The organism is Burkholderia sp. AU30198, from assembly GCF_020419825.1.
Classification (GTDB): domain Bacteria; phylum Pseudomonadota; class Gammaproteobacteria; order Burkholderiales; family Burkholderiaceae; genus Burkholderia.
The window spans coordinates 112505-168720 of sequence record NZ_JAIZSA010000015.1 but is presented as its reverse complement, the minus strand read 5'-3'; the positions used below and the strand labels follow the sequence as shown (position 1 = coordinate 168720).

The 56216-nt window shown below is 65.3% G+C and carries 55 protein-coding genes and 1 riboswitch (2 of these 56 running past the window's edge); of the genes, 32 read left to right on the top strand and 23 right to left on the bottom strand.

Going from position 1 to position 56216, the window contains the following annotated elements; genetic code table 11:
* Positions 1-396: the 3' portion of a serine hydroxymethyltransferase gene (glyA, locus tag LGN19_RS28660; RefSeq protein ID WP_226218455.1), read on the top strand. It extends 852 nt beyond the left edge of the window; the window shows 396 of its 1248 coding nt (coding positions 853-1248); the start codon falls outside the window, past its left edge; it ends in the stop codon at positions 394-396.
* 124 nt (positions 397-520) lie between these two features.
* Here the strand turns inward: glyA and LGN19_RS28655 are convergent, their stop codons facing one another.
* Complete coding sequence (locus tag LGN19_RS28655; protein ID WP_226218454.1) at positions 521-2053, bottom strand: amino acid permease; 1533 nt, start codon at positions 2051-2053, stop codon at positions 521-523.
* Positions 2054-2387: 334 nt separating this feature from the next.
* Positions 2388-3398, bottom strand: a complete 1011-nt coding sequence (locus tag LGN19_RS28650; protein WP_226218452.1) for a GlxA family transcriptional regulator — start codon at positions 3396-3398, stop codon at positions 2388-2390.
* A gap of 88 nt (positions 3399-3486) precedes the next feature.
* Between LGN19_RS28650 and LGN19_RS28645 the strand changes: the two genes are divergently transcribed.
* Positions 3487-4587, top strand: coding sequence for a DJ-1/PfpI family protein (locus tag LGN19_RS28645; RefSeq protein WP_226218451.1), 1101 nt, complete (start codon positions 3487-3489; stop codon positions 4585-4587).
* A 19-nt stretch (positions 4588-4606) separates the two neighbouring features.
* Here the strand turns inward: LGN19_RS28645 and LGN19_RS28640 are convergent, their stop codons facing one another.
* The 3 genes from LGN19_RS28640 to LGN19_RS28630 all read right to left on the bottom strand — a co-directional run bounded on the left by LGN19_RS28640 (position 4607) and on the right by LGN19_RS28630 (position 6024).
* Positions 4607-5026 carry a hypothetical protein gene (locus tag LGN19_RS28640; RefSeq protein WP_226218449.1) on the bottom strand — a complete coding sequence of 140 codons (420 nt, stop codon included), beginning with the start codon at positions 5024-5026 and terminating at the stop codon, positions 4607-4609.
* Positions 5027-5141: 115 nt separating this feature from the next.
* Positions 5142-5441 carry a superoxide dismutase gene (locus tag LGN19_RS28635; RefSeq protein WP_175017189.1) on the bottom strand — a complete coding sequence of 100 codons (300 nt, stop codon included), beginning with the start codon at positions 5439-5441 and terminating at the stop codon, positions 5142-5144.
* A 28-nt stretch (positions 5442-5469) separates the two neighbouring features.
* The gene (locus LGN19_RS28630; RefSeq protein WP_089453793.1) at positions 5470-6024 is read right to left on the bottom strand and encodes a flavodoxin family protein; all 555 of its coding nucleotides are present in this window, start codon (positions 6022-6024) and stop codon (positions 5470-5472) included.
* A 157-nt stretch (positions 6025-6181) separates the two neighbouring features.
* On the opposite strand from LGN19_RS28630, the gene LGN19_RS28625 reads away from it, so the two are divergent.
* The gene (locus LGN19_RS28625; protein WP_226218447.1) at positions 6182-7138 is read left to right on the top strand and encodes a LysR family transcriptional regulator; all 957 of its coding nucleotides are present in this window, start codon (positions 6182-6184) and stop codon (positions 7136-7138) included.
* Positions 7139-7165: 27 nt separating this feature from the next.
* Here the strand turns inward: LGN19_RS28625 and LGN19_RS28620 are convergent, their stop codons facing one another.
* Positions 7166-8245: an alcohol dehydrogenase catalytic domain-containing protein gene (locus LGN19_RS28620; RefSeq protein WP_226218445.1), complete on the bottom strand. Its 1080-nt coding sequence runs from the start codon at positions 8243-8245 to the stop codon at positions 7166-7168.
* A gap of 110 nt (positions 8246-8355) precedes the next feature.
* Between LGN19_RS28620 and LGN19_RS28615 the strand changes: the two genes are divergently transcribed.
* Positions 8356-9147: a helix-turn-helix transcriptional regulator gene (locus LGN19_RS28615; protein WP_226218443.1), complete on the top strand. Its 792-nt coding sequence runs from the start codon at positions 8356-8358 to the stop codon at positions 9145-9147.
* Positions 9148-9246: 99 nt separating this feature from the next.
* On the opposite strand, the gene LGN19_RS28610 is transcribed toward LGN19_RS28615, so the two are convergent.
* On the bottom strand, positions 9247-10737 hold the full coding sequence (locus LGN19_RS28610) for an aminotransferase class V-fold PLP-dependent enzyme (RefSeq protein ID WP_226218441.1): 1491 nt from the start codon (positions 10735-10737) through the stop codon (positions 9247-9249).
* A gap of 198 nt (positions 10738-10935) precedes the next feature.
* On the opposite strand from LGN19_RS28610, the gene LGN19_RS28605 reads away from it, so the two are divergent.
* A complete protein-coding gene (locus LGN19_RS28605) occupies positions 10936-11550 on the top strand; it encodes an NIPSNAP family protein (RefSeq protein ID WP_226218440.1) in 615 nt (204 codons plus the stop codon).
* A gap of 242 nt (positions 11551-11792) precedes the next feature.
* Here the strand turns inward: LGN19_RS28605 and LGN19_RS28600 are convergent, their stop codons facing one another.
* From LGN19_RS28600 to LGN19_RS28575, 6 genes are all read right to left on the bottom strand, one after another.
* A complete protein-coding gene (locus LGN19_RS28600; RefSeq protein WP_226218438.1) occupies positions 11793-12434 on the bottom strand; it encodes a hypothetical protein in 642 nt (213 codons plus the stop codon).
* 56 nt (positions 12435-12490) lie between these two features.
* Positions 12491-12823: a TrfB-related DNA-binding protein gene (locus tag LGN19_RS28595; RefSeq protein ID WP_174959050.1), complete on the bottom strand. Its 333-nt coding sequence runs from the start codon at positions 12821-12823 to the stop codon at positions 12491-12493.
* Positions 12824-13081, bottom strand: a complete 258-nt coding sequence (locus tag LGN19_RS28590; protein WP_174959052.1) for a PAAR domain-containing protein — start codon at positions 13079-13081, stop codon at positions 12824-12826.
* Between the two features lie 72 nt (positions 13082-13153).
* Positions 13154-14635 carry a virulence factor gene (locus LGN19_RS28585; protein WP_226218436.1) on the bottom strand — a complete coding sequence of 494 codons (1482 nt, stop codon included), beginning with the start codon at positions 14633-14635 and terminating at the stop codon, positions 13154-13156.
* The gene (locus LGN19_RS28580; RefSeq protein WP_226218434.1) at positions 14632-16872 is read right to left on the bottom strand and encodes a DUF3274 domain-containing protein; all 2241 of its coding nucleotides are present in this window, start codon (positions 16870-16872) and stop codon (positions 14632-14634) included. The genes LGN19_RS28585 and LGN19_RS28580 overlap by 4 nt, the downstream gene beginning before the upstream one ends.
* Positions 16873-16963: 91 nt before the next feature.
* Positions 16964-19582: a type VI secretion system Vgr family protein gene (locus LGN19_RS28575; protein WP_264173215.1), complete on the bottom strand. Its 2619-nt coding sequence runs from the start codon at positions 19580-19582 to the stop codon at positions 16964-16966.
* A gap of 24 nt (positions 19583-19606) precedes the next feature.
* On the opposite strand from LGN19_RS28575, the gene LGN19_RS28570 reads away from it, so the two are divergent.
* The 11 genes from LGN19_RS28570 (at position 19607) to LGN19_RS28520 (ending at position 30189) form a co-directional block, all read left to right on the top strand.
* Positions 19607-19765 carry a hypothetical protein gene (locus tag LGN19_RS28570; RefSeq protein ID WP_226218545.1) on the top strand — a complete coding sequence of 53 codons (159 nt, stop codon included), beginning with the start codon at positions 19607-19609 and terminating at the stop codon, positions 19763-19765.
* Positions 19766-20762: 997 nt separating this feature from the next.
* Positions 20763-22016, top strand: a complete 1254-nt coding sequence (locus LGN19_RS28565; RefSeq protein WP_226218432.1) for an MFS transporter — start codon at positions 20763-20765, stop codon at positions 22014-22016.
* 146 nt (positions 22017-22162) lie between these two features.
* The gene (locus LGN19_RS28560; RefSeq protein ID WP_122948740.1) at positions 22163-23092 is read left to right on the top strand and encodes a LysR family transcriptional regulator; all 930 of its coding nucleotides are present in this window, start codon (positions 22163-22165) and stop codon (positions 23090-23092) included.
* Between the two features lie 115 nt (positions 23093-23207).
* The gene (locus tag LGN19_RS28555; RefSeq protein WP_122948741.1) at positions 23208-23702 is read left to right on the top strand and encodes a hydroxyquinol 1,2-dioxygenase; all 495 of its coding nucleotides are present in this window, start codon (positions 23208-23210) and stop codon (positions 23700-23702) included.
* A 38-nt stretch (positions 23703-23740) separates the two neighbouring features.
* On the top strand, positions 23741-24760 hold the full coding sequence (locus tag LGN19_RS28550; RefSeq protein ID WP_174959058.1) for a hydroxyquinol 1,2-dioxygenase: 1020 nt from the start codon (positions 23741-23743) through the stop codon (positions 24758-24760).
* Between the two features lie 44 nt (positions 24761-24804).
* The gene (locus LGN19_RS28545) at positions 24805-26271 is read left to right on the top strand and encodes an aldehyde dehydrogenase family protein (RefSeq protein WP_122948742.1); all 1467 of its coding nucleotides are present in this window, start codon (positions 24805-24807) and stop codon (positions 26269-26271) included.
* Positions 26272-26279: 8 nt separating this feature from the next.
* Positions 26280-27347, top strand: coding sequence for a maleylacetate reductase (locus tag LGN19_RS28540; RefSeq protein ID WP_226218430.1), 1068 nt, complete (start codon positions 26280-26282; stop codon positions 27345-27347).
* 28 nt (positions 27348-27375) lie between these two features.
* Entirely contained in the window at positions 27376-28248 is an 873-nt protein-coding gene (locus LGN19_RS28535) for an intradiol ring-cleavage dioxygenase (protein WP_226218428.1), read from the top strand.
* A gap of 5 nt (positions 28249-28253) precedes the next feature.
* The gene (locus tag LGN19_RS28530; RefSeq protein ID WP_122948745.1) at positions 28254-28565 is read left to right on the top strand and encodes a YciI family protein; all 312 of its coding nucleotides are present in this window, start codon (positions 28254-28256) and stop codon (positions 28563-28565) included.
* Between the two features lie 3 nt (positions 28566-28568).
* Positions 28569-28904 carry a Rieske (2Fe-2S) protein gene (locus LGN19_RS28525; RefSeq protein WP_175219136.1) on the top strand — a complete coding sequence of 112 codons (336 nt, stop codon included), beginning with the start codon at positions 28569-28571 and terminating at the stop codon, positions 28902-28904.
* A 196-nt stretch (positions 28905-29100) separates the two neighbouring features.
* The gene (locus LGN19_RS28520) at positions 29101-30189 is read left to right on the top strand and encodes a porin (protein WP_122948747.1); all 1089 of its coding nucleotides are present in this window, start codon (positions 29101-29103) and stop codon (positions 30187-30189) included.
* Positions 30190-30239: 50 nt separating this feature from the next.
* On the opposite strand, the gene LGN19_RS28515 is transcribed toward LGN19_RS28520, so the two are convergent.
* Positions 30240-30899 (bottom strand): glutathione S-transferase family protein, encoded by a 660-nt coding sequence (locus LGN19_RS28515; RefSeq protein ID WP_226218427.1) that lies wholly within the window; start codon positions 30897-30899, stop codon positions 30240-30242.
* A 120-nt stretch (positions 30900-31019) separates the two neighbouring features.
* On the opposite strand from LGN19_RS28515, the gene LGN19_RS28510 reads away from it, so the two are divergent.
* The 4 genes from LGN19_RS28510 to LGN19_RS28495 all read left to right on the top strand — a co-directional run bounded on the left by LGN19_RS28510 (position 31020) and on the right by LGN19_RS28495 (position 34955).
* Positions 31020-31835 (top strand): helix-turn-helix domain-containing protein, encoded by an 816-nt coding sequence (locus LGN19_RS28510; RefSeq protein ID WP_122949692.1) that lies wholly within the window; start codon positions 31020-31022, stop codon positions 31833-31835.
* Between the two features lie 65 nt (positions 31836-31900).
* Positions 31901-33040, top strand: coding sequence for a nitroreductase family protein (locus LGN19_RS28505; protein WP_226218425.1), 1140 nt, complete (start codon positions 31901-31903; stop codon positions 33038-33040).
* Complete coding sequence (locus LGN19_RS28500) at positions 33037-34527, top strand: phenylacetate--CoA ligase family protein (RefSeq protein WP_226218423.1); 1491 nt, start codon at positions 33037-33039, stop codon at positions 34525-34527. Before LGN19_RS28505 ends, LGN19_RS28500 begins: the two co-directional genes overlap by 4 nt.
* Before the next feature lie 146 nt (positions 34528-34673).
* On the top strand, positions 34674-34955 hold the full coding sequence (locus LGN19_RS28495; RefSeq protein ID WP_226218421.1) for a hypothetical protein: 282 nt from the start codon (positions 34674-34676) through the stop codon (positions 34953-34955).
* 286 nt (positions 34956-35241) lie between these two features.
* A riboswitch (SAM-I-IV-variant riboswitch) is annotated at positions 35242-35345 on the top strand.
* 90 nt (positions 35346-35435) lie between these two features.
* On the opposite strand, the gene LGN19_RS28490 is transcribed toward LGN19_RS28495, so the two are convergent.
* A complete protein-coding gene (locus tag LGN19_RS28490) occupies positions 35436-35690 on the bottom strand; it encodes a hypothetical protein (protein WP_226218420.1) in 255 nt (84 codons plus the stop codon).
* Between the two features lie 688 nt (positions 35691-36378).
* Here LGN19_RS28490 and LGN19_RS28485 point away from each other — a divergent pair.
* Positions 36379-37191 carry a hypothetical protein gene (locus LGN19_RS28485; RefSeq protein WP_413227245.1) on the top strand — a complete coding sequence of 271 codons (813 nt, stop codon included), beginning with the start codon at positions 36379-36381 and terminating at the stop codon, positions 37189-37191.
* A gap of 67 nt (positions 37192-37258) precedes the next feature.
* A complete protein-coding gene (locus LGN19_RS28480) occupies positions 37259-37432 on the top strand; it encodes a helix-turn-helix domain-containing protein (RefSeq protein WP_226218417.1) in 174 nt (57 codons plus the stop codon).
* Between the two features lie 235 nt (positions 37433-37667).
* On the opposite strand, the gene glmS is transcribed toward LGN19_RS28480, so the two are convergent.
* Entirely contained in the window at positions 37668-39497 is a 1830-nt protein-coding gene (gene glmS, locus LGN19_RS28475; RefSeq protein ID WP_122948751.1) for a glutamine--fructose-6-phosphate transaminase (isomerizing), read from the bottom strand.
* A gap of 156 nt (positions 39498-39653) precedes the next feature.
* On the opposite strand from glmS, the gene LGN19_RS28470 reads away from it, so the two are divergent.
* Positions 39654-40145, top strand: a complete 492-nt coding sequence (locus LGN19_RS28470; protein WP_226218415.1) for an Lrp/AsnC family transcriptional regulator — start codon at positions 39654-39656, stop codon at positions 40143-40145.
* Positions 40146-40196: 51 nt separating this feature from the next.
* Here the strand turns inward: LGN19_RS28470 and panB are convergent, their stop codons facing one another.
* Complete coding sequence (gene panB, locus LGN19_RS28465; protein ID WP_226218413.1) at positions 40197-41054, bottom strand: 3-methyl-2-oxobutanoate hydroxymethyltransferase; 858 nt, start codon at positions 41052-41054, stop codon at positions 40197-40199.
* Positions 41055-41131: 77 nt separating this feature from the next.
* Here panB and LGN19_RS28460 point away from each other — a divergent pair, with 77 nt between their 5' ends.
* A complete protein-coding gene (locus LGN19_RS28460) occupies positions 41132-41950 on the top strand; it encodes an AraC family transcriptional regulator (RefSeq protein ID WP_226218412.1) in 819 nt (272 codons plus the stop codon).
* 19 nt (positions 41951-41969) lie between these two features.
* Here LGN19_RS28460 and LGN19_RS28455 read toward each other — a convergent pair whose 3' ends face one another.
* Entirely contained in the window at positions 41970-42503 is a 534-nt protein-coding gene (locus LGN19_RS28455; protein ID WP_122948754.1) for a methylated-DNA--[protein]-cysteine S-methyltransferase, read from the bottom strand.
* Positions 42500-43978: a DNA-3-methyladenine glycosylase 2 family protein gene (locus LGN19_RS28450; protein ID WP_226218410.1), complete on the bottom strand. Its 1479-nt coding sequence runs from the start codon at positions 43976-43978 to the stop codon at positions 42500-42502. The genes LGN19_RS28455 and LGN19_RS28450 overlap by 4 nt, the downstream gene beginning before the upstream one ends.
* Before the next feature lie 320 nt (positions 43979-44298).
* On the opposite strand from LGN19_RS28450, the gene LGN19_RS28445 reads away from it, so the two are divergent.
* Positions 44299-45591, top strand: coding sequence for an MFS transporter (locus LGN19_RS28445; RefSeq protein WP_226218409.1), 1293 nt, complete (start codon positions 44299-44301; stop codon positions 45589-45591).
* Positions 45592-45701: 110 nt separating this feature from the next.
* On the opposite strand, the gene LGN19_RS28440 is transcribed toward LGN19_RS28445, so the two are convergent.
* Positions 45702-46805 carry a LacI family DNA-binding transcriptional regulator gene (locus LGN19_RS28440; protein ID WP_226218407.1) on the bottom strand — a complete coding sequence of 368 codons (1104 nt, stop codon included), beginning with the start codon at positions 46803-46805 and terminating at the stop codon, positions 45702-45704.
* 82 nt (positions 46806-46887) lie between these two features.
* Here LGN19_RS28440 and LGN19_RS28435 point away from each other — a divergent pair, with 82 nt between their 5' ends.
* The gene (locus tag LGN19_RS28435) at positions 46888-47724 is read left to right on the top strand and encodes an NAD-dependent epimerase/dehydratase family protein (RefSeq protein WP_226218406.1); all 837 of its coding nucleotides are present in this window, start codon (positions 46888-46890) and stop codon (positions 47722-47724) included.
* Positions 47725-47743: 19 nt separating this feature from the next.
* Here the strand turns inward: LGN19_RS28435 and LGN19_RS28430 are convergent, their stop codons facing one another.
* Positions 47744-48064, bottom strand: coding sequence for a DUF1330 domain-containing protein (locus tag LGN19_RS28430; protein ID WP_226218404.1), 321 nt, complete (start codon positions 48062-48064; stop codon positions 47744-47746).
* A gap of 254 nt (positions 48065-48318) precedes the next feature.
* Here LGN19_RS28430 and LGN19_RS28425 point away from each other — a divergent pair, with 254 nt between their 5' ends.
* The 3 genes from LGN19_RS28425 (at position 48319) to LGN19_RS28415 (ending at position 52484) form a co-directional block, all read left to right on the top strand.
* Positions 48319-50046 carry a histidine kinase gene (locus LGN19_RS28425; protein WP_226218403.1) on the top strand — a complete coding sequence of 576 codons (1728 nt, stop codon included), beginning with the start codon at positions 48319-48321 and terminating at the stop codon, positions 50044-50046.
* Between the two features lie 3 nt (positions 50047-50049).
* Complete coding sequence (locus tag LGN19_RS28420; RefSeq protein WP_226218401.1) at positions 50050-50700, top strand: response regulator; 651 nt, start codon at positions 50050-50052, stop codon at positions 50698-50700.
* Positions 50701-51032: 332 nt separating this feature from the next.
* Positions 51033-52484, top strand: a complete 1452-nt coding sequence (locus LGN19_RS28415) for a hypothetical protein (RefSeq protein ID WP_226218399.1) — start codon at positions 51033-51035, stop codon at positions 52482-52484.
* 109 nt (positions 52485-52593) lie between these two features.
* Here LGN19_RS28415 and LGN19_RS28410 read toward each other — a convergent pair whose 3' ends face one another.
* The gene (locus LGN19_RS28410; protein WP_226218398.1) at positions 52594-53292 is read right to left on the bottom strand and encodes a hypothetical protein; all 699 of its coding nucleotides are present in this window, start codon (positions 53290-53292) and stop codon (positions 52594-52596) included.
* A 107-nt stretch (positions 53293-53399) separates the two neighbouring features.
* Positions 53400-53864: a MerR family transcriptional regulator gene (locus LGN19_RS28405; protein ID WP_122948759.1), complete on the bottom strand. Its 465-nt coding sequence runs from the start codon at positions 53862-53864 to the stop codon at positions 53400-53402.
* Positions 53865-53942: 78 nt separating this feature from the next.
* On the opposite strand from LGN19_RS28405, the gene LGN19_RS28400 reads away from it, so the two are divergent.
* The 3 genes from LGN19_RS28400 to LGN19_RS28390 all read left to right on the top strand — a co-directional run.
* Positions 53943-55187: an NADH:flavin oxidoreductase/NADH oxidase family protein gene (locus tag LGN19_RS28400; RefSeq protein WP_226218396.1), complete on the top strand. Its 1245-nt coding sequence runs from the start codon at positions 53943-53945 to the stop codon at positions 55185-55187.
* A 193-nt stretch (positions 55188-55380) separates the two neighbouring features.
* Entirely contained in the window at positions 55381-55764 is a 384-nt protein-coding gene (locus tag LGN19_RS28395; RefSeq protein ID WP_174959124.1) for a DUF2946 domain-containing protein, read from the top strand.
* 109 nt (positions 55765-55873) lie between these two features.
* Positions 55874-56216, top strand: partial view of a hypothetical protein gene (locus tag LGN19_RS28390; protein WP_226218395.1) — the start only. 575 nt of this gene lie beyond the right edge of the window; only the first 343 of its 918 coding nucleotides appear in the window; the start codon lies at positions 55874-55876; its stop codon lies off the right edge, out of view.

The following is a 56216-nucleotide window of genomic DNA, read 5'->3' as shown; positions in this document are numbered from 1 at the left end:
TACCAGGAGAAGGTGGTCGAGAACGCACGCGTACTGGCTGAAACGCTGGTGAAGCGTGGCCTGCGGATCGTGTCGGGCCGTACGGAAAGCCACGTGATGCTGGTGGACTTGCGCGCGAAGAACATTACCGGCAAGGCAGCGGAAGCAGCGCTGGGCGTGGCACACATCACGGTGAACAAGAACGCGATCCCGAACGATCCGGAAAAGCCGTTCGTGACGAGCGGCATTCGCCTGGGCTCGCCGGCGATGACGACGCGCGGGTTTGGCGTGAAGGAAGCCGAGATCGTCGGCAACCTGATCGCCGATGTGCTGGAAGCGCCGGAAGATGCGGCCACGCTCGAGCGTGTGCGCGGGCAGGTTGCCGAACTGACGAAGCGTTTCCCCGTCTACGGCTGATGCCCGCAAGATTCAACCGCTGCAACGCGGTTGAGTCTCGTCGTTGCGCGTAGACATGAAAAAACCGACTCGCGGCATTGAGCCAGCGAGTCGGTTTTTTTTATCAGCCTGTTTCGAAGCCGCTTCAGGCAGTCGGATCGACGTTCGCCTCGAGTTCGCGGATGCGGTCGAGATTGCGCGTGTCCTTCAGCACCGGCGGCCCTGCGAACGTGTTGCGCACGCCGAAGCCGTACCAGATCACCATCAGCACCACGACGAAACCGACGAGCACGTACAGCACCTTCTCGTTCGGCGGCTGGATACCGACATACGCGAGCACACAGGCGCCGACCAGCGCGAGCAGCGCACACGGCTTCGACCAGATCCCCAGTTGAAACGGGCCCTTGTCGGTCCACGAGCGGCCTTCGGCCAGCATCCCGGAGCCGATCGGCATCGCATACGAGATGAACAGGAACACCGCGCTGCCGGCGCTCAGCACCGAGAACGCATCGCCGTACAGCGTGACGACGATCGCGAGCACCGCGCACGTCCAGATTGCGGGGCCGGGGGTCCGGTGCGTCGGGCTCACGCTGCGCAGCAGTTTCGACGCCGGCAGCCCGCCGTCGCGTGCAAAGGCGTACACCATCCGCGACGTCGACATGATCGCGGCGAGCCCGCACACGTAGTTGATGAAGAACATCGCGAGCTCGAGGGTGACGCGCAACGCCTTCGGAATCGGCGCGAGGATCGCTTCGAAAAAGCCGGTGCCCTGTTTCATGCTGGCGGTGAGGTCGGGCATCACCAGCACGAACGCGCACACCATCACATAGCCGAACACCGCGGACCAGAACACCGACCCGATGATGCCGCGCGGCACGTTCCTGGCCGCATCGTGCGTCTCTTCCGACGTGTGGGCGGACGCGTCGAAGCCGGTGATGGTGTAGGTCACGAGCAACAGGCCGGACAGGAACGCGAGCGGCGTGGCCTGCTTCGGCCATGCACCGCCGTCGACGCCGGTGAAATTGGTGAACGTCACCAGCCGATGCGCATCGAACGCGACCGGCGAGTAGTAGAGCAGCGACACCACCAGCGCGATCGTCACCACGAAGATGAGGTAGCCCGACAGGTCGGTGATCTTGCTCGCGATCTTGATGCCACGGGCATTCAGGATCGCCTGCGAGATCGTGATGAACGCGATGAACGCCGTCTGATGCCACCAGGTCAGGCTGTCCGGGCTGACGCCGAACATCGGTGCGATCAGTGTCTTGAAGAATGGATCGTAGGTGCCGAAATTGATCGCGGCGATCACGAAGATCAGCCCGATCAGGTTGATCCACGCGGTCATCCACCCCCATTTCTTCCCGCCGAGGATCGCGCCCCAGTGATAGAGGCCGCCGGCCGTCGGGAAGGCGGACGCGATTTGCGACATCGATACGGCGACGATCAGCGCGAACAGCGAGCCCAGTGGCCAGCCGAGGCCGACCGACGCACCGCCCGTCGCGGAAAAGGCGAGTTGAAACGCGGTAATGCCGCCCGACAGGATGCAGATCACCGAAAACGAAACCGCGAAGTTCGAGAAACCGCTCATACGTCTCGACAGTTCCTGTGCATAGCCCATCTTGTGCAGCAGGCTTACGTCACTGTCGGTGCCTGAATCAGGCTGGAATTTTGCATCCATGGTCGCTCCGTCACGAATGTCCTGCGTGGCAGGACCGTCATCGCCGCCCGGGCCAAGCAACCTGGCCCGCTCCTGGGATTCGTCGGCGGCTCGCGATGCCGTGGGGAAACCGGCAATCGCTTTCCAGTCCGATGCGTGAACGGTATGAAATCAAATCTCCCGGCTCTATCAGATTTCGGCAACGTAGTGAAATTCCGGATACGAGCACCGGATGCGGGCCGGCTGGCCCGTCTCGGCGTCCGGATGACAGGGCGCGCGACGGATGCGCCGCATGTGCCGACAGGCGATCGCCGCCGTGAAGCGGCCCCGCACGCATGCCGAACCGGGTGGCGGCCTATTCCGCCCGCGGCTTGTCGTGTCGTGGTCCGAAGCGCGCGCGATAGTCGCGCGGCGATACGCCGACCTGCTTCGCAAACGCGCGCTGCAGTGCGTCGATACTGCCGAAGCCCGAACGTTCCGCGATCCGTTCGATTGGCCAGTCGGCCCGCTCCAGCAGCGCCTTCGCGCGCTCGACGCGCGCTGCCAGCACGTACTGCGCGGGCGACAGTCCGGTCTCCTTGAGGAAATTGCGCGCAAACGTCCGTTCGCTCATGTGCATGCGGGCGGCCAGCGTGGCGACGCCGAGATCGCCGGCCGGATCGTCGGCGATCTCGGCGAGCAGGGCGCGCATGCGCGGCGTCGCGTGGGCGAGCGAGCCGAGCCCGACGCTGAACTGCGCCTGTCCGCCGGGCCGGTGCATGAACAGCACGAGTTCGCGTGCGACCGCGAGCGCGGTCGGCGCGCCGCAATCCGCCTCGACGAGCGCCAGACACAAATCGATGCCGGCCGTCACGCCGGCCGACGTATGGAACGGCGGATCGCTCACGTAGATCGCGTCCGGTTCGATCCGCGCGCCGGGGCAGAGCGCCTGTAGCGCCGCGCACTGGTTCCAGTGCGTGGTCGCGCGCTTGCCGTCCAGCCATCCGCCCGCGGCGAGCACGAACGCCCCCGTGCAGATGCTCGCGATGCGCCGCGTGTTTGCGATTCGCGTGCGCAGCCACGGCAGCACGCCGGCTTCCGACGCCGCGTGTCGCAGCGCCGCTTCATCGCCGCCGGCCACGACGATCGTGTCGATCCGCTCCGGCAGTGCCGCGAGCGCGGCGGTACCGGCGAGGCGCAGGCCCGCGTGCGTGACGATGTCATCCCCGTGTTGCGACGCGAGCGTGAGCCGGTACGGCACGACATGGTCGGGCAGGTAACGGTTCGCGACCGCGAACACTTCCATCGGGCCCGTGATGTCGAGCGACTGGACGCCTTCGAAGCCGACGACAACGATGTCGCGCGCCGGGCAGGTTGACTGGGACATGGCGGAAAGTGCGGTGGAGTTGTCCTTGTGACCGCGAGCATGATCCTTGTAATTTTCCGGACATGCAATCGACGGATGCGGGGGGACGATGCGGGTAGGGAAGACAGGCGGCGCAGTGCTGTTCGTGTGCGCGATGCTGGGTGTGTGCGTAGCGGGGCGGACGGCACCGGCGATGGCGGAGGACGCACTGCCGGCCGCACAAGTGCTGACGATCGGCGCGCCGAAGGCGGGCCGCACGCGGCCGCTCGTTGCGATCGTCGCGGACAACGCTGGAACGGAGACGACCGATTTCATCGTGCCGTACGCGATTCTGAAGACGTCCGGTGCGGCCGATGTCATCGCCGTGTCGGCCGACGAAGGCGAGGTCGAACTGATGCCCGCGCTGCGCATGCTGGCCGATACGACCTTCGAACGGTTCGATGCCGCAACGCCTGCGGGGGCCGATGTCGTGATCGTGCCGGCGCTGCATCGCGCGGACAGTCCGGCCGTATTGGCGTGGTTGCGCAAGCAGGCCGCTGCCGGCGCGACGATGGTGGCGATCTGCGATGGCGCGGAAGTCCTCGCGAATGCGGGCCTGCTGCGGCATCGCACGGCGACGGCCCACTGGTATTCGCGTGATGGCCTGCGCCGCCGCTTTGCCGACACGACCTGGATCGACGATCGCCGCTACGTGATGGACGGCAACGTCATGACGACGACCGGCGTATCGGCGTCGATACCCGCGTCGCTGGCCTTGGTGAGTGCGCTGGCCGGGCCGGCAGCGGCGCGCGAGACCGCGCGGCGCGTCGGCGCGCAGGCATGGAGCGACGTTCACGACGGCCGTCGGTTTGCGTTGACTGCGCGTGCGGTGGCGGTCGCGTTGACGAATCGCGTCGCGTTCTGGCGGCACGAGACGTTCGATCTTCCGGTCGAAAACGGGTTTGACGAGCTTCCGGTTGCGTTGACTGCCGACGCGTGGGCGCGAACCTGGCGCAGTGACGTCGTCGCGACGGCGGACGCGCGCGTGATCGCGTCGAGGCACGGGCTGCGGTTGCTGGCGCAGCCGCCGAATGTCCGTCACGCGCGCGTGACGATGCCGGCCGGTCGGCGTGGCGAAGCGGTGCTTCCCGGCGTGCTCGGCGACATCGCGGCCCGCTACGGCGAGGCGACATCGGGCTGGGTCGCGCTGCTGCTGGAGTATCCGAAGTAGCGGCCGTCGTGCGCGGCGCTCACTTCACCCATTCTGCGAGCGCCGGATCGGGGTAGGGCAGGAGATCCCGCGACTCGGTGGGCTCGGCTGCCCATTTCGTCCCGTTCCAGTGGAAATCGGCCTGCGTTTCCGTCCCGTGGCCGTTCGCGTAGATGACCAGCGTGCAGGCCGCCTGGCCCGGGTAAGTCGGGTTTTTCGCGCCGATGCAGGACCCGAGAATCACCATGACGTCGCCGAGGCCGAACCGCTCCTTCATCGCGTAGGTCGCGTCGAAGTCCGAGAGCCGGTCCGGTACCGGCGTCGCGTCGCACGCGGCGACGCTCGCGGCAAGCAGCAGCGCGGCGGCCCGGCTGACACGCCGCCAGGCGCACGGGGTGTTGGCTGAACGGGCATCAGCGTCGGCGCGTTTCCCCGCGCGGGAATTCGACGGGCAGGGCATTCGGAGTTCGGGTGACGGACACGACGGCCATTGTGACGGATTTCACCGGCGCCCGGGCTGACCCGATCGAAGCCTGAGTGAGCGACGTATTCGCGTCACACCGTCGACGCGAAGATCACGCGTGGTCCGTCGCAAACAGCGCTTCCCAGCCGAGAAACGCGCCAAGCGGAATGATGTCCCAGTCGATCAGCCCGGCCTTCGCCAGCGGAAACTCGCGCAGCGCTTCGCGGGCGCTTTCGATCGAATCGCACTCCGCCATGATCGCGACGCCGGGGCGATCCTGACGGAAGTAGATATCGCGGACGACCCCGCGCTTGAGCAGTTGCCAGCCGTAGCGCACTTCGTCGAGCAGATGCGGCTGATACGTGTCCGGGCTGGCGCCGGGCAGCGGGACGTCGAGGCACAGCAGTCTCATGGCGATTTCCTGGTGAACGGTGTGCTGCTTACGCGCCGGCCGCGAACCGCGACGCCAGTTCGGCGACACGCTGCCCGAGATGCGCGGCGGTTTCGAGGTCGCTTGCGATCGGCGACAGTTCCGGCGACACGTCGTCGGACTGCGCCATCGCGCCGAGCCAGCCGCCGATCCGGTTGCGCTCGTTCGCCGCGGTGCCGGCGAACAGGTCGAGCCCGACCCAGATCATCCCGTGCTGCGCCGCGAACAGCGTCATCGTCATCAGCGAGTTCAGCTTGTCGCCGTGCTGCGCGCCGGAGTTGGTGAAACCGGCCGCGATCTTGTTGCGCCAGGTTTGCGGAATCCACGCAGGGCGCGTCGAGTCTTCCATGAATTTCTTGAGCCGCGAACTGATCGAGCCGTTGTACGTCGGCGAGCCGAAGATGATCGCGTCGCTCGCGGCGAGCGCCTCCCACGGAATCGCGCCGTCGGCGACCGCGACGAGCCGGACTTCCGCGCCGGGAACGCGACGCACGCCTTCCGCGACGGCTTGCGCCTGTCGCTCGGTGTGACCGTGACCGCTGTCGAAAACGATGGTGGCAAGCATGGGGATTCCTTTGCAGTTCGTTGAACGATGGCCGCATTGTGGGCAGCGCGGGTCGCAACCGGAAGTTGGGTCCGGGTTGAGTCGCTCTCAACTTCAGGTTGATAATCGGCGCCAGGCGAAGGTGTACCGTGCAATGCATCGATCGAAGGAGGCTGCTTTGGATTTGTCACAGCGGACGCGGGCGATCCTGTCGTTCGTGCATGCGGCCGACGGCGGCAGCTTTGCGGCGGCCGGGCGCATGCTCGGCATCACGTCGGCGGCCGTCAGCAAGAACGTCGCCGGCCTCGAGCAGGCGCTCGGCGTGCGGCTGATGAACCGCACCACGCGCACGCTGAAGCTCACCGACGAAGGCAGCGTGTTCCTGCGTCAGGCGCGCGTCGCACTGGACGCGCTCGATTCGGCGGTCGACAGCATCGTCGCGCAGCGGCTCGGGCCGCAAGGACGCGTACGCATTTCGACCAGCGCCGCGTTCGGGCGCGAGCATCTGCAACCGGTGCTGCCCGGATTGCTGGCGCGTTACCCCGGTTTGTCGGTGGAGGCCGATTTCGACGACCGGATCGTCGACGTCGTGCGCGACGGCTACGATATCGTCATCCGCGGCGGCAACATCCACGATTCCGCGCTGGTGTCGCGCCCGGTCTTTCGCATGAATACGGTGCTGGTTGCGTCGCCCGCGTACCTGGCGCGTCACGGCATTCCGCGAGCGCCGGACGAACTCGGTACGCACCGGCTGATCGCGCGCCGGTTTCTTGGCGGCGCGGTCTCGACGTGGAGCTTCAGGATGCGTGGCGGGAGCATCGTGGCGGTCGATCCGGGCGAAACGGCGCTGCTGACGTTTTCCGCGCCGGAGGCCGTGCTGCAGGCCGCCCGTGATGGCCTGGGCATCGCGCAAGTCGGGGTGCACCTCGCGTGGGCGCATCTGCGCGCCGGCTCGCTGAAGGTGCTGCTGCACCGTCATCATTTGCCCGGTACCTACGAAATGGCGATGCAGTATCCGCATCGCGCATTGAAGGCTTCGCGCGTACAGGCGACGGTCGACTACCTGCTCGATGCGTTTGCCGCGAACGAGAGCCTGCATGTGCCGTTGAAGGCGCTGGATGCATATGGCGCGTGAGGGCGACGCGTCCGCCGAGCGCCGGCATCAACGCGCAATTACCGTCATCCTGAACGGCCCGCCGTTCGCCGCCGCATGCGCGACTGCGTCGTTCGCGTCGTCGAGCGTGAACCGCGTCACGTCGAAATGTCCGAGATCGAGCAACCCGCCGCGGACGAGCCCCGCCATCAGCGTCACGGCTTCGGTCGGGTACATCCACTTGCCGCGCAGCGTGATGTCGTTGCGCATGATCCACGGGTACGGCAGCTCCAGCCCTGCACCGCCGAGCATGCCGACGCCGCCCATCAGCACCACGCGCCCGTAGGGCCGTACCGCCATTACCGCGGCGCGTACCGTCGTCGTCGGCACCGACGGCGGCATCAGGTCGATCACGCAGTCGATCGGCCCCGGTGCTGCCTGCTGCATGCTGGTGCGATCCGTGGCTTCGTCCCCGGTCAGCTCGACGATGCGCACGCGTTCGCCGAAGCGGCGCGCGAGATCCGCGAGCACACCCGCATTGCGGCCGGGCGCGACCACGCACCGCGCGCCCATCGCCAGCGCCACCGCGATGCATGCGCTGCCGAAGTGGCCGGTCGCGCCGCTCACGAGCACGATCTCGCCCGCGCGCAGATCGGACGCGAGCAGCCCGCCGTACGGCACGAGCAGCGTATTGAGCGCACACCAGCGCGCGGCGTCGGCCGGTGCGAGATCGCCGATGCGTACCGCGTTCTCGGTCGGCACGCGCACCCGTTCGGCAAACGGCCCATCGTGAAAATGGCGCTGCAACTGCTGGCCGCCTTCGCCGCGTGCGCTCCAACCCTGCAACACGATGTCGGGCATCCGCGCATCGTCGCGCGAGCGCACGGTCGGATCGCAGAACACCCAGTCGCCCGGCTGCAACCGCGTCGCGTCGGGGCCGCTTTGCCGGACCCGGCCGATTGCGCCGCAGCCGGGCACGATCGGCAGCTCGATCGGATAGCGGCGCTCACCGCTGAACACTTCCTGCGCGTAGGGCAACACCGGCGTCGCCACGACATCCACGATGACCTCGCCGGTGCCGAGCACCGGGTCCGGCATCGTTTCGATCGCGAGCGGCATGCCGAGCGACTTCAGAATCGCAGCTTTCATGACGTTTCCTGAGTGTGAGGGGCGAGCCGATTCTGGCAGGCTTAGAATCCGCAACAAGGTCCGGCACGAACCCAGGATTGCCCGATACCACCCTGCACGGAGCGCACCCGATGACCGTCACTACGCGAACCCCGTTCGGCGATTTCCTGCGCTCGAGGCGCAAGAAGCTGCGCCCGGATGCCGTCGGCCTGCACGATGGCCCGCGACGGCGCACGCCCGGCCTGCGGCGGGAGGAGGTCGCGGAACTGGCCGGCATTGGCGTCGACTGGTATGTGCGGCTCGAGCAGGGGCGCGACGTCAGCCCGTCGGATGCGACGCTTGATGCGCTGGCGCGCGCGTTGAGGCTGGACAAGGCCGAGGCCACCCACCTGCGCGCGCTCGCGCGGCGTGACGAGTCGCGGGCGTTCGTGCGGGAGCGCGTGCCGCCTTCCATCGCGCGGCTCGTGGCGAACCTGAATCAGCCCGCCTACGTGACCGGGCGGCGCTGGGACATCCTCGCGTGGAATGTCGCGGCGGCCGACCTGCTCGGCTTCGACCGGCTCGCGGAAGTTGACCGCAACATCCTCGTCTACATGTTCGTCGAGCCGCACGCACGGCAACTCTTCGCCGCGAGCTGGGCCGACGAGGCACGCCGGATGATCGCGCTGTTTCGCGCGAGCCACGACCTCCATGCGAGCGATCCGGCGTTCATCGCGCTGGTGGAGCGCTTGTGCACGAGCAGCAGCGAGTTCGCGCAATGGTGGGATGCGCATGACGTGCGCAGCGGTGTGTCAGGGCAGAAGGTGTTCGCGCATGCAAAACGTGGCGCGCAGCGCTATGAATACGCGACGTTCCAGGCAAACGACGATCCCGCGCTGAAGCTGGCGATCTATACGCCGGTGAGCGGGGATGAGGGAGACTGAGGTGACTTCAATCGCCGCCGGCATCCGGCGGCCGTGCATCGAAGTATCTGCTTCGTGCGCGAGCGCCGGGGGCGGAGCGTAACGGGGCGGTGTTCCCGGTCAGGCCGAGGTCGTGGCCGTGCGCCGGGCGGACCAGCGATTCCACAGCAGGCCGGAGCGGTTGCCGCTGCGGCAGTACGCGAGTACCGGCTTCTGCAGCGTGTCGACCAGCGCACCGAATGCGTCGATCTCAGCCTCGCCGATGCGGTCGCGCTCGACCGGCAGGTAGCGTGCTTCGAGGCCCAGTTCACGGGCCGCCGCGGCGATTTCATCGAACGCCGGATGCGCGTCGCCTTCGCCGTCGGGCCGGTTGCAGATGACCGAGCGGAAGCCGGCATTGCGGATCGCCTTCAGGTCGGCCGGCGTGATCTGTCGCGACGCGGAGAAGCCGTTCGCTGCCGTCGCGCGACACTGTTCGATCGCCTGGCGGAAACAGGCGATCGCGAAGTCGACGTCTTGCTCCGTCGTGAAGCGGCCGAAGCTCACGCGCACGGTGCGGCCAGCCGTCTCAGCATCGAGGCCGATCGCGGTCAGCACGTGGGACGGCGCGCCGCTGGTCGAGTTGCATGCGGACGTCGACGACACGGCGAGCGCTTCGCCGAGCATGAACGGGAAGAAGCCCGGCGCATTCACGGTCAGGCTCAACGTGTGCGGGATCCGGCGTGCCGTGGCCGCGTTTTGCGTGACATCGCCGAGCGCGACCAGTGCGTCCGTCAGGCGGGCGCCAAGTGCCGCGATGCGTGCAGCTTCGCCATCGAGCTTTTCAGCGGCCAGTTCGCATGCAACGCCCATGCCGACGATCTGATGCGTCGCGAGCGTCCCGGAACGCAAGCCGCGTTCATGCCCGCCGCCGTGAATCTGCGGCGCGATCCGGTCCGCGATGTCGCGGCGGACGAACAGCGCGCCGATGCCCTTCGGGCCGTACACCTTGTGCGCGGACATCGACAGCATGTCGATGCCGAGCGCGCGCACGTCGATCGGCGTCTTGCCGAGTGCTTGCGCGGCGTCGACGTGGAGCAGCGCGCCCGCGTCATGCACGATGCGCGAGATTGCGCCAATATCGGTCAGCGTGCCGAGCTCGTTGTTCACGAGCATCAGCGACACGAGGCCCGTATCGGGGCCGATGGCGGCGGCGACCGCGTCGGCGGTGATCTCGCCGTCGCGCGTGGGCGTCAGGAACGTGACCGACGCGCCGTGCTTCGACAGGTTCGCCATCGTGTCGAGAATGGCCTTGTGCTCGATGCGGCTCGTGATCAGGTGGCGCTTGCCGGTCGCGTTTTCCGCGTAGCCCTTCAGCGCGAGGTTGTTCGATTCCGTGGCACCCGACGTCCAGACGATCTCGTCGGCGTCCGCGCCGATCAGCGCGGCGACTTGCGCGCGTGCCTGCTCGACCTTGTCTTTTGCCAGCCGGCCGGCGGCGTGCGAGCTCGAGGCCGGGTTGCCGAAGATGCCGTCGAAGCCAAGGCAGGCCGTCATCGCTTCGATCACGCGCGGATCGGCGGGCGTCGTGGCCGCGTAGTCGAGGTAGTGCAGCGTGGTGGTGTCGCTCATGTCCTTCTCATACTCTTTTCTTTCGGAATGGAAGAAATGATACGGGGGACAGGCGGGAAAAAGGATCCAAAGTTGGTCGTGTATTCAGCTTGATATGGAATAACGTTTTATCTGGATGTGGATTGGGGGAATTTATTTTCTGACGGCGGGCGGGGGCGATTTCCGTGTCCGAAGCCCATTTTGCGAGGGATTGTCGAGATGCAGTATGAACTGACGACGTTGTCGTGTTTGCTGCTGGAGCAGGATGCCGTTTCCGCGGGTGCGCATCGATGGGTAACGGATCCTGGGGCCGCGGGGCGTCTCCTTGGCGCATGGCGTTCGGAAATCGGCGAATTGGGGCAGATCGTCGTGTTGCGAGGCTTCGACGATAGCGACGCACTGCAGCAGGAGCGCCGTCGCGCGTTGATGAGCGGCGGGCCGTTCAATATCGGCGGTGACGATGTGGGTCTCAGCATGGAAACCTACGAACTTTTTCCGTTCCTGCCCGCGATCGAGCCGTCGAAACTCGGCAGGTTCTACGAATTTCGCCGCTATTGGCTCAAGCCGGCCGGAATCGCGCCGACGATCGCCGCGTGGGAGCAGGCCGTCGGCCCGGCCGAAGCCTATACGTCTCATCTCGTCGCGAACCTGTACGCGATGGATGGCCCGCCTCGCATTGCCCATCTCTGGGGATTCTCGAGCCTGGAGGAGCGCATGGCATTGCGAGCGCGCCACTATGCCGAAGGGCTTTGGCCGCCCAAAGGCGGACCGCAGCAGATCGAGCGGGCCACGTCGACGATTTGCCTGCCGGAGGCGTGGTCTCCGCTGGGCTGAATGTGCGGTGAAGCGTCGAAGACGTCGCGCTGCCGCGTGCTGCCGAGGGCAGCACGATGCGAAGGCTGGTGCCGTATCGATTGCCCGGGAGCGGCTGGCTTGCCACGCATCGCGGCGAAGCTGCTGCAAGCGCCGGATATTCTCCGCCGGTCTCAGAGATGGAATGCCGGCCCGGCCCGAGCGCCGGATTGCGGCGCCGGCACGCCGACACGCAACGCGATCGGCAGTGCCGCGAGCAGCATTCAGGGCTGCGCAGAGGACGCCGCGTGCGGAGCGTGCATGGCATCCATGCCCTTGATCAGGTCAGCCATGCGCCGTTCGATGTCGTCATATTGGCGTGCGATCTGCGTTGCGTCGGGATCGTGAATGCCGACGTCGCGCGTCGAGGAGAACGCCGTTCCGTGAACGGATTCGTACTGGATATCGATGGCGATATCGTTCATGGCCAGTAACTTGAGCAGGATGGGCAGGCATGAAGGTGACGCCTTATCCGACAAGGCCAGAAGCGGTACGATCTCGCCGGCTTTCAGCGGATCGTCGGGACGCGGCCAGCCGGTCCTGAAGCATCCCGTGGCGCCGACGCCCGCATCGGACTGGACGCGCGACCAGATACTGGGACCGAGGCCGGTGTATTTTCGGGTTCCGATCGTCACGGTCATGTCCTTGATAATGGCCGGTCCCAGCCCTGCATTTGAAAGATAGATGCCGCGTCTGTTTTCGGAGTCGTCAAAGTGCTGGGTTGCCACCACATAGGGTCGGTACACGAGTTCGTTACTTTTCATCGCCTCGTGAGCGAACCACGCCGAAACGATGGAAATGCCGGCGGAGACGATCGATACGATCGTCGCGTACCGTGCCGCATCGGGATTGATCGAAAACTTCATGTGACGTAGAAACCGTTGTGAATTGGGTTTGAGAGAAGTTCCGGGGCTGGAATCGATCAGGTCGCCGTATTCTGTTCATTCTGAATCGCCAATCGATATGCATCCCGCACCCATGCCTGGAGTGCGGGCTCATATCTGGCCGGGATCGTGATCGTGAGGGTGGTGAGGTGCGTGCGGTTTCCCGGTAGCTCCAGATACCGCTGCCACACCTTCCGTACAAGCTGCGACATCGCGGAACACGTCATGCCGACTTCCGCCGCCACAGCCCGTTGTGATCGGCCCTTGACGAAAATCTCGTGCAGGGCCCACTGGTTCAAGGGCTTGATTCGTGTATTTTGCATGCGCAACAGACGGAACTGTTCGACAGTCATGCGTCGGGTTTTTTGCATTCAAACTCGCCCGGAAGTGTGAAGTGAAGAAATCAAGGTCGCGCCGCATGAAGTCTTGTGACCATCGAAGGCAGAATCTTGACCTTCGACCTTGAATGCCGTGTCGCCTTCGGCAATCGTGCAAGCGCCATGAATTGGACACGAGCATGGGTCGCCGATACGGGCGACCGCACGCCCCATCACCGTGCTTTTTAGGGCGCCGGATTCGACCCGGCCGCCGTGGGTATGCGTATCTGCTACCCGGATAATTCCCCGCATGGGATTCCATCCTCCAAATGGTCTGACGCGGCGATCACGTTCGGACGAAGCGATTTGCCGCGCCGGTGCGCATCACCATGAATAACCCTGCATGCCGTAATTTGTATCGTGTCGGCGTCCCCACCACGGCAGGTAGGCATTGTTTCCGCCGCGTGCACGGAACCAGTCCTTGTCGGGATCGATCGGTGTGAGTTTCGACGGTGGCATGACGACAACCGCGACGGGATGCTCGGGGTCGGTCGTGCCGGCGACCAATGCGTTGCCGCCGTAGTGATTGATCCGGCCGATGGCGAGCGCGACGTCGGTCAATGCGCTGCCGGTTCCCATGTCGCCGAGTAGGGCGGCCGTGTTGAACGTCTGTTTGTGGTGGTCGTATTCGGGAAGCGTTTCCGTCAAGGTCTGCGCGAGCGCGGCAAGACGTGCCGACGATGCGTCGCTGCCTTTGCCTGCGTCGTGAACGATGTAGTTGACGTCGGGGGCCGCGATGCCGGCGTTGCGTGCCGCTTGGTCGATGGTCGCCTTCCACGCCTGCACGGCGCGGGTCGTGCCGACCTTCTGCGGAAAATCATGCGCGTTGCCGGTCGCAGCCTTGCCGATCCAGGCGAGCGGTTCTCGCTCGGTGTTGAAGGTAGGGCCGGCGAGGAACAGCACGACAAGGTTCTCGTTGATCTGTGCATCCGTGGGCGGGAAGTTGGGTGCGTCCCAGTTCACTACCCAGACGGTCTCGTCGGGGTTCGCCTGCAGGTAGTCCAACGCGCTGTTCAGCGAGGTGAAGCCGGCGTTCGGCCCGCCTTGCGTGATCTGGACATCGGGAAGCGTGTTTCGGCTCCACATGGTTGGAAAATACGGATTGCCGATCGAAAACGTCTTTCGAATGGAGTCCCGCAAATAGCTTTGCGATTCGGACGCGTCAAGTCGTTCCGGAATCGCAAGCTCGACGCGGATGCCGGCCAGTTCGCGCCAGCCTTTCTTGTCATCAGGTTTGACCGTGTAGAAGTATTTCGCGTTGCTTGCATAGCGTGAGCGAAGCAGCAGCGGGAACTTGGTCATGTACTTGCGATAGAAGCCTCTAAATGTTTCTGCACCTTCGTTGCCATATACCAGCGCGCCAATCGATTGAAGCGTTGTGAAGGACTTCGGATCGGTCCGTACCATGTCGTCGTTCTTGTTCGGAGACACGAGTCCCTGCGTCCACAACAATTGCCATTCGGTCGGGTAGTCCATGCGTTGCAATGGATTCAACCAGATCAAACCTGAAACCTGTGCCACGAACGGCTTCGCTGCTTCTTCCGCGGACAGCACCGCATGAGTTACGGGTTCCGTAGCGGGTGCCGCGTGCGCTGACCGTGCCGTGGCCGTGGTGAACAGGAGCACCATGAGCGCAGCCAAGCTGGGCACGAATACAAATCGTTTCATCCAATCTCCTATTTCCAGTGGGGTCGGGTCCGGTTGCTCTACGTGAGCCATCAGTGAAGCCATGAGTACGGCTGCGATCATCCATGCAGCGACCGAAACAGCGGCACGTCGCGGCCATGTAGCGATCAGTGCTTTCATCTTGCTCCCCCGACGTTCAGATAGAACTGACCTTCCCGTTCATCCGTGATCGTGTCCGGCATCGAGCCTTCACTGCTCTCTGCATGTATCCATTCGTGCATCGGAAGCTCGTCAAGCTCTCCGCGTACAAAGTACTCTGCGTATTTCTTGTTCGGGTTGCCGTCGGGAATACCGTCTCCCATCCGCCAATCGGCTTCAATCCGGAGTGCTTTCATTTGCTCGGGCGTCAGGTAGCACCGCCCGATCGCCACATCGTACGCAAGCGCCTTTTTGGCATGCTCCGGATTGGTCATCGTCGTGGAATGGTTCGTCGGGCTGTTGGTCGCACCACGATCGAGCCAATCGACAATCTGCTTATCGCGCCATTCCTTGTAGCCCTCTGGCATTTCGCTCTTGCCGTCCTCGCCGATCACGTGGCCATCACCGTCGAGCCATTCCGTATTCAGCGTGCGCCGGGCCTCCATCCGCATCAACGCGCGGTCCTCATAACGCTGTCCGGCTTCGCTCTCCGCCGTACCTTGCGCGACGCTATCGTCGTTCTTCGCGTTGTACTGGTCGTAGGGATCGTCCGCACGTTTGTCTGCCTCGCTCTTGCTTGCGTCGCGCCATGCGGCCGGCGGATCGTTGCCTTCGTTGAAGTCGCTTGTCGCATTGCCGTCCTTCGTTTCGATGGACTTGCCGAACCGCAACGCCTTCGGCGGGAACGGTTCGTCGAGTGCCGGAGCGTCCGCCACCACGGTCCAGCCCTTCGGCGGATTGGCGTTCACGCGGAACATATTCAATGCCGAGCTGATCTGGGTCACGAAAAACATGATCGGCGCGGATGCAAGCGTGGCCGCCACCCCGAACACGGACTCGTTTCCCTTGAGTGCACCGATGAGGTTGAATTTGGCAGGCGGCGAAGGCGGATACCAGAATCCCGACGTCGTTCCCTTTTTGCCATGCCGCCAGTCATCTTCCCAATACCGATAGCGCTCCTGCACGCCAACCTGGAAGCCGGAGGCGAAGACACGCTGCGTCAGCACGCCGGGGACACCGATATCGTTCAGTTCGTTCCTGTCGATGCCGCGCCAGCCGATGCCTTGAACCGTGACCGCCGAAATCACCTGGTCGTGCGGACAGCAATACGCGGTGACGCGACCGTACGTCAATTCGTTCAGGCCGTGGCGGACCCGATCCTCTTGTGCCGCAAAAGACCGCTTGCTGGTCGGCGATACCCGTTCGTTGGCCATGTCTTCATCGATCTTGTCGGCGGAGCGTTCATAGGCTTTTCGCGTGCCGATGATCGACAGAAACTTGCCGAACGTTTTCGTGCGCGCGGCGTAGGTCTGCCGTCCGCGACGGCCCTCGCCGTCCTTGGTCGCGCGTTGTGACCAGGTATCCATGAACGTATCGGATGGATTCGGACCGTCCGCACGCGCAAGGCTGTACGGCGCATTCGCCAGCACGTAGGCGTCCGCCACGCAATGCCCGTGGCGTCCCCACGGATCTTCGACATCGGGCAGCGCATCGCCGAAGAACGCCGCCGTCAGGCCCACGATGTTGCCCTGGCTATGGCACACGACGGTAATCGGTACGTCGGCCTGCATGCGGCGAATCGACTCGATCAACTTCGCAAGGCGCAACGCCGCGAGCACGCCATACGCGCGGGGCGGTGCGCGGTACAGCGGTCGGTTGGTCGGGTTGATCCCCTGCACGGTTATCCACCCGGCCGCCCGGTCGTCGAGGCCGCCGTGCCAGAGGTCGGGTAGGCTCGCGCAGCCGTTCGTGAACGGACCGCCGCCCCAATAGTCCTTCTCGTTCAGGAAAATCTTGTCGCCGTACTCTTTCAATTCCTGGGTTGTCGCCCGATAGCCCCATCGGAAATGAATGACCGGTGAAAACGACGGATCGGACTTGACGTAGTTGTCCGCGAGCAGTTTCGGATTCAGGAACCCGTCCGGCGTCACGCTTTCCGTGTACTTGGCAGGCACCAGCTGCCCGGCATCGATGCCGTGATACTTCAACTGATCGTCCAGCCGCCCGAGACGGCGGTTCAGGCCGTTGCACAGTCCCTGCTCGGAGGCCTCGAACCATTCGCCTTCGGAGTTCACGCCATGCACGAAGATGACGATACCGGGCAACGGCAGTTGCTTGATGCAGATCAGCCGGGTGTCCTTCGTCCACATCGCGACGCCTTCGCTCCGGCCGACGACGATCTGCGGCGGCTCCGGGCGCGGTGCAGCCGCGTCGGGCATGTCGTTCTTCGCGGCGTGCTCGTTTGCGCGGGCGTCCGCAGCCGGCCGAGGATCGAGAGATGAATTGGTAATTCGGACTCCTGCGCGTGCGTTAAACATTCTTCTTGGTGAACTGCACCGCCAGCTTCTCGAACCGGTCGGTATCGATCGCCGGCAGTTCCCCGGCCATGTCGGTCGTCAAATTCGACACCGTTCCCGATACCTTTCGAATCTGTCCTTCGAACCCCGGTGCCGCGTTACCGTCCGTTGGGCGGATCAGCTTCGGGACGCGGCCGAGCGTATGTTGATCGAATGTCGGCAGGTCGACGCTCATGCTTGCGGGGCCGTCCCATGCATGACCGTCCGATTTCACGGTGAACTTGCCAGGGCATCCCAGTTCGATATCGCTACCATGCAGCTTGAGATACGCGCCGCCGGACGTAACGAATACGACTTCGTCGCTTGCCGTGCCGGCAAGCTTGCCGTCGGCCGCAGTCAACTGGATGTTTTTGCCGGACTCGATTTGCGTGTCGTCGTTCTGCGATTGAATGGCCACTTTCCCCTGATTCGCGATCGCCGATACGCCGTTGCTGTGCGCGAACATCGCGACGCCATGCCCGGCATGCAGATTGATCCGCTCGCCGCTCGTGATTTGCATGTGTTGCTGCGCAATCTGATCGATGTTCTCGCCCGCATACATGACGTGCGTTTTCGGCGTGACGTTCAGCGACCCCGCTTGCGCCCCGAACGCCATGAGCGCGGATGCGTCGCCCGTGGCGCCGGATTTTGAACCGCCGGGGTTCCAGTGACGGAATGCATTGGCGATGTTGTCCTGGCCGGCCGTGTCGGCGGATTGCCCGCCATGCTGGCCGGCATGATCGCCGAGCGACTTGAACAGCTCCGTGCATCGATCGAGCAAGTGAATCAGTTCATCGCGATCGAGCTGACCACCGGTCGCGTGCGAACGCGCATAGGTCGTCAACAGCATGCCTTTGGCGGCGCGCAACGCCGCAGCGGCGTCGGTGCGCAGCTCTGCGCCTTCGCCCCGATCGTTCCCGTATCCATCCACGCGCGGCTGCGTCAGATAGCCGAGATTCAACTGGGTATGCGCATGTTCGCTTGCCAACTGCGCGGAGATTTGCGACGGCGTATCGTCCAGGCGTAGCTGGTTGTGCCGACGGCCCCTGATTTCCTTCGTCTTGATCCCGGACACATAGCGATTGCCCGGAAGCGCGCCGGTATCGCTGAAAGTCGCGGGCGGGTTCGCGCCGTTGCTCAACACCCCGATGATCACCAGACGGTCCGGATCGCCCGACAGGCTACCCAGCAGGACCTCCATGCCGACGCGCGGCAGGAACAGCGCACCGAAGCAGTCGCCCGCGAGACTTGCCGCGACGCGAATCGGCGCGCTGTCGCCGGCCAGGCCGTTCGTTCCGGCGCCTTGCGCGTGGACATGGTCCGCCGGATCCAGCCCATGAATAAGCACACGGACGCGGCCGGCCTTGTCGCAGAACACGTCCTCGCCCTGCGTGCCGACGATCGTGCCGGTCAGCAGGTGAACCGGCGGCACATCGATCGTCGGATCGTAGGACGGCTTGAGCGGTACACCGCGTTGCACGCACGTGAAACTGTTCTCGTAGCGCGCGTTCGTTTGTGCCGATGCATCGGGCGACGGGACGGTCGGCGTCAGGTTGCGGCTTGCCGCGAATAGCCCGCTTGCGCGGCCCGACAGGTCTGTCGGCAGGTTGTTGCAGATGACGTGTCGAATCGAGGTGACGACAAACCGACGATGATCGATCGACTTCATATCCAGCTCGGGGTCGCCCGCCAGCGTGAACCCGTGTCCTACCAGCATATCGCGCACGGTGCCGATGCCTTCGAAGCGCGCGGCTTCGAACTGATGGGCCAGCATCCGGTCGTGCGTGATGCGCGCGTGATCGTTCCACGAGTCGCCGACGTGCGGGATATCGATCGCGACGTCGGTCAGCAGGCGCGCAAGATCATTCCCCGACTCGCCTTGATCGATGCCGGTGACGGTCGTGAAATCGTCCACACGAGCGGTCTTGTAATCCCATGACGGGCGACGGACTTTGCCGGGCGACAGACTCTGGTCGTACGCAAAGAGGGTGACGGTGTCGCGTTGCTCGACGCCGTCGTCGCGCGGGTGAAGCCGTACGGTGCCGGCCGGGGCGTCCGGCAGACGATGCGGATCGTCGCAGAAGACGAGTGTGTGAATCGGCGGCTCATCGGTCACGTCGCGTATCCCTTCGATCGGGGCGGGCTTCGCAAAGACCGTGATGCCTTCCCGGCGCAGTAGACGTCGAATGAAGCGTGCGTCGGATTCGTTCACCTGCCGCGTCAGTTCGCGCGTCGGATAGCGTTCGGCCTGCAATGTCGACAAGTCGAAATCGAACGCTCGCGCGAGGGCGGGGCTACGCTGTTTCCATTCGTTCATCAGTGTCGCCAGAATGTCCGGCACGCTGAGCGAGCGGAACAGGCGGGCGTTCGTGCGCCGGTTCATCAGCGACAGGGCGTCGCACACATGCAGCTGATACACAGTCAGTTCGCCGTCGGATTGACCGGTTCGCACTTCGTGCACGATCGCGTTGATGGTCCGGATGTTGCCCCGATCGGTCGTCAGCCGGACCGATACGGGCAAACCGAGAAACAGCGCAGGCGGCAGATGATCGTAGGTGGACACGCAGGTCAGTTGCCCTTCGATGCCCGACATCAGCCCCTCGCGGATATCGGCGTAATGAAGCGCCAGCAGATGGCCGACTGCGCGCTGCGCCTGTCCGAAATGGAGATCGACCGGCCGCTTGTTCCCGACGGCCAGACCGGACGCAGAATCCCGGAATGTTTTTGTAATCGACATCGCTACGATCTCGTAATTTATGTTCCTGATTCGTATTAGTTCGAACGGATTTATCGGTGTAGTAAGCGAATGCGCTCTGAAATATGCGGTGAATAATATCAATCTCGGGATGGATGTGAAATGAATTTTTATTTTCAGATAACGTTTTAATTTTGATGAAACGGTATTTGACGTTTTTGATGATTTTTTTATTTAATGAAAGTCTTGCTTCGAGGCGTGTTGGCCGCGTCTGAGGAGTGGGCGTGGCAATTGGTTGGGAGTTTTTTGTCGATCTAATCGAAGGTGGATTGTTCGAAAATAGTATGTGTCCGATATCGAATGAATCGCGCCGCGTTGCGGTATTCGACGAGATGCGAATGGGATCGCGCTCGTACTGTCCGGGTTCGCTGGTTTGTTCCAGGGTTGGGTCGTTTGCCGTCGGCTGCCTGTGGGCGGCTTTTTTGCATGGTTCGCTATGGGTTGCCTGCATGGAGCCGGAAAGTCATTTGCGAGCCGAAACCGGAGGCGTGACGAGCGGGTCCGGCCACCGTTTACATCTTCCGGGCGCCACCATTCCAATAGTCGAAAAGCTAGCCCGTCACGGGGTTCGGCCCTGATTGCGCCGTTGGGTGATACAGGGTGAATCGCGGCATCTACCGGCTTGAAGCGGCCGGTGCCCAGCCTGTCGGAGGTGTTGAATGGTCCGCATGGGCGGTGCCTTGCGCGCTCACCATGTCTATGAGGGATTCCCCCGTCACGCCCGAGCGAGCGCCATGTCTACCTTGTGCGCACCCGCTCCACGCCCTCCCGCCGCTCCTTTCTGCCCGGTCCACCCGATTATTTGCGTTTCGCGAATGGCGCGTTCGCCGGTTGTTCCATACCCGATTGGCGGCCTTGCACCTATCGTGGTGACGTCGGCTGACTGAATTCCGCGCCTCGAACCGGAACGCCAGCCGGCACTTCCTCGCGATTCGCGTCGCACACAAAAGACATCGGACCTGGCTCATGCGCAGGCGCTCCGGCGCGCGCAGGCGACCCTGTGTCCACGGAGACGGACATGAAAGCAAACGAGTGGGATACCTCATACGAGTGGAAGGCGGTCACGCTGCTGGCACTCGGCTTCGGGCTGGTCGGCCTCGATCGCTGGCTGATCGCGCCGCTGTTCCCGTCGATCATGAAGGACCTCAACCTGACCGCGCAGGACGTCGGCAACTGCATCGGCGTGCTCGGCCTGTCGTGGGGCATCTTCGCGGCGCTGATGGGCGGCATCTCCGACAAGATCGGCCGCAGGAAGGTGCTGATCCCGGCCATCATCGCGTTCTCGCTGCTGTCGGGCTTCTCGGGGCTCGCGGGTGGGCTGCTCGGGCTGATGGCGATTCGCGGCCTGATGGGCGTGGCCGAAGGCTCGTTCTGCCCGACCAGCTTCGCCGCGACGGCCGACGCATCGCATCCGCGGCGGCGCGGGCTGAACCTCGGCCTGCAGCAAAGCGGCTTCGCGCTGTTCGGGCTCGCGCTGTCGCCGATCATCGCGACGCAGCTGCTCGGGTTCGTATCGTGGCGCTGGGTCTTTGCGCTCGTGGCCGTTCCGGGCCTGATCCTCGGCGCGATCATGTTCTTCGTCATCCGTGAGCCGAAGGTCACGCAGGCCGTCGCGTCTGAGCATGCACCGGCGTCGCTCGGCCATGTGCTCAAGAGCCGCAACATCCTCGTGGCGATGGCCGCCCTGTGCTGCGCGATGACGGGCGTCTTCGTGCTCGGCGCGCTGCTGCCGCTGTACCTGACCGATTACCTGGCGCTCGGCACGCAGAGGATGGGCCTCGTCGTGTCGGCGATCGGCTTCGGCGGTTTTCTCGGGCAGTTCGGCTTGCCGGGCCTGTCCGACCTGGTCGGCCGCCGTCTCGCGAGCATCGTCGGCTTCGCGGGAACGGCCGTGATGCTCTACATCTTCCGCGGCCTCGGCCCGCAGCCGCTCGCGCTGTTCGGGGTCCTGTTCGTCGCATCGTTCTTCACGCTCGGGCTGGTGTCGCTGCTGTCCGGCCCGGTGGCGACCGAGGCCGCCCCGATCGGGCTCGTGTCGACGTCGATCGGCGTGGTGGTCGGGGTCGGCGAGATCTTCGGCGGCGGCATCGCGCCGGCGATGGGCGGCTACGTCGCCGCACACTTTGGCATCCAGAACATTCTGTGGTTGCCGATGGGCGCGGTCATGCTGGGCATCGTGGTCAGCCTGCTGCTGAAGGAGACCGCGCCGGCCGTGCTGCAGCGTCGCGTGGCCGTGCGACCGGAACTGGCGGCCGGCGAGCAATCGCGGTAAGGCCCGCACCGGCAGGGCGGCGCATGCGGGATCGGGTGTCCTCGGCGATTGACATCGATTGGGGGACACAGTGACGCGTCCCGCATGACACAGCCCGCTATCCGCCCGGGTAGACTGCCGGTTTCGCTGTCGAAAAAGGGCGCGGTATGGACCGGTTTCTGAGCATCGAAGCATTCGTCAGGGTCGCGGAGGCGAGCAGCTTCGCCGAGGCGGCACGGCAGCTTGGCGTGACCAGCTCCGTCGTGACGAACCGCATCCAGCAGCTCGAGAAGTTCGTCAACGCGCCGCTGTTCCATCGCAGCACGCGCCACGTGCGCCTGTCGGAAGTGGGCGAGGCGTTCTATCGCGAGTGCGCGGAGGTGGTGGGGCGCGTCAACGAGTTGACGGACCAGATGCGCGAGCTTCGCGCGACGCCGACCGGCCGGCTGCGCATCCAGGTGCTGCCCGGTTTCGCCCTCGATCACTTCGGCGCGCCGCTGATGGAATTCAACCGGCGCTACCCGGGCATCCAGCTCGACGTCATCGTCAACGACCGTGTCGTGGATCCTGTCGAAGAAGGGTTCGACATCGCGTTCCAGATCTTCCCGCCCATCTCCGAGTCGCTGATCGAACGGCGGCTGTTCACCGTCAGGCGCCTCTTCTGCGCGTCGCCCGCCTACCTCGATGCGCATGGTGCGCCACAACATCCGCGCGACCTGCTGCAGCACACCACGGCGCTCTATTCGGGCTATCCGTCGCGCAACCGCTGGACGATGACGCGCGGCGACGAGGTCGTCGAAATGGAGCTGCCGGGCATGATCCGCTCGAACTCCGTGCACCTGCTGCGCGAGTACGCGCTGTCGGGCGGCGGCGTCGTGTGCCTGCCGACGCTCGTGGCGAGCGAGGCGCTCGTCGCGGGCCGGCTGGTGCCGATCCTGACCGACTACCAGCTCGCGCCGCTGAGCTTTGCCGCGGTGTATCCCGCCACGCAGCGACAGGCGTTGAAGGTGAAGGCGCTGGTCGAATTCCTCGCGGAAACCATCGGCGACGAACCCCCGTGGGATCTTCCGCTGCTGGCGCGCGGCTGGGTGCGTTGACCCGCACGGATTATTCGCGAAACGCAAATGCCGTAGTCGCCGTCCCGTGCCTTGTTGCGGGGGTTCCTTGCCCCTAGAGTTGAATCCAACAAGCGGTTCAACTCAGGAGACAGAAATGACCGACACGGCATTCCACACCGTCTTTGGCTCGCTCGACCGTTACCGGAAGGGCGAGATCGAAATCACCAGCGGCAGCGCCCGCCACTACGCCTTCTCGAATGTCTTCGAGGTGGCATCGAAGTCGGCCCCTTATGAAAAGGTCGTCGCCGGCAAGAACCTCGAATACGTGATCGAAGTGCTGCGGACCGATGGCCAGTCGCCGTGGTTCGCCTGCGCGCACGACGAGTTCGTGATCCAGATGGATGGCGAAGTCCGGATCGAATTCATCAAGCTCGATACGCCGCCGAAATCGGGGCGCGGCACCGTGAGCGCCGGCACCGAGCCGGCCGGCCGCAAGATGGGCTACGTCGTGCTGCGCCAAGGCCACCAGGCGCTGCTGCCGGCCGGCTGTGCGTACCGCTTCGCTGCGAGCCAGCCGGGCGTCGCACTCGTGCAGACCGTCCTGGGCGAGCTGTCCGTGGAGAAGTGGGCCGAGATCTGCCTGCACTGATTCGACCGACCTCATTCGACTATTCCAGGAGACACGTTATGGCCACCCTCGACACCCTCGACCTTTCCGCGGGCTTTGCCGCCGATCTGGTGCAAGCCACCGAAGCCGATGCCGTTACCGGCTACCGCCGCTTCCGGCTCGGCGAATTCGAATTCCAGCGCGACGAATATTTCGTGAAGATCTGCTGGCCCGCGAAAGGCCAGACGCGCACGCATGCGATGCCGGCTGACGCGTTCCTGCGCGCAATGATGCGCGACGTGGCGTGGGGCTTCTTCTACGGCTGGGTGAACTTCGACCACGTGTTCGGCACGCGCAATCACTACGGCAAGGTGGACATGTATGCGGGCACCTTCAACGGCATCCTGAAGGACGCCGGGGTCGACTACACCGAGACCTTCGACACGCCCACGATCATGGCGACCTTCAAGGCGATGCTGCACGACTGGACGAACGAGGGCTTCGACCCGTTCGCGGCGCCGGAGGAAACAGGCACGGCGTTCGGACGCAAGCACGGCGAAAACGGTGCGGCGATCGAGCGCACGCGTATCGCGACGCGCCGCATGCCGGGCCTCGAAGGCGACTCGCCGCTGCGCGACGACCTGCCGGTCAACCGCGCGTTCGTCGACGTCGCGCAGGACGAACCGGAAGTGCATGTCGAGCCGGGCTTCGAAGGCGAGCTGCACGCGTTCAACCTGTTCAAGTACCTGTCGCGCTCGGACGTCACGTGGAATCCGTCGGTCACGTCGGTGTGCGGGCGCAGCCTGTTCTGCCCGACCACCGAGGAATTCATCCTGCCGGTGTTCCACGGCAACGACCGTGTCGAATGGTTCCTGCAACTGTCCGACGAAATCGTGTGGGACATCGGCGACAAGAACACCGGCGCGCCGCGCGCACGCGTGACGATGCGCGCCGGCGACATCTGTGCGATGCCTGCCGACATCCGGCATCAGGGCTATTCCACGAAGCGGTCGATGCTGCTGGTCTGGGAAAACGCGACGCCCGACCTGCCGCAACGCTACGAGAGCGGCGAGCTCGCGCCGTATCCGATCGCGTTCTGAGCCGCGCATCCGCTTCCGCTCCTGCAATACACCGAGGACGATTCATGCAAACCCAACTCTTCATCGACGGGCGCTTCGTTGACGCCGTCGACCGCGGCACGATCGACGTGCTGAACCCGCACGACGGCTCCGTCATCACGAAGATCGCGGCAGCCACCGCGGCCGACGTCGACCTGGCCGTCGAAGCCGCGACCCGCGCGTTCCCCAAGTGGTCGGCCCTGCCGGCCGCCGAACGCGGCCGGTTGCTGCTGCGCCTGGCCGACGCGATCGAGGCCAACGCGGACGAGCTGGCGCAGCTCGAATCGCTGGACACCGGCCACCCGATCCGCGATTCGCGCTCGCTCGACGTACCGCGCACGGCCGCCTGCTTCCGCTACTTCGGCGGCATGGCCGACAAGCTGCAAGGCTCGGTGATTCCGGTCGAAACCGGCTTCCTGAACTACGTGCAGCGTGCGCCGATCGGCGTGGTCGGCCAGATCGTGCCGTGGAATTTTCCGCTGATGTTCACGAGCTGGAAGATGGGCCCGGCGCTCGCCGCCGGCAACACCGTGGTGCTCAAGCCGTCGGAAATCACGCCGCTGTCGACGCTGCGCATCGTCGAGCTGATGGCCGAGGTCGGGTTCCCCGCGGGTGTCGTCAATATCGTCCCCGGCTACGGGCATACGGCCGGCCAGCGGCTCGCCGAACATCCGGGCGTCGGCAAGATCGCGTTCACGGGATCGACGGCCACCGGCCGCCGGATCGTCGAAGCGTCGCAGGGCAACCTGAAGCGCGTGCAGCTCGAACTGGGCGGCAAGGGCGCCAACATCGTGTTCGACGATGCCGATCTCGACGCGGCCATCAACGGCGCCGCATGGGCGATCTTCCACAACCAGGGGCAGGCGTGCATCGCCGGCTCGCGTCTGGTGCTGCACGAGCGCATCGCAGATGCGTTCCTCGAGCGCTTCGTTGCGTTGGCCGCGTCGATCCGCATCGGCAACCCGCTCGACGCCGATACCGAGATGGGGCCGCTGACGTCGAAGCAGCACCTCGATCGCGTGCTGTCGTTCGTCGACGTCGCGCGCGAACAGGGTGGCCGCGTGCTCACAGGTGGCAGCGCGCCGCAGGATCCGGCGCTCGCCAACGGCTACTACGTGCGCCCGACGGTCATCGAGGCAAAGAGCGCGGCCGACCGCGTCGCGCAGGAGGAAGTGTTCGGCCCGTTCGTCACGGTGCTGCGCTTCGGCAGCGACGACGAGGCGCTGGCCATTGCCAACGCGACCGAATACGGGCTGGGCAGCGGCCTCTGGACGAAGGATCTCTCGCGGGCACACAAGATGGCATCGCAGATCAACGCGGGCATGTGCTGGATCAACTGCTACAAGCGCGTCAATCCGGGCAGCCCGTTCGGCGGCGTCGGCCAGTCGGGCTACGGCCGCGAGATGGGCTTCGAGGCCATGCACGACTACACGGAAGCGCGGTCGGTGTGGGTCAACGTCGACGGCAAGGTGCCGCCGCACTTCAAGCGCTGAGGTTCGCCATGGATCGCTTCGTCTATCAGGGCACCCCTTCCCGCGTGGTGTTCGAATGGGGCGCGCTCGACAGGCTGCCGGACGAGCTGTCGACGCTCGGCGCCCGCCGCGCGCTGATCCTGTCCACGCCCGAGCAGCGGCCGCTCGCCGAGCGCGTGGAGGCGATCCTGGGCGAGCGTGCCGCCGGCATCTGCGCGCAGGCGGTCATGCACGTGCCGGTCGAGGTCGCACATGCGGCGCGCGAGATGGCCCGCGAGCTGGACGCGGACTGCTGCGTCGCGATCGGCGGCGGGTCGACGATCGGGCTCGGCAAGGCCATCGCGCTCGAATCGGTGCTGCCGATCCTGGCCGTGCCGACGACGTATGCCGGCTCGGAGATGACGCCGATCTTCGGGCTCACGGAGGGCCGGCTGAAGCGCACCGGGCGCGACGCACGCGTGCTGCCGCGGACGGTGCTCTACGACCCGTCGCTGACGTTGTCGCTGCCGCCGGACATTTCGGCGGCATCGGGCATCAATGCGATGGCGCATGCCGTCGAGGCGCTCTATGCCGAAGACGCGAACCCGGTGATCAGCCTGATGGCCGAAGAATCGATCCGCGCGCTCGGCGCGGCGCTGCCCGTGGTAGTGCGCGATCCGGGGAACCGCGAGGCGCGCAGCCGCGCGTTGTACGGCGCATGGCTCGCGGGTACCTGCCTGGGCGCGGTCGGCATGGCGCTGCACCACAAGCTGTGCCACACGCTCGGCGGCACCTTCAACCTGCCGCATGCGCAGACGCATGCGGCGATGCTGCCGCACACTGCGCACTACAACCACGCTGCCGCGCCCGATGCGCTGCGCCGCGTGGCGCGCGCATTGGGCGGGAACGACGCAGCCGAAGCCGGCCCGCTGCTGTTCGCACTGAACGCGCAGCTCGGCATCGCGCCGGCACTGGCCGCCCTCGGGATGCCGGAGGCGGGTCTCGACGAAGCGGCCGACCTCGCGTGCCGCAATCCGTATGCGAATCCGCGGCCGATCGAACGCGCGGCGATTCGCGCGCTGCTTCAGCACGCATGGGAAGGGCGTGCGCCGCAATGAACGGCCCGACGCGTCAACGGAGACAGAGATGAGCCACGACCACCATGACGACGACGCCAGGCTGACCGGGCAGGTCGTCGCCAGCTTCGACGGCACGCCGAGCCCGCGCCTGCGCGCGCTGATGCAGAGCCTCGTGCGCCATCTTCACGCGTTCGTGCGCGAAACGGAGCTGACGGAGGCGGAGTGGATGGCCGCGATCCGCTTCCTGACCGAGACGGGGAAGCGGTGCGACGACGCGGTGCGACAGGAGTTCATCCTGCTGTCGGATACGCTCGGCGTCTCGATGCTGGTCGATGCGATCAACCATCGCTTCGCGACCGGCGCGACGGAAACGACCGTGTTCGGCCCGTTCTACATCGACGGGATGCCCGAGCGCGCGTATGGCGAGAACATGGCGTACACGCCCGGTGTGCCGGCGGTCGTGCGCGGCCGGGTGCTGACCACCGACGGCAAGCCGGTGGCGAATGCGCTGCTCGACGTGTGGCAGACGGCGGAAAACGGCATGTATTCCGGCCAGGATACGGCGCAGCCGCACGGCAACCTGCGCGGCCGCTACCGCACCGACGCCGAAGGCCGCTACGCGATCACGACGATTCTGCCGATCAGCTATCCGATTCCGACCGACGGCCCGGTCGGGAAGATGCTCGAGGCCACCGGCCGACATCCGTGGCGGCCCGCGCATCTGCACTTCATGATCGACGCGCCGGGCTGCCGTACGCTCGTGACGCATCTGTTCGACGAGGACGATCCGTATCTGAAGTCGGACGCCGTGTTCGGCGTGAAGCCGTCGCTGATGGTGGCGTATCGCCGGTGCGACGCGGATGACGCGCTCGCCCGTCAGTTCGGCCTGACCGGCCCGTATCGCGAAGTGACGTACGACTTCGTCCTCGACCGGAGCTGACTGTCATGGCGCGATTCTTTGCGGTGTTTGCGACGGACCAGCCGGGCATGCGCGACGTGCGCGATCGCGTGCGGCCGAGTCATCGGACTTACCTGCGCTCGGCCGACCAGCACGGCGTGGTGGTGCGGCTCGGCGGCCCGACGCTGGACCCGCACGGCGACGCGATGAACGGCACGCTGCTCGTCGTGGAGGCGGACGACATTCAGGCGGTGATGCAGTTCATCGGCAACGATCCGTATGTGAAGGAAGGGCTGTTTTCGCGCGTGGAAGTGCGGCCGTGGGACTGGAGCCTCGGTAACCCCGAGCAGCGAGTGTGAGACATGGACGCACGACAACTCTGCCGGTTTTCCGATGTGCCCGACGGCGGCGCGCGGGTCGTCGATGAAGCCTGCATCGGACGTCCCGTGATCGTGGTGCGACGCGGCGAGCAGGTATGGGCGTACGTGAATCGTTGTCCGCACTTCTCGGTGCCGCTCGATTTCATACCGGGCAGCGTGTCCTGTTACCGGTCGCAGGTATTGATGTGCGCCCATCACAGCGCGCTGTTCCGGTTCGACGATGGCGTGTGTATCGACGGGCCTTGTTCGGGATCGGCGTTGGAGGCCGTGGTTGTCGAGGTGGACGCCGCTGCCTGGATCATCTATCGGGGCGCTTGATTCGAGGGCTTCGATGCGTATGGGCGGGGCCGGTCGATACGGCGGTAATCGTATTGATCAATCAGTAAGACTAATCATATTGAATGTGTCGTTCGTTCGACACCGGAATGAAGGCGATTTCTTGTGAAGCATCGAGCGAGCACCTGCCACGTAGCGGGTGGCAGCCTCGCATTTTCATAAAAAAGACGGAGACACAATGAAACTCAGGTTTGGAGCAGTGGCGATTCTCGCCGTGGCGCAGGGCGCATGGGCGCAGAGCAGCGTGACGATGTTCGGTCTGATCGATGCCGGCATCTCTTATGTCAGCAACGAGGGCGGCGGAAAGAACGCCAAGTTCGACGACGGCATCTACGCACCCAATCTCTTCGGCTTTCGCGGGACGGAAGATCTCGGTGGCGGATATCGCGCGACGTTCGCGCTCGTGAACCAGTTCTCGATGGCGAACGGCAGCATCATCGGGACGGGGATTTTCGGGCGCAACGCATACGTCGGCCTCGAAAGCGACCGGTTCGGCAGCATCACGCTGGGCAATCAGTACGATTTCATGGTGGATTCGCTGTTTTCGAAGAACAACGCGATTTCACGGGATATCTCGGGGCTGTACGGCTTCCGGAATGGCCCGTTCCAGCGTCTCGCGCTTCCCGGTAATCCGACCGGTGCATTCGATTGGGATCGCACGGCGGGCAGCAAACCGATCGCGAATTCCGTCAAGTACAGTTCGCCGACGGTGTCGGGTTTTTCCGGTGGCGCGATGTATGCGTTCGGCGGGGTGGCCGGGTCGGTCGGCGCGGACAACGCGGTCAGTGCCGGGTTGAACTACGACATGGGGCCGTTCGGTGTGGGTGCGGCCTACACGAACGAGAAGTACGGCCCCGCGCCCGGCGTGCCGTCCACCAGCGTGCGCAACTGGGGCGTCGGGATGCACTACGACTTCGGTGTCGTGACCGCGAATGCGCTGATGACCACCGTGCACAACTCCTTCAACGATGCCGGCGTGTGGATGGCCGAAGCGGGCGGGTTGTGGCACGTCAGGCCGGATGTCGTGCTGGGTGCGAAGTACATGTACATGAAGGGCAATGAAGCGGTGAACAACAACCACGCTCACCAGGTCAGCGTGGCGCTTCAGTACCTGTTTTCGAAGCGGACGATGGTGTATGTGTCGGCGGACTACCAGCGTGCGAACAACGGCGCGAATGCGCAGGTCAACGGCGTGCTGGATCCGAACGGGGCTTCGAGCTCCGCGACCCAGACGGTGGCGCGGATCGGCTTGCATACGGTGTTCTGACGAGGCGGGCGGAACGGGCATCCCGTTCCGCGTTGCCTTGTGCCGGTGGGCTACCTGGCAGGTGCGGCGGCCGTTTTCGCGTGGTCCTGCTCCGCCGCCAGCGCGGCGTCGGCCGCTTGCGCGCGCTGGATCGCCGGACGCGCGAGGATGCGGTCGATGTACGCGCGCACCGTCGGTGTCTCGGGCATCAGCTTGAACATCGTGATCCAGTGCAGCGCCGCGCCCCACAGTACATCGGCGGCGGTAAAGCGCTCCCCAAGCAGATACGGCCCCTTGACCAGTTGCGTCTCGATCGCGTTGACGACGGTATCGAAGTCGCCATAGGGCGACGTGGAGTACGGTGCGAGCGGGCGGTTCATCGCGCGATCGACGACGGCCGGCTCGAAGCACGAACCGTAGAACACCATCCAGCGCAGATACGGTCCGCGCAGCGCATCGCCTGCCGCCGGCGACAGACCGGCTTCCGGATACAGCTCCGCCGCATACAGGTAGACGGCGGCCTGTTCGGTGACGATCACGTCGCCGTGGCGCAGTGCGGGCACCTTGCCCATCGGGTTGGTGCGCAGGTAGTCGGGGTCGTGATGCTTGCCGCTCGACAGGTCGAACGTGTGCAGTTCATAGTCGGCGCTCAGTTCTTCGAGCAGCATGCGGGCGCCGGCCGATCGGCTGCGCGGCGCGTGGTAGAGGATCAGGTGACGGTCTGGTTGCATGGCGGGCTCCGGAATGCGGTCGGGGAGAGGGCGCCCAATGTAGGACGTCCGGATACCGTTGTCTTGGAAAAATCCGCTGTGGCGGTGCATCATCGTGACATCGCCGCTACCGTCCACATCATGTCCGACTTGCGCAAGGTGACCGATACCCCGAAGGGCGTGGTCGGCCCACAGGCTGCCCGGCAGCGCTTCCGCCTGAATCGCTACTTCCCGTGTGCGGAACTGGCCGGCGTGCTGGATCACCACTGGATCGTCGAATGGGATTTGCGCGACCAGCCGCCCCATGTGCAGCGCACGCTGCCGTATCCGTGCGTGAGCCTGGTGTTCGACCGGCGGCGCACGGGCATCTTCGGGGTGGTGTCCGGTGCGTTCGAAACCACGCTGGCCGATACGGGGCGCGTGATCGGCGTGCGCTTCCGGCCCGGCGCCTTTCGCGCGTTCTTCGGCAAGCCCGTGCACTTGATGACCGACAAGGTGCTGCCGGTGTCGACGCTGTTGGGTGGCAGCGATGCGGAAGCCGAGGAGGCGGTGCTCGGTGCGCCGGACGACGCCGGCATGGTGTCGGCCGCGGAGTCGCTGCTGCTGCGGGTGCTGCCGCCACCCGATCCGCAGGTCGAACGCATCCACGACATTCTGCAAATGCTGCAGCAGGACATCGGGCTCACGCAGGTGCGTGACCTGGCCGAACGTGCCGGCGTGAGCGAACGCACGCTGCAGCAGCTCTTTTCCGGCCATGTAGGTGTGACGCCGAAGTGGGTGATCTGCCGGTATCGGCTGCATGAGGCGGCGGACCAGCTCGCCAGCGGCGAGGCGGTGGATCTGGCGGAGTTGGCGCATGCGCTCGGCTATTTCGACCAGGCGCATTTCACGCGCGACTTCCGCAAGCTGGTGGGCAAGGCGCCGGCCGAATACCGGCGCGACGACGCGAAGCAGTGAGGCCGCCCGGGCATCCGTGAGGGCGCCCCGGCCCTCATGTAAGATGCGCACAGCTTCACCCGGTCTTGAGAGGGGCCGGTTCTCGCGCCACAACGGCAATCAGCCGCACAACAACAAGGAAGCCACGAGATATGCCGGGGATTCCCGCTGAAGATTTTTCTGTCTGGCACACGATCCTGACCGTGGCCCGACACGCACCGTCGCCGCACAACGTTCAGCCATGGCGCGTGCAATTGATCTCGGACGATTACGCCGAACTGTTCATCGACGGCACGCGCACGCTGCCGAAGGAAGACACGACAGGGGCGTTCCTGCTGTCCGCGATGGGCATGTTCATCGACGCGATCGATCTGCTCGCGGCGCCGCACGGCTTGCGTGTCGAATGGCAACTGCATCGCCCGGTGCAGGCATTCGCGGCCATCCTGTCGCAGCCGACGCAGCCGGGGCTGATACCGTTCGCCGCATTGCGGTTCGTGCCCCAGGCGAACGCGAACGCGTCGCGCGACGATCCGTCCGCGCTGATGCTGGCGCGCCGCACGTCGCGCGTTTCGATGGAACCGACACAGGTACCGGACGCGGCCGTCGCACAACTGGCGGCGCTGGCCGACGAATGGGGGCATCGATATACGCACCTGTCGGGTGCGGAACGGATCGAGCCGATCATCGCGACGAACATCGACGCCGTGTTCCATGACATGAACGTCGCGGACTACCACGACGAAATCACCGCCTGGTTTCGCTTCACCGAGCGTTCGACGACCCTGCATCGCGACGGTCTCGACTGGCGCTGCATGAACCTGTCGCGGGCGGAGTTCTGGATGTCCGCGCGTCTGTCGAAGATCCTGATGTTCAAGCCGACGCGCTTCTATTTCAAGCGCCGCTATCGGTCGCAACTGGGCCACGTACCCGCGATCGGCGTGTTGAGTGGCGATTTCTTCAATCCGGAGAACGCGATCGAATCGGGCCGTTTCCTGCTGCGCTTCTGGCTCGCGCTGACGAGCCTCGGCCTGTACCTGCATCCGTACGGCAACCTGGTCACGAACCCCGATGCCGCCGCGTGGTTCAGCGCGCATACCGGCGTCGACCGGGCCTGGCTCGTGTTCAAGGTCGGCTATTCGCGTACGCCGCCGCAGAGCCAACGCAGGGCGCTTGCCGACATCCTCGTCGACGCGCCGGCCCCGTTCCACACGCCGAGATCCGCATGAACACGCTCATTCGCCTCTTCCTCGAAGCCATCCTCTGGACGCTCTGGTTCCTTCGTCGCGTGATCAGCGTCGACGGACGTCTCTATGTGTTCCTCAACGCGCCGATTTTTCAGCCCTATCTGGCCTATGTCGGCCGCATGCGTGCCCGCGTCGCGTTCCTCAAGGCGAGCGCGTCGTGCCCGGCGTATATCGAGTTCCTGAAGGCCGAAGGCTACAAGGCCGGCGGCACATGGCGGCTGTCGGACCTGCCTGCCATGACCAAGGAGAACTACATCAAGCGCTATTCGATCGAGCAGCGCTGCTATGGCGGCGCGATTCCGAAGTCGGGCGTCGTCATCGACGAATCGTCGGGATCGACCGGCCAGCCGAACAACTGGGTGCGCAGTGCGGCCGAACGCAGCGACGTCAAGCGCATCCTGCAGCTGAACTATCAACTGGTGTTTCGCGACTCAGGCAAGATGCTGCTGAACTGCTTTGCGCTCGGGCCCTGGGCGACCGGCATGAACGTATCGATGTCGCTCGTCGACGTCGGCATCATGAAGTCGATCGGCCCGGACAAGGCCAAGCTGGTCAACACGTTGAAGCTGTTCGGGCCGAAGTACCAGTACCTGATCTTCGGCTACCCGCCGTTTATCCGCTCGGTGGTCGACGAATGCGACCTCGACCTGACGCCGTATCACATCGATTTCATCGTCGGCGGGGAAGGGCTGTCGGAAGCGTTGCGCGACCATCTGCTGCGCAAGGCGAGCACGGTGATTTCGTCGTATGGCGCGTCGGACCTCGAGATCAACATCGGCGTCGAGACGCCGACGACGATCGGCCTGCGGCGTGCGTTGCTGAGTCGCCCCGAGTTGTGCCGCGAACTGTTTGGCCGCGATACGCCGCCGATGATCTTCCAGTACAACGCGCTCGATTACGTGATCGAGACGAATGATGATGGTGAGCTGCTGGTGACCATCGGGCGGCAGTCCGGTGCGGCGCCGAAGATTCGGTACAACATTCGCGATTCGGGCGGGACGTATAAATTCCGCGAGCTGAACAAGCGCCTGTCGGCACATGGCATGCGCCTGACGGACTTTGCGTCACGCACCAGCCATTTTCCGTTTTTGTTCGTGTACGGGCGTAACGATTCGAGCGTGCCGTTTTATGGCTCGAAAGTGTTCCCGTCGGATATCGAGCAGGTTTTGTCCGCGTCGCCGGTGCTGCATGACGCGATCAGCACGTTCCAGCTCGCGACGACCGAGGATGCGCAGTTGACGAGCTTCCTGCATGTCCATCTCGAACGGGCTTCGGGGAATGGGGCGGTGCAGCTTGATGATGCGGCGCTGCACGGCGAGGTGTTCGAAGGGATGAAACGCGTGAATCAGGATTTTCGCGAGGTGTCGAGGTTGTTCGATTCGAAGCAGGTGATCGTGCATGTGCATGAGCACGATACGGGGCCGTTTCAAGGGCGGGATATTCGGATCAAGAACAAGTACATTGCGTGAGGGTGGGCGAGCCCTCGTGCTGGTTGTGATGTTGCACGAGGGTTTTCGTACCGGGAATCCTGAGGTTGTCGCGCGACGCCAGTTCGTGAGCCGTGCAGCCAAGTATCTTCGTCAAAAAAATGAACTTCATCCTCGGAGAGTAGGCGATGAACGGCTATTTTTTGATGTTTCTGCTTTTGTTGATCGTCTTGAGTGCGCTAATTGTGTACTCGAACCAGAGACGCATCAAGCACATGCGCGCAAGAAACTACCAGTGGTATCGGGCCACGTACCCTGACGCGATGCGCGGAAATCGAGTCGTGTGCCGCAGTTGTGGCAACGACCGAGTTCATGTCCGCAATATCATGCAGCACACGTTCATGCGGGAGCACTTCTGTGGCCAGTGTGGCGAGAGCCTTTACTACAGCCAGGAAGGTGCGGCGCGTTAGCGTTGCTGCTATATCGAACTACTCTGTATGCCGGTGGGCGGCAGATGATTGACCATTTGATGATCGCGTAGCTGTCGTCGCGCGCCAGGCCAGCACACCGGGTCATTCCGCATCTTCCTTTGTTGCGTCATCCCAGTCTGACTGCATCTGCCGGCCGTCCGCAAACTTGAACGTCCACGGGTTCCCCCGGGCGCGTGAGCCGGGAAGAGTCGCTCTCCCGGCACTTCTTGCCCAACGCCTGTTTTTCGGTATAATGAACCAACGTTCGGAATGTCGAACGTGAGAAGTCAAGCATCCAGAGTCGGACTATCCGACGCCAACCTGCCCTCCCGGGCAAGGTGGACGCCTTCGAGGCGATGCGGCCGATTTACGGCAACGAAACGGGAGCAGCATGGCTGGCACCGGTTCGATAACCACTCATCCGGAGCAACCATGCGTCAAATTTCCTCCGCTTCCCGCCCGGCAGTCTGTGAAGACTGGTCACACTTCCTTCCCGGTTTCACGCTGACGCATACGGTTCATCTCGTGTCGAGACGGAATCCAGGCATCGTCTCGACCGCGGCGGCTGTACTGGAAGGTGAAACTGCTACGGTTGACCGTTGGGCCATCACCCGCTGTGGGGACGTTCTCGAGCAGAAAATCGTCCTCGGGGAAATGACGGAAGGGCAGGCGGTTCGAGTGCGCGAACGGCTTGCCGCGCTGGATGGTGTGCTCCGAACGAGGGTGGAGCATCATTTCGTGCGGGGTGGGTCAGTTGCTTCCGAGAAGGCGTCGGCGAGCGGTTGTTAGGCGATGGCAGTGCGCCCTGTCGCCCCTGAGCTTGAACGTTTCTCACTGCCAGCCAAGCTAACGAGAGTTCACATACGACTTCCTCGACATGTTTCGGAGACGTAGCCTTCAAAACTAAAGTGCCAGTGTCATCTGGTAGTCAGAACTCTTGAGCGACGCGTTCGACCGCCCGGAGATTTCCTCGCCGCGCTGAGCACCCGTCAATGCATAGAGCCCGACGGAGTGTATCCGTGCGTGAATCTGGTGTTCGATCGGCGGCGAACCGGTCGATTTCGCGGAGCTGGCTCATGCGCTCGGGTTGTCGATCAGGCGCATTTCACGCGCGATTTCCGCAAGCGGGTGGGCAAGGCGCCGGCGGAATACAGGCCGGAGGATCGGCAGGAGTGAGGTTGCGGTTTCGCGACGGGCAACTGAATGTCACTGCCCCCGCCCGTCGCGCCGCTGCTCGCTTGTCGTGGATTGTTGTAGTCTGGGCAATACGATAGTGTGGCGCGCCGGCCTGCCGCCGAACTGACAATGAACCTATGATGTGTCGCGCAGGCGATCGGTGAACCCGAACGGTTGGTACGTTACCGATCGTTTGATCCTGCCGATCTCATAGTCGACCGATCCGCCAGAAAATCAGGAGTTTGTCGTGTTTCCCCGGAAATCCATGTTGGGCCGTCTGAATGTCGCGTGCGTCGTCGCCGTGGCGATCATTCTGGCCCCAGGCGCGACGCGTGCAGCGGCCGACAATGTCAACGAAACGGCGAGCGTCGCGCCTGCCGTTTCGGCCAACACGTCGCTCACGCGGCCGATTGTCGGCGACGATCCGGTTGCGATTCGGGAGGCACTGGAGAAGCTGCACGTCAAAAGCGCGTCCCCGAACCTGAGCGATCGCGTCCGCAGCCTGATCCCCGGCGTGGCCGACAAGCATGGCCAGAACGCCGACCTGGCCGCGGTCAACCTGGATCGTGAGGTAACTTTCCTGGTGCCGGTGTCGTACGGGCTGCGATATGAGTCGCAGAAGCATCTGTTGAAGGTGGACGTCGACCTGATCGACGCCGACGGCGAAGGCCGGACAGGCATCCTGCTCAGAAAGGTCATTACCGGGCCGCGAGGGCGAGGGCTGGTGATCGCACCCGAGGCGAAGGCAAAAGGCTATATCCAGCAGATCGACATCATCGAACTCGATCCCGGAAAAGGCAGGAAGTCCACCGTGCGCGGCCGCGTGAGGCTGTCACCCGCTGCGTACGCGCAAACGCATGGCGGGTTCGTGTTCGCTCTTTCCGGGCGCCTGGTCCGGCCGTACCTGACCGAACACATCGAGCACGCCGAGCCGAGCAACGACGAGCCGACCGACATCACGACGAGGACTTCGAGGTTGTACCTGGATATCGAATCCATTTCGCTCGTGAGTCCGGCGAGTGGTGCGGTTTTGTTGAAGAAGCTGAGTCTCTCGAAATAGCGGGTTTCTTGCGCGAGTCTTTGGCCGGTAAAGGGGCTCCGCAACGGAACATTTCGAGCGTGCGGGGTTGAGCGAGCGCACGCTGCAGCAGCGTTTTTCCAGCGATGTGAGCGTGACGCCGAAGCGGGTGATCTGTCGATACCGATTGCATGAGGCCACCGACCGGCTCGCCGGCGGCGAGCCGGTCGATATCGGGGAATTGGCTCATGCCCTCTCGGGTATCTCGATCAGGCTCGCTTGACGCGCGATATCCGCAAGCTGGCGGGGAAGACTCGGGCGGAGTATCGGCGGGAGCATGGTCGCGGGTGACTCCGCGACACACGGCGGCGCCGCCACGTCAGGCCGGATTGTGCTGCTGCGGAAACAGGGCGACGTCAGCCTGATCGTTGCTCGGCTGCGATGCGGGCAAGTCATTCCGGAAAACTTCTCGCGCTGCGCGTCGTCATGCCCGACCCGAATCGCTGATCCGGAGACCCTCACTCCACCGTCACCGACTTCGCCAGATTCCGCGGCTTATCGATATCCGTCCCCCGTGCCAGCGCAGCGTGATACGCGAGCAGTTGCATCGGCACCGTATGCAGAATCGGCGAAAGCGGCCCGTAGTACTCATTGAGCCGAATCACCTCAATCCCCTCGCTGGGCACCAGCCCGCAGTCCACATCCGCGAACACAAAAAGCCGGCCATTCCGCGCGCTGACCTCATGCATGTTCGACCGGAGCTTCTCGAGCAGCATGTCGTTCGGCGCAACCGCAATCACCGGCATCTCGTTACTCACCAGCGCCAGCGGCCCATGCTTCAACTCCCCAGCGGGATAAGCCTCCGCATGAATATACGAAATCTCCTTCATCTTCAGCGCGCCCTCGAGCGCGATCGGATAATGCATCCCGCGCCCGAGAAACAGCATGTTGTCGCGTCGCGCGAGCAACTCTGACCACGCCATGATCTGAGGCTCCAGCGCGAGCACTTTCGACATCGCATCGGGCAGATGCCGCAGCGCACGCAGATGCTCCTTCTCCTCGTCGTCGCTTAACCGCCCGCGCACCTGCGCAAGCGACAACGTCAGCAGAAACAACGCAACGAGCTGCGTCGTAAAGGCCTTCGTCGAAGCCACCCCGATCTCGATCCCTGCGCGCGTCACGAACTGCAGCGCACATTCCCGCATCAACGCACTCGTCGCGACGTTGCAGATCGCGAGCGTATGCATCATCCCGATACGTTTGGCGACATGCACCGCACCGAGCACATCGGCCGTCTCACCGCTTTGCGACACCGCGACGACGAGCGTGCGCGGATTCGGCACACTGTCGCGATAGCGGAACTCGCTCGCAATTTCCACGGTGGCCGGCAGTTTTGCGATGCTCTCGATCCAGTACTTCGCGGTGAGCGCCGCGTGATAACTCCCGCCGCACGCGAGCAACAACACCGAATCGACGTCATTGAAAACCCGCCACGCACCGTCACCGAACAACTCCGGCATGATCGAAGACACATCGAGCAACGTATCGGCCACCGCCTGCGGCTGCTCGAAGATCTCCTTCTGCATGTAGTAGCGATAGGACCCGAGATCGGCCGCGCCGCTATGCGCGGCGACCCGCTGCACCGCGCGTTCGACGCGCTGGCCGGCTGCGTCGACGATCCAGTAGCGATGCAGCTGGATATCGGCAACATCACCGTTCTCGAGGTAAGCGATGCGATCGGTAATCCCCGACAGCGCAATCGCATCCGACGCCAGAAAATTCTCGCCTTCGCCGACGCCAACGACGAGCGGCATGCCATCACGCGCGCCGACGATCCGGTGCGGCTCGTCGCGACACATCACCGCGATCGCATAGCTGCCGCGCAGTCGCGCGACCGCGCGCCGGACCGCATCGAACAGATCGCCGTCATACAGGTGGTCGATCAGGTGCGCGATCGCCTCGCTGTCGGTCTGGCTCGCGAACACGTAGCCGTGCGCTTGCAGTTCGGCGCGCAGTTGATCGCAGTTCTCGATGATCCCGTTGTGCGACAGCGCGATGCGCGCATTGGCGTCGCTCGGCGAGAAGTGCGGATGAGCGTTGAGCGTGACGGGCGCGCCATGCGTGGCCCAGCGCGTATGCGCGATGCCGGTGTAGCCCGACAGCGCTTGCTCGGCGATCTCGCGCTGCAGGTTGGCCACACGATCGACGCTGCGAGCGCGCGCCAGTGCCCGGTCGCGGTAGACCACGACGCCGCACGAATCGTAGCCGCGGTATTCGAGCCGCTTCAGGCCGTCGACCAGGTTCGGCAGGATGTCCCGCTGGGCGACCGCCCCGACAATTCCACACATATCGCGCTCCGTAAATGTCCTGTCTGGATCAGTGAGAGCGATAGTAGAACTGCCTAAATGGAATTAAATTTCAAAATACAAGCACAAATGAAACTAATGAGATATCGTCTATCATGTTGAAATTAAATTTCACGCCCTGACCGGAAGGAGCCGCCGATGGCCGGCATCACCCTCGACGATCTCGACCGGCGCATCCTCGCGATCCTGCAGGACGACGCGTCGGTGTCGAACTTGCAACTGGCCGAGCGCGCGCTGTCGTCGCCGCCCACTTGCATGCGCCGCGTGCGGCGGCTGACGGAGGCCGGCGTGATCCACCGGCAGGTCGCGGTGCTCGATCCGGTGGCGATCGGTACGGCCGTCACTGCGCTGATCGAGATCAGCCTCGACCGCCAGACAGCGGAAGACTACGACGCATTCGAAGCGTACGTGTGCGCGGAGCCGGCCGTCACGCAGTGCTATCGCGTGTCGCCGGGGCCCGATTTCGTCGTGGTGGCCGATCTGGCCGACGTCGCCGAATACGATGAATTCGCGCGACGTTTGTTCACCGGCGCGTCGAACGTCCGCAACGTGCGGACGTTTTTCTCGACGCATCGCGCGAAATTCGAGGCGAACGCGCGGGTCACGCATGCGATGCGCAAGCGCGCATGAAGTGATCGCACCATTGTGCGCAAAGCGTTCGCGAATGCATTCGCGACGTCATCACGCAGCCGCGTCAGCCGCGCCCACCAATTGCAGCGGCTTGCCATACCCGAAGCAATGCGCGGGTTCCGGAAACACGCGCTGCCGCACATCGTGCGCATACTGGCGGATCGCATCGCGCATCACCGCATTCGCATCGGCATAACGCTTAACGAAGCGCGGCGTGTACGCATCGAATGCGCCGATCATGTCCTCGGTCACGAGCACCTGCCCGTCGCACGCGGGCGATGCGCCGATGCCGATCGTCGGGATCGTCAGTGTTTCGGTGATATGGCGCGCGAGCGCTTCGGCAGTGCCTTCGACGACGACGCTGAACGCGCCGGCCCGTTCGGCCGAGCACGCGGCGTCGAACACCTGCGCGGCCGAGCGCGGGTCCATCCCCTGCGCGCGGAAGCCGCCCGTCGCGTTGGCCTGCTGCGGCATGAGGCCGATGTGCGCCATCACCGGAATGCCGCGCTCGGTCAGGAAGCGGATCGTGTCGGCCATCTCGCTGCCGCCTTCGAGCTTCACGGCCTGCGCGCCGGTTTCGGCGAGCAGGCGCGCGGCGGAGCGATACGCTTGCGCGGGCGATTCCTGGTACGTCGAGAACGGCAGGTCGACGACGACACACGCCTGCGCGGCGCCGCGCACGACGGCCGCACCGTGTGCAATCATCATGTCGAGCGTGACGCGCAGCGTATCGGGCATCCCGTACAGCACCATGCCGACGGAGTCGCCGACGATGATCACGTCGGCCACCTCGTCGACGAGTTTCGCCATCGGCGCGGAATACGCGGTCAGCGACACGAGGCTGCCGATGCCCTTGGTCGATCGGATCGCGGTAACGGTCTTGCGGGTGGTGCGGGTATGAGCGCTCATGAACGGAAGCCGTGTGAAAGAAGAGCCGCCACGGTAGCATCGCGCTCGTTCGTGCAATGACCTTCGGAGGACGTCTTATGTTGCTGGCGGGACAATCGGGTGACCCTTACGCGGTGCCGCCGATGGCGCGCCTGCCGAGGCCGCTGTACGTGCGCGCGTTCGGGATTCCCGGCAACGTGAGCATCGACGCGCACAGTCATCCGTGGGCGCAGCTGATGTACGCGACGAGCGGCGTGCTCGAGGTGTCGACGCCGTCGGGCCGGCACCTGCTGCCGCCGCACTATGCGATGTGGATTCCGCCGCACGTGCCGCATGCGGTGTCGACGCGCGATTGCGTCGCGTTCCACAGCCTGTATCTCGATGCCGCGATCGCGCGCGACGACGTGCACGACGATTGCGCGATCCTCAGCATGACGCCGCTATTGCGCGAGCTGGTGATCGCCACGGCCGAGTTGCCGGTGAACTACGACGAGACGGGGCCGGACGGCGCGCTCGTCTGCCTGATCGCCGACCGGATCGCACGGATGCGGCAGGCGCCGCTGACGGTGCCGCTGCCGCGCGATCCGCGTCTGCTGAAAATCGCGCGTGCGTTGCATGCGTATCCGGGCGATACGCGCAATCTCGACGAATGGGGCCATCAGGTCGGCGCGACGCGGCGCACGCTGTCGCGGCTGTTTCGGCAGGACACGGGGCTGTCGTTCACCGAATGGCGGCAGGCGGTGCGGCTGCTGGCGTCGCTGCCGCTGCTCGATGCCGGCGAGCCGATCGGCGCGGTGGCCGCGCAACTGGGCTACGACTCGACGTCGTCGTTCATCGCGCTGTTCCAGGCGAAATTCCAGGTGACGCCCGGCGCTTATGCGAAGCGTGAAGCGCGCCGGCCCGTGCTGAACGCGTGACGCGGCGGCACACCACGACTCAGAACGCGAGCGCCTGCTGCACCGGATGGTGGGCGCCGCGCTCGAACCCCGCGCCTTCGAGCGACAGCAGTGCGCGCTTGCGATCGATGCCGCCCGCATAGCCGGTCAGGCTGCCCGATGCGCCGACCACGCGATGGCACGGCACCATGATCGACACCGGGTTCCGGCCGACCGCACCGCCCACGGCGCGCGCGCCGCTCATCGGCAACCCGACGCGCTCGGTGATGTCGCCGTACGTCACGAGTTCGCCGAACGGAATCGCGAGCAGTTCCTTCCATACGCGTCGCTGAAACGCGGTGCCGCGCAAGTGAATCGGCACCGAGAACGTCTCGCGCGTGCCGGTGAAGTACTCGGCAACTTCTTCCGCGACCTTGCGCGCAAGCGGCGACATCGCGCGCGCGTCCGCCTCGGTCACGATCGCAACGGGCGGGAAGTATTTCTGGCCGACGAAGTACAGGCCGGTCAGCGCATCGTCCTCGATGCGCACGGCGATGTCGCCCAGCGGGCTCGGAATCAGGTGAGCGGGAGTCATCGCAACACATCTCCATGAAGGCGCCACACGTGCAGTGCGGCATACGCGCGCCATGGCGCCCAGCGCGCCGCATGCGGCGGGGATGATGGCACACGGGCGGGTTCGGTGCGGGCGGGAAGCCACGCATCGTCGGCCGGGAACGCATTCGGCCAGGCCATCGCGCGCATCGCGACGTACTGCACCGCGCGTTCGTCGAAGCCGGGTAGCGCGCGCAGCGCGGCAAGCGTCGCGTCGAGCGGCGCCATCGGTTCGAGCGCGAGCGTGCCGTCGTCGACTGTGCGGGCGAGCGACACGATCGCCTGGGCGGCGTCGCGCGCAATGCCGATCGTTTCGAGGGCGGAAGGCGGCAGGGCGGCCAGCGTCGCGGCGGAGGGCAGCGCGTGCGCGAGGCCCGGCGGCGCGCCGTCCACCGATGTGCCGAAACGTTCGGCGATGCGCGCCAGCACCGGCGTGCCCGCATGCATCGTCGCCAGCCGTTCGCCTGCGATCGCACGGATCGCGATCTCGACGCCGTCGAACGCGCCCGGGACACGCAGGCCCGGCGAGCCGCTCGCGAGTTCGCCGAGATGCGCGTCGATCACGTCGGGGCGGCTGTCGAGATCGAACAGCCGCCGCACACGTGCGAGCGCGGCCGGGACGACCGGCGTCAGCGCGGGCGATACGGTGACGGCCAGCGCGAACCGCTGCGGTACGTGCGTAACGGACAACCAGCCGGCGACGCGCCCGCTATCGCCGTTGCCGTTCCGGTTCGGCATGTCGACGATGCGCGCATAACCCTGCGCATCGATCCGCTCGACACCGTCGATCTGCCGCTGCGCGAGAAAGCGCATCAGGTCGTCCCATGCGAACGGCGGCCGGTACGGCAGCGGAAACGTCATGTCGCCATCGGCCGATGCGCGGGCCCCTTTGCGCAGCCGCAGCGGATTGAGGCCGTAACGCTGCAGGAACAGGTCGTTGAAGCGCCGCACGCTGCCGAACCCGGCCGTCGACGCGACGACGGCCACCGGTAGCGCGGTATCGGTCAGCAGCCGCTTGGCCATCAGCAGCCGGTGCGTCTGCGCGAATTCGACCGGCGACACGCCGAACTGCGCGCCGAAGATCCGGCGCAGGTGGCGCTCGGTCACGCCGACGCGCTGCGCGAGCGCATCGACGGAATGGGCGTTCAGGAAACCGTCCTCGATCAGCGTGGCGGCCGCGTCGGCGAGATTGCCGGACAGGTCGAGCTGCCCGTGGCCCGGCGCGAGCTCGGGGCGGCAGCGCATGCAGGGTCGAAAGCCGGCCTTCTCGGCGGCCGCGGCGGTCGGGTAGTAGCTGCAGTTCTGCGGCTTCGGCGGCTTCACCGGGCAGACGGGGCGGCAATACACACCGGTCGTCGCCACGCCGACGAAGAACCAGCCGTCGAAGCGGCGGTTCCGCGAAAGCAGGGCGTCGTAGCAGGTGTCGGGATCGAGGCGCATGGGGCGACTGTAAACCATCCCGGCCCCCGATTCTGGCTGGAATCGGACATGTGTATCGGCGGCCGTCCTCGCGCGCGCCCGTCGGGAAAATCCGGGAAAAACGGTTAATGCCACGCCACGAAACAGTCGTCTCTTTTGCTGTGACCAATTTGAGATGACTCATCGAAATCCCCGACTGACAGGGCGCCGGCACACGCCCTATCCTTTGAAAAACGTTTTCCAGATTGATCGGCGGAATCGGTCGTGCGCGACAGCGCGCCACCGTCCGCCCCGGCGCCGGTCGCCGGTCAACGAACATCGTGCGGCGCGACGGGCGCGGCCGCGTATCGGAGACATTCATGCAATCTGCCGTCGTCGGCGCCGTGCGCGCTGCCGCCAGCCGCTACCGCTGGACCGTCTGTGCGTTGCTGTTTTTCGCGACCGTGATCAACTACATGGATCGGCAGATCCTCGGCCTGCTCGCGCCGATGCTCCAGCACGACATCGGCTGGAGCCAGGTGCAGTACGGCCGCATCGTGATGGCGTTTTCCGCGTTCTATGCGCTGGGCCTGCTCGGCTTCGGGCGCATCGTCGACCGGCTTGGCACGCGCATTTCGTATGCGCTGGCGATGCTGGTGTGGAGCATCGCCGCGATGCTGCACGCGGTGGTCGGCTCGGTGATGGGCTTCGCGTTCGTGCGCGCGCTGCTCGGGATCGGCGAGGGCGGCAACTTCCCGGCCGCGATCAAGACGACGGCCGAGTGGTTCCCGCGCCGCGAACGCGCGCTGGCCACCGGCATCTTCAACTCGGGCGCGAACATCGGCGCGGTGTTCGCACCGGCGATCATCCCGGCGATCGCGGTGGCCTACGGCTGGCGCGCGGCGTTCGTGATCATCGGCGCGATCGGCCTCGTGTGGCTCGCGGTGTGGCTCGTGTTCTATCGCCAGGCCGATACGCGCGCGCTCGCCGCCGAGTACAACGAGCCGCGCGACGAAGCGGAAGCGCTCGACGCGGCGAACGCGAATGCCGGTGCGCCGCGCTGGGGCGAACTGATCCGCAAGCGCGAGACGTGGGCGTTCCTGATCGGCAAGTTCCTGACCGATCCGGTGTGGTGGTTCTACCTGTTCTGGCTGCCGAAGTGGCTCAACGAATCGCGCGGGATGGACATGCAGCACATCGGCCTGCCGCTCGTCTGCATCTATGCGCTGACGACGGTCGGCAGCATCGGCGGCGGCTGGCTGTCGTCGATGCTGCTGCGTGCGGGCTGGAGCGTGAACGGCGCACGCAAGACGGCGATGCTGATCTGCGCATGCTGCGTGCTGCCGATCGCGTTCGTGTCGCAGGTGCAGAGCCTGTGGGCCGCAGTGCTGATCGTCGGCCTCGCCGCCGCCGCGCACCAGGGCTGGTCAGCGAACCTGTTCACGACGGCGTCCGACCTGTTCCCGCGCCGCGCGGTGGCGTCGGTGGTCGGCATCGGCGGGATGGCCGGTTCGATCGGCGGCGTGCTGTTCTCGGAAGTGATCGGCCAGGTGCTGCAGCGCACGGGCCACTACTGGGTGCTGTTCGCGATCGGCGCGTCGGCCTACCTGATCGCGCTGGGCGTGATGCACGTGCTCACGCCGAAGATGAAGCCTGCGCAACTCGACGCGTGACGGGGCGATCGCTCAATCGCTCGATCGTGTAATCGTGTAATCGCGTATCCGCAAACGAACGCGCCGCCCAAGGGCGGCGCGTTTTCTTTGGAAGGCGCGGAGCAGGGCGCTCAGCCGACCGCGGCCGTCGACGCACGCATGATCAGCCGCGGCTCGAACGTCGAATAGCTCGCATCGGTACGCCCTGCGAGTGCATCGATCAGCTTCTGCATCGCGAGCTCGCCCATGTTCTCGCTCTGGATATCGACGGTCGTCAGCGCGGGCGCCGCGTATTCGCCATACGGCACGTTGTCGATGCCCGCGACCGACACATCCTGCGGCAGCCGGAAACCGAGCGACGCGGCTTCCTTCATGAAGCCGAGCGCGATCAGGTCGTTGTAGCAGATCACGGCCTGCGGGCGCTGCGGCCCGAGCATCACGCGCGAACACGCGCGCTCGCCGGCTTCGGCGGTCGGCGCATGCGCATCGTGCACGTCGAGCGTGAGCCCGGCTTCCGCGAGGCAATCGTGCGCGCCCTGGATCCGTTCGTCGTTCACGCGTGCGGTGCCGAAGCCGAGATACGCGATGCGCGTGTGGCCGAGATTGAGCAGATGGCGCGCGAGCATGTAGGTCGACAGCCGGTTGTCGATGCCGACGCTCGGAATCGGCAGGCCGGGGCTGCGCCGCAGCAGCACGAGCGGCTTGTTGAGGTCGAGCATCCAGCCGGCTTCTTCATCCGGCATCCGCGTGCTGACGATCAGCCCGTCGACGCGCTGCGCGAGCGCTTCGATCAGCGAGCGTTCGCGCGTCTGGTTCTCCTCGGTATCGACGAGCAGCAGCGTGTAGTCGTGCTGCAGCGCGACGCGGTTCGCGCCTTTCACCACGTTCGTGAAGTGCGGGTTGCTGATGTCGAGGATCACGAGGCCGATGGTGCGCGTGCGCCCGGTGATCATCGAGCGCGCGAGCGGGTTCGACCGGTAGCCGAGCCGGTCGATCGCCTCCTTGAGCCGTGCTTCGACGGTCGGCGAGAAGCGCTGCGTGCCGTTCACGTACTTCGATACCGTCGCGACCGACACGCCGGCTTCCGCCGCTACGTCGCGGATCGTCGGGGAAACTTTTTTCATCGGCAGGGTAACGTTTTCGTTCGATAACGCCAGATTGTGGCAGAAAAAGGGGGCGTGCGGCCACGCGGCTATATCGGGAAAGTGCGGATGGCTGCGGACGGGTTCGAGCATTGACGTTCGGCGACGCTCCCGCGTATAGTTGGAAAACGTTTTCCGATTCAGTCAGATTTCAGGTCAGATTCAAGGAGACTCAATGAACGCCTCATCCACCGGCACGCGCAAACCGTTCGGGCGCCTGCTGCTGACGGGCGCGGCCGGCAACCTCGGCCGCCAGTTGCGCGGCGCGCTCGCCGACTGGGCCGACGTCGTGCGCGTCAGCGACATCGCGACGCTCGGCGACGCGGCCGCGCATGAAGAAACCCGTGTCGTCGATCTGGCCGACCGGGCCGCGGTGATGCAGCTCGTCGACGGCGTGGACGCGATCGTCCACCTCGGCGGCATTTCGGTCGACGCGCCGTTCGACGATCTGGTCGGCGCGAACATCACCGGCACGTACAACCTGTACGAAGCCGCGCGCAAGCACGGCGTGAAGCGCGTCGTGTTCGCGAGCTCGAACCACGCGATCGGCTTCCATCCGGTCACGGACGTGCTCGACGCCGATTCGCCGCTGCGCCCCGACAGCCTGTACGGTGTGACGAAGTGCTTCGGCGAATCGCTGTCGCGCTACTACTTCGACCGCTTCGGGATCGAGACGGTGTGCCTGCGGATCGGTTCTTCGTTCGAAGTGCCAAAGAATCCGCGCATGCTCGTGACGTTCCTCAGCTATCGCGACTTCATCGAGCTCGTGCGCTGCTCGCTGCTGACGAACCGCGTCGGGCACGCGATCGTGTACGGCGCGTCGGACAACCCGGTGAAGTGGTGGGACAACACGAAGGCCGGCTTTCTCGGCTTCCGCCCGCGCGACAGTTCCGAGCAGTTCGTCGGGTTGTTCCCGGTGACGGCGCCGACCGCCGACTACGACGATCCCGCGCAGCGGTTCCAGGGCGGCGGGTTCGTCGTCGGCGAGCCGATGGAGCGCAAGGCGTCGTAAGCGCCGCCGGCGTGGCCGATCAGCGCAGGATGTCGGTCGCCTTGTGCGGCTCGTCGACGCCGTCGATCAGGATCAGCGGGCCGCTCGCGTGTCGGGCACGCAGCGGCTGGATCTGCCGGTACGCATCCGATTCGTACCATGCGCGCGCGGTGTCGAGATCGGGAAACGCGATCGCGATCAGGTCGCCGCGCCACACACCTTCGCGTACTTCCGGCCGCGCGCCATGAATCACGAAATGGCCGTCGAACGGCGCGAGCGTGCCGTCGATGCGTTCGAGGTATTCGACGATGTCGTCGCACATCTCGACGTCGTGCAGGTGGGCGATGGCGTAGGCGGTCATGGCGGGCTCCTTGGCGTGATGCGGTTCGTGCGTCGATGGAGCCATGATCGCGGCGCGGGCGACGCGCGTCGATTACCTGCGACGTAAGCAAATCGCAACGAAGTCCCGCCTTGCCAGCCGGCCACGGGTCGGTAAGAATGCGGCGAGACCACACGCGGCCAGGCGTCGATGCGCCCGGTACGCATGACGACAATCGAACCAGCACGGCGGCCGCCCCGGCGCGTTCGCCCGATCACCACGCAACGCTATCCGCCATGATCCGGCGCGCTACCCGCCATCCGCTCGCGATCGCCGCGATCGTCCTGATGCTGCTGCTCGGCGTCACGCACCTGGTCGTCGTCCAGCTCGACGCGCGCGCCCGTGCCGCGGCCGACCTGAAGTTCGGCGAATTCGTCACCGATACGAGCAACAAGATCCAGGTTCAACTGTTGCGCTATGTGGACGTGCTGTCCGGCGTGCGCGGGCTGTGGTCGGTCGTCGGCGAGCCGACGCAGCAGCAGTTCACCGACTACGTCGCGTCGCTGCACCTGGCGCGGCGTTTCCCCGCGCTCCAGATGATCAACTACTGCGACTACGTTGCGACCGCGGACACGCGGCAATACGAGCAGACGATGCGCGTGCGGCTGCGGAAACCCGATTTCACGGTGTTTCCCGCGAGCACGCCGCATCCGTTCCGGGCGGTCCTGCGCTACAACATGCCTTATACCGCGATCTACATCGGGCGCGACGTTGCCGTGAACTTCGGCTGGAATGTCGCGGAAGAGACGAACCGGACAGGCGAGCCCTATACGTCCGGCGTCGGCGTTGCGCAACTCGACGGACACGTCGGCCCGGGCCTCGGGATTCGCCTCGCGGTCTATCGCGGCGGCGAGGTGCCGCCCCTCGCCGAGCGTCTGTCGCGCGCGATCGGGTCGGCCGGCATCTTCGTCGAGGTCCGTTCGCTGATTCGCGAGGCGGTGCCTGACGACGACTGGCAGTTCGTGTCGCTGCGGCTGCACACGGTGGCGAAGCCCGGTGAAGTGGCCGATGTGCGGCGCCGCGTGCTGTTCGCGTACGACAACGACGCGCTGTCCGGCAAGCCGACGATGACGGAGCGCCGCACGTTCGTGGTCGCCGGCCGGCAGTTCGTGCTCGACATCGCGGTGCCGGCCGGCCACTTCCAGGACGTAATCGGCCGCCATCTCCGTGCGATCGGCTATGCGCTCGGCAGCGCGATCAGCCTGGCCAGCGCGTTCATCATCTACCTGCTGCTCGTGTCACAGCGCCGGCTGTCCGACACCGTCACGCAGCAATCGGTGTCGCTCGCGAGCACGCAGCACCAGGTGTCGACGCTGCTCGACGCGCAGCTGCGTGCCGAGCGCGAGCTCACGCGGCAGGGCGAGCGGGAGCGCCAGCAGATCGGCCGCGAGCTGCACGACGATCTCGGCCAGAAGCTGACCGGCGCGTCGCTGATGCTGAGCACGCTCGCGCAATCGCGCCGCGACGGCGCGGACGACCCACAGCAGGTGATCGACAAGGTATCGGCGATCGTCGAGGACGGCATCGAGACGATCCGCACGCTGTCGCGCGGGCTGTCGCCGTTCGACGGATCGCCGCACGATCTCGCGGCCGCGCTGCGCGAACTGTGCGGCGATGTCGACCGCATTGCCGCCGGCGGCTGCCACCTGAGCGTCGAGTACGATACCGAGTTGCTGTCGCCGGACGCGTCGCTGCACCTGTACCGGATCGTGCAGGAATCGATCTCGAACGCGCTGCGGCACGGGCGTGCGACGCGGATCGAAGTCGCGCTGTGCGACATCGACGGCCGCGTCGCGCTGTCGATCCACGACAACGGCACCGGTTTCGCGCCGGGCATCGATCCGGCCGCGCAGCCGGCCTCGCGCCTCGGGCTGCGCAGCATCCGCTCGCGCGCGCAATTGCTCGGCCTGCAGGCGCGCTTCCTGACCAACGAAACCGGCGGCATGACCGTCGAAGTGAACTGACCGATGAACCAGACCCTCGTGCTCGTCGACGATCATCCGATCGTTCGCGAAGGCCTCGCGACGCTGCTGCATTCGGTGCCGGGCTACCAGGTGGTCGCGCAGGCCGGCAACGAACGCGACGGCCTGGACGCCGTGCGCACGCACCGGCCCGACATCGCGGTGATCGACCTGATGCTCGGCGACACGCTTGCGCTGCGGCTGATCGAGACGATCGCGCAGACGTATCCCGACACGGCGGTCGTCTGCATCTCGATGCACTCGGATGCCGCGTATGCGGAACCGGCGGCGCTGGCAGGTGCGCTCGGCTACGTGAACAAGGCGAACGTGAGCCGCACGATCCTCGACGCGATCGACTCGGTGCTGCGCGGCGTGCCGTATTTCCCGCCGGAAGTGCAGCAGAACCTGCTGCGCCGCGCGCGCGGCCAGGCCGCGAAGCCGACCACGCCGCTCGCCGCGTTGTCGCCGCGCGAGATCGAGATCCTGCGGATGATCGGCGAAGGGCTGACGAAGCAGCAGATCGCCGAGCGGATCGGCCGCAGTGCGAACACGGTCGAAGCGCATCGCACCAACATCAAGCGCAAGCTCGGCCTCGACAACAACGCCGAACTGATCCGCTTCTCCGCACTGAACCTGTCGCCCGCACCCACGCGCTGAACCGCGAAGCGAGGCCCCCTCGCTCACGGGTTGATGGCGACATCGATCCGTCGAGCGATTGTCCGGCCCGCGCGCCGGCCCTACGATCCCGATCAATACGACAACAACACCGCGGGGTCTTCATGCCATTCCGACTTTTGCCCGACAGGCCCGGCCCGGCCGGCCTGTTGCCGGACCCGCGCGACCTGACGGCCTGAACGCAGCGGCCGCGCGCACGGCAAGTGCCTGCCGTCGCGCGTGCCGCTGTCGCTCGCGCATCGCTTGCCGGCGCCGACGTCGTCGCACCCGGTTCGTCGTTCACATCCTTTCACCACCACAAGAGCGAGACCACGATGAAACAACAGACCCTGGCCGGCCTGCTCGCCGGCACGACCCTGCTCGGCGCGCTGGCCGGATGCGGCGGCGGTGGCGACAGCAGCACGCCGTCGTCGAACAACAGCGGCAACAGCAACGTGACGACGACGCTGAGCGGCACGGTCGCGACCGGCGCGCCGCTCGGCAACGCGACGATCACGGCGTACGAAGCGGACGGCAGCGAGTGCGGTTCGGCCGTGAGTGCGGCGGACGGCACCTACGTGATGCACAACATCCACTGCACGTCGCCGTTCCTGATCGAGGCGCAGACGGCCGACGGGCTGCTCGTGTCGCCGTACGTCGGCTCGGGCATCGTGTCGAACATGAACGTGACGCCGCTCACGACCGGCATTTTCTTCGGCACGATCGCGAAGAGCGGCATCACGCGCACGCTGACCGATTCGCTGCAGACGCTCGATGACGCGCAGCTCAAGGGCTATTACGCGAACGTCACGGCCGACCTGCAGACGATGTTCCCGCCGTCCGCCTATGGCATCGACTGGATGAGCACCGATCCCATCACGACGCCGTTCCAGGCGAACCACCAGCTCGTCGACGCCGTGCTCGACCATCTCGGGCTGATCCGTCCGACGGCCGACAACCCGTCGGTGACTTACGTGAATACCAGCACGAGCCAGAAGTTCTCGACGACGGCATCGGACAACGGCGGCGCGGCGGCGGTCAGCGGCGTGACGGCGCAGGCGCCGCTCGCGTCGTCGGTCGCGCCGGCGAACACGACGGTCGGCTATCTCGACTTCAACTACCGGCAGCCGCTTGCATCGACGACGAGCCTGCGCGGGTCGATTCTCGATTCGGGCACATCGGGCGTTTCCGGCGGCGGGATCGCGGGCACGGTGTCGTTCGGCAGCCCGCAGGTGGCGTCGGCGTTCACGAGCGTCGGCGGCAACTACACGTGGGGTTCGAATATCGCGGCGGCCAACGGGTTCGATGCGAGCGCAACCGATTTCAACCTGCCGGCCGTCGCGATGCTGTGCCAGTCGATCGCGGGGCAGGGCACCGGGTCGTCGTACCTGAAGTCGACCGACGTGCTGGTACCCGCCGACGCGGTGCCGGTGACGCAGGCGTCCGACCTCGTCGGCGTGTCGTTTACGCGTTACTACGAGGATTGCCTGCAGGGCGGCACGAGCCCCGCGACGACGACCGGCAACTACCTGTCGTTCGACGGGCAGGGCGGCGCGACCTTCGTCGTTGCGAACGGCGGCTCGACGCCGCAGACGATCTCGGTGCCGGCCACGCAGGTGACGGGGGCGCTGACGGGCACGCCGCTGGTGTCGCTCGGCGGGCAGCCGGGCAACACCGTGTTGTCGGCATATCGTTACCAGACGGCGTACGGGATGACGCGCTACGTGCTGGTCGAGCGCGGCAGCGCGGGCGCATCGTCCGCGTATGTGGGGGTCTGGCTGCAGTAACTGGTGGTGAGTCGACCGGCGAGGCTGACCATGTCCGCATGCCGCGCCGGTCGATCCGCGTGGCGTGCGGGTGCCTTGCCTTGTCGCGTCGCGTCGCGTCGCGTCGCCGTCAATGCGGCTTGCTGCAAGCCGGATCGGTGTCGCGCCGCTCGGCCGCATCACACCAGTAACTCGGCCGCCATGCTTCGAACGTGACGGCTTTCGCGGCATTGGCGCGCGTGACGCGCACCGGGTCGGCTTTCAGCGCATCGCCGTCCGGGTCGTCGTTGGGCCGCCAGTTCCGCATCACTTCCCGATGGAACACCCAGGTGTGATGCGCGACGTCGTAGCGAAACGTCACGCGGTCGCGCCAGTGGCTCGGCCCCGCGAAGACACCCTGTTCGACCGTGAAGGTGCGAGGTTCGATCGTGAGCGCGTTGTCGGCCACGCCATCGAGATACGGGTCGCCCATGCCGCCTTCGTCGGCTTTCATGATCACGGCGTCGTTGCGCGCCGCCAGCCGGTAGTGCCCGTCCTGGCCCGGCAGGAAGATCAGCAGCGGACGCAGCGACGCCTTGCGCATCGAATCGTCGGGCTGATGCGCGACGACGACATAGCCGATGCGGGCGCTGTCGGTCAGTCGTCCCGACGCGGCATCCAGCGCTTCGTAGCCGGCGGGAAGCTGCGCGACGATGTCGTGCGGAAGACCGGCGGTGTCCGGGCAGCGGATCGAAGCCGGCGTGTCGCCGCAGGTCGCGGCGAAGGTGCTGCCGATGCCGAGCGTCAGCAGCGCGGCGACGAGGAATCCTTTGATGCGGGGGATCGTCATGCGGATCGGGATTGGATGAGGTCGCGCTGTGGAAGCCGACGGGCACGCGTCGTCTTGTTTCGCCGCAGCGCAGGTTGTGTATTTGTCGGGTGACGCTGTGTAGCCAGTCATGCGCGCTTGCGCGTCGGCCGCGGGACGGGCACGGGCACCGGTGCCGGCGGCTCGTCGGCCTGCGCGCACAGCCGGTCGAGCATCCGTTGCGCGGCGCCCGCGCAATCCTCGCCCTCCGGCTTGTTCACGATCTCCTCGATCAGCACTTGCAGATGTTGCCGGTTCTGCGCGAGACGCTGTTCGAGCAGCGCGATTTCGTCGACCTTGTGCCGCAGCGCGACCAGCAGTTCGTCGCGCGGCCACGCGCCGAGATCGGGCGGCAGCACCGCGCGGATTTCGTCGAGCGCAAAGCCCGCGCGCTGCGCGCGGTCGATGATCGCGAGCCGCGTCAACGCTTCCGACCCGTATTCCCGATAGCCGTTTGCCTGCCGACGGGCCGGTTCGAGCAGGCCGCTTGCTTCGTAGAAACGGATGCGCGATGCCGCAAGGCCGCTTGCTTTCGCCAGTTCGCCGATTTTCATGGTGTGCTCCAAATGACGCTTGACCTTGAAGTTGACTTTAAAGTTATCGTTGGGCATCGTCAATCGAGGGTGCCCTCCATGAACCTGTTTACACCGCTGACACTGCCCAACGGGGCGGTGATTCCGAACCGTCTGGCCAAGGCCGCGATGGAAGAGAACATGGCCGATGCGAACCACGCACCGTCCGACGCGTTGCTGCGCCTGTATCAGGCGTGGGCCGATGGCCAGGTCGGCCTGATCCTGACCGGCAACGTGATGGTGGACGGCCGCGCGATGACGGGGCCGAACGGCGTCGTGCTCGAGAGCGATGCGCATCTCGACCGCTTCCGCCGCTGGGCGCAGGTGGCACGCTCGGGCGGCGGGCATGTCTGGATGCAGATCAACCATCCGGGGCGCCAGATGCAGGCGGCGCTCGGCCAGACGACACTCGCGCCGTCGGCCGTGCCGCTCGCGCTTGGCGCGCTGTCGAAGCAGTTCCCGGTGCCGAAGGAGATGACGCCAACCGATATCGCCGACGTGCAGCAGCGCTTCGTGCGCGCCGCGCAACTCGCGGAGCAGAGCGGCTTCACCGGCGTGGAGATTCACGCGGCGCACGGCTATCTGCTGAGCCAGTTCCTGTCGCCACTGACGAACCGCCGGCAGGATCAGTGGGGCGGCAGCGTCGAGAATCGCGCCCGCCTGTTACTCGATATCGTGCGGGACGTGCGCGCGACGGTGTCGCCGGAGTTTGCGGTCGCGGTCAAGCTGAACTCGGCCGATTTCCAGCGCGGCGGCTTCAGCGCGGACGATGCAAAGCGCGTGGTCGAACTGCTGAATCCGCTCGGCGTCGATCTCGTCGAACTGTCGGGCGGCAGCTATGAAGTGCCGGCGATGCAGGGCGAGGCGCGCGACGGACGCACGCTGGCCCGCGAAGCGTATTTCCTCGAATTCGCGCGCGACATCACGGCCGTTGCTCGGATGCCGCTGATGGTCACGGGCGGCATCCGGCGCCGCGCGGTTGCCGAGCAGGTGGTCGACAGCGGCGTGGCGATGGTCGGCATCGCAACCGCGTTGTCGATCGAGCCGAACCTGCCGCGCGACTGGCGGGCCGGCAAGGACAGCGCGCCGGTGCTGGAGCCGATTCGCTGGAAGAACAAGGCACTGGGCGCGCTGGCCAACATGGCCGTCGTCAAGTTCCAGCTGACGCGGCTGAGCGTTGGCCGCCGCACGCACCCGCAGGTGTCGCCGCTGCGCGCGCTGGTCGGCCAGCAAATGGCTGCGCAGTGCCAGACGCGGCGCTACCGAAAGTGGATGGCGGGGCGCGCGGCAGGCACGCGTGCGTGACGTGTGCGCGCAGGGCTGCATCGACCGCCCCGCACGGATCGGCCCGCCGCCTGGCGGGTCGTTTCAAGGCTCGATCCTTTCGGATGACTTTCCGAAATATCGAGCCTGTTTACTGCATTATTCAGGCGCCTGAGCGTGATTTCAGCGTGGCATAATCCACCACCTTCATCGCCAGACATCCTCGTCGCGCGTCATGCACGTCGCCCGTTTCCGCAAGCCAGGCAGCCTGATCGGATTGATCGCAATCCTGATGATGGCGCTCGCCCCTGCGGTCTCGCAGATGATGGCGTCGCGTCACCGGCTCGTCGATGCGCTGGCCGTCTATTGCACGGCGAGCGTCGAAGAAGCGGTGGTCGCGCACGACGACGGCAAGCCCGCGCATGGCGTCAAGGCGCACTGGCAAGCTTGTCCATATTGCAGCTTCGTTGCTCACGCCGCCGCGCTGCCGGGCCATGCCGTCGCCTTCGCCGTTCCGCTTCCGGATGCGCAGCGGCCGATCGTGTCGGCATCGATTCCGGCCCGCATCCGTCTCGTCCATACCGTCGCGCAATCGCGTGCGCCGCCCGCGTTCTCCTGAGTTCGTCTGATTTTCCTGCCTGACACGCCGCCGCTTCGCACTCGGAGCGAGCGGCCGTTCGTCGCGCGCGTGCGCGACGGCATCGAACGACAACCGGAGAACACACAACATGCCCCGCTTGAACGAACGGCACGCGCCCCGCGCATGTGCCGCGCTGCTGGCCGCCTTGGCCGGCCTGTCCCACGCTTCTTTCGCACACGCGCACGCCGTGGTCGGCGATCGCGTCTTTCCTGCGACGATGACCGTGGACGACCCCGGTGTTGGCGACGAATTCGACACGCAGTTCGGTCACATCAAGTCCACCGACGACAGCGGCAACAGCTTCAACGTCAATACCGTGTCGTACGAGTGGGACAAGCTGATCACGAAGAACCTCGCGTTCAGCGTCGCCAGCCAGTACGTGTCGCAGAACGTCCCGGACGGCGGCTCCGCGAAGGGCTGGGACAACGTGA

Bases quoted from the DNA above. Each gene is read 5' to 3' on its own strand.
- LGN19_RS28550 (WP_174959058.1), top strand. From the start codon at position 23,741: ATGGCCACCCTCGACACCCTCGACCTTTCCGCGGGCTTTGCCGCCGAT.
- LGN19_RS28425 (WP_226218403.1), top strand. From the start codon at position 48,319: ATGATCCGGCGCGCTACCCGCCATCCGCTCGCGATCGCCGCGATCGTC.
- LGN19_RS28560 (WP_122948740.1), top strand. From the start codon at position 22,163: ATGGACCGGTTTCTGAGCATCGAAGCATTCGTCAGGGTCGCGGAGGCG.
- LGN19_RS28495 (WP_226218421.1), top strand. From the start codon at position 34,674: ATGAACGGCTATTTTTTGATGTTTCTGCTTTTGTTGATCGTCTTGAGT.
- LGN19_RS28650 (WP_226218452.1), bottom strand. From the start codon at position 3,398: ATGTCCCAGTCAACCTGCCCGGCGCGCGACATCGTTGTCGTCGGCTTC.
- LGN19_RS28460 (WP_226218412.1), top strand. From the start codon at position 41,132: ATGTTGCTGGCGGGACAATCGGGTGACCCTTACGCGGTGCCGCCGATG.
- LGN19_RS28470 (WP_226218415.1), top strand. From the start codon at position 39,654: ATGGCCGGCATCACCCTCGACGATCTCGACCGGCGCATCCTCGCGATC.
- LGN19_RS28450 (WP_226218410.1), bottom strand. From the start codon at position 43,978: ATGGTTTACAGTCGCCCCATGCGCCTCGATCCCGACACCTGCTACGAC.
- LGN19_RS28405 (WP_122948759.1), bottom strand. From the start codon at position 53,864: ATGAAAATCGGCGAACTGGCGAAAGCAAGCGGCCTTGCGGCATCGCGC.
- LGN19_RS28620 (WP_226218445.1), bottom strand. From the start codon at position 8,245: ATGAAAGCTGCGATTCTGAAGTCGCTCGGCATGCCGCTCGCGATCGAA.
- LGN19_RS28430 (WP_226218404.1), bottom strand. From the start codon at position 48,064: ATGACCGCCTACGCCATCGCCCACCTGCACGACGTCGAGATGTGCGAC.
- LGN19_RS28595 (WP_174959050.1), bottom strand. From the start codon at position 12,823: ATGCAAAAAACCCGACGCATGACTGTCGAACAGTTCCGTCTGTTGCGC.
- LGN19_RS28590 (WP_174959052.1), bottom strand. From the start codon at position 13,081: ATGCGGGGAATTATCCGGGTAGCAGATACGCATACCCACGGCGGCCGG.
- LGN19_RS28575 (WP_264173215.1), bottom strand. From the start codon at position 19,582: ATGTCGGGCATCGAAGGGCAACTGACCTGCGTGTCCACCTACGATCAT.
- LGN19_RS28635 (WP_175017189.1), bottom strand. From the start codon at position 5,441: ATGAGACTGCTGTGCCTCGACGTCCCGCTGCCCGGCGCCAGCCCGGAC.
- LGN19_RS28400 (WP_226218396.1), top strand. From the start codon at position 53,943: ATGAACCTGTTTACACCGCTGACACTGCCCAACGGGGCGGTGATTCCG.
- LGN19_RS28440 (WP_226218407.1), bottom strand. From the start codon at position 46,805: ATGCTCGAACCCGTCCGCAGCCATCCGCACTTTCCCGATATAGCCGCG.
- LGN19_RS28420 (WP_226218401.1), top strand. From the start codon at position 50,050: ATGAACCAGACCCTCGTGCTCGTCGACGATCATCCGATCGTTCGCGAA.
- LGN19_RS28445 (WP_226218409.1), top strand. From the start codon at position 44,299: ATGCAATCTGCCGTCGTCGGCGCCGTGCGCGCTGCCGCCAGCCGCTAC.
- LGN19_RS28570 (WP_226218545.1), top strand. From the start codon at position 19,607: ATGAAGCGCCAGCAGATGGCCGACTGCGCGCTGCGCCTGTCCGAAATG.
- LGN19_RS28645 (WP_226218451.1), top strand. From the start codon at position 3,487: ATGCGGGTAGGGAAGACAGGCGGCGCAGTGCTGTTCGTGTGCGCGATG.
- LGN19_RS28455 (WP_122948754.1), bottom strand. From the start codon at position 42,503: ATGACTCCCGCTCACCTGATTCCGAGCCCGCTGGGCGACATCGCCGTG.
- LGN19_RS28415 (WP_226218399.1), top strand. From the start codon at position 51,033: ATGAAACAACAGACCCTGGCCGGCCTGCTCGCCGGCACGACCCTGCTC.
- LGN19_RS28500 (WP_226218423.1), top strand. From the start codon at position 33,037: ATGAACACGCTCATTCGCCTCTTCCTCGAAGCCATCCTCTGGACGCTC.
- LGN19_RS28535 (WP_226218428.1), top strand. From the start codon at position 27,376: ATGAGCCACGACCACCATGACGACGACGCCAGGCTGACCGGGCAGGTC.
- LGN19_RS28600 (WP_226218438.1), bottom strand. From the start codon at position 12,434: ATGAAGTTTTCGATCAATCCCGATGCGGCACGGTACGCGACGATCGTA.
- glmS (WP_122948751.1), bottom strand. From the start codon at position 39,497: ATGTGTGGAATTGTCGGGGCGGTCGCCCAGCGGGACATCCTGCCGAAC.
- LGN19_RS28605 (WP_226218440.1), top strand. From the start codon at position 10,936: ATGCAGTATGAACTGACGACGTTGTCGTGTTTGCTGCTGGAGCAGGAT.
- LGN19_RS28615 (WP_226218443.1), top strand. From the start codon at position 8,356: ATGACCGTCACTACGCGAACCCCGTTCGGCGATTTCCTGCGCTCGAGG.
- LGN19_RS28655 (WP_226218454.1), bottom strand. From the start codon at position 2,053: ATGGATGCAAAATTCCAGCCTGATTCAGGCACCGACAGTGACGTAAGC.
- LGN19_RS28610 (WP_226218441.1), bottom strand. From the start codon at position 10,737: ATGAGCGACACCACCACGCTGCACTACCTCGACTACGCGGCCACGACG.
- LGN19_RS28525 (WP_175219136.1), top strand. From the start codon at position 28,569: ATGGACGCACGACAACTCTGCCGGTTTTCCGATGTGCCCGACGGCGGC.
- LGN19_RS28410 (WP_226218398.1), bottom strand. From the start codon at position 53,292: ATGACGATCCCCCGCATCAAAGGATTCCTCGTCGCCGCGCTGCTGACG.
- LGN19_RS28580 (WP_226218434.1), bottom strand. From the start codon at position 16,872: ATGCCCGACGCGGCTGCACCGCGCCCGGAGCCGCCGCAGATCGTCGTC.
- LGN19_RS28545 (WP_122948742.1), top strand. From the start codon at position 24,805: ATGCAAACCCAACTCTTCATCGACGGGCGCTTCGTTGACGCCGTCGAC.
- LGN19_RS28565 (WP_226218432.1), top strand. From the start codon at position 20,763: ATGAAAGCAAACGAGTGGGATACCTCATACGAGTGGAAGGCGGTCACG.
- LGN19_RS28520 (WP_122948747.1), top strand. From the start codon at position 29,101: ATGAAACTCAGGTTTGGAGCAGTGGCGATTCTCGCCGTGGCGCAGGGC.
- LGN19_RS28630 (WP_089453793.1), bottom strand. From the start codon at position 6,024: ATGCTTGCCACCATCGTTTTCGACAGCGGTCACGGTCACACCGAGCGA.
- LGN19_RS28530 (WP_122948745.1), top strand. From the start codon at position 28,254: ATGGCGCGATTCTTTGCGGTGTTTGCGACGGACCAGCCGGGCATGCGC.
- LGN19_RS28395 (WP_174959124.1), top strand. From the start codon at position 55,381: ATGCACGTCGCCCGTTTCCGCAAGCCAGGCAGCCTGATCGGATTGATC.
- LGN19_RS28555 (WP_122948741.1), top strand. From the start codon at position 23,208: ATGACCGACACGGCATTCCACACCGTCTTTGGCTCGCTCGACCGTTAC.
- LGN19_RS28585 (WP_226218436.1), bottom strand. From the start codon at position 14,635: ATGAAAGCACTGATCGCTACATGGCCGCGACGTGCCGCTGTTTCGGTC.
- LGN19_RS28640 (WP_226218449.1), bottom strand. From the start codon at position 5,026: ATGCCCTGCCCGTCGAATTCCCGCGCGGGGAAACGCGCCGACGCTGAT.
- LGN19_RS28490 (WP_226218420.1), bottom strand. From the start codon at position 35,690: ATGATGCTCCACCCTCGTTCGGAGCACACCATCCAGCGCGGCAAGCCG.
- LGN19_RS28510 (WP_122949692.1), top strand. From the start codon at position 31,020: ATGTCCGACTTGCGCAAGGTGACCGATACCCCGAAGGGCGTGGTCGGC.
- LGN19_RS28435 (WP_226218406.1), top strand. From the start codon at position 46,888: ATGAACGCCTCATCCACCGGCACGCGCAAACCGTTCGGGCGCCTGCTG.
- LGN19_RS28540 (WP_226218430.1), top strand. From the start codon at position 26,280: ATGGATCGCTTCGTCTATCAGGGCACCCCTTCCCGCGTGGTGTTCGAA.
- panB (WP_226218413.1), bottom strand. From the start codon at position 41,054: ATGAGCGCTCATACCCGCACCACCCGCAAGACCGTTACCGCGATCCGA.
- LGN19_RS28515 (WP_226218427.1), bottom strand. From the start codon at position 30,899: ATGCAACCAGACCGTCACCTGATCCTCTACCACGCGCCGCGCAGCCGA.